Source organism: Chryseobacterium sp. KMC2 (genome assembly GCF_016756935.1).
In the GTDB taxonomy this organism is placed as follows: Bacteria; Bacteroidota; Bacteroidia; order Flavobacteriales; family Weeksellaceae; genus Chryseobacterium; species Chryseobacterium rhizosphaerae.
Genome location: NZ_JAESIT010000002.1, coordinates 1 through 57671, shown reverse-complemented (window position 1 = coordinate 57671; position 57671 = coordinate 1). Strand labels below are relative to the sequence as shown.

The 57671-nt window shown below is 35.8% G+C and carries 62 protein-coding genes and 1 pseudogene (1 of these 63 running past the window's edge); 20 read left to right on the top strand and 43 right to left on the bottom strand.

Annotated features, from left to right (window positions below):
- Positions 1-1180, top strand: the 3' portion of a protein-coding gene (locus tag JML65_RS02725) for an NADP-dependent isocitrate dehydrogenase (protein WP_047486078.1). The gene continues 1040 nt to the left of window position 1, outside the view; 1180 of the gene's 2220 nt are visible here — the last part of the coding sequence; its start codon lies off the left edge, out of view; its stop codon occupies positions 1178-1180.
- Positions 1181-1362: 182 nt separating this feature from the next.
- Here JML65_RS02725 and JML65_RS02720 read toward each other — a convergent pair whose 3' ends face one another.
- Positions 1363-1698, bottom strand: coding sequence for a winged helix-turn-helix transcriptional regulator (locus JML65_RS02720; protein WP_047486354.1), 336 nt, complete (start codon positions 1696-1698; stop codon positions 1363-1365).
- Between the two features lie 102 nt (positions 1699-1800).
- On the opposite strand from JML65_RS02720, the gene JML65_RS02715 reads away from it, so the two are divergent.
- The 7 genes from JML65_RS02715 to JML65_RS02685 all read left to right on the top strand — a co-directional run bounded on the left by JML65_RS02715 (position 1801) and on the right by JML65_RS02685 (position 7588).
- On the top strand, positions 1801-2547 hold the full coding sequence (locus JML65_RS02715; protein ID WP_202269833.1) for an SDR family oxidoreductase: 747 nt from the start codon (positions 1801-1803) through the stop codon (positions 2545-2547).
- Between the two features lie 173 nt (positions 2548-2720).
- Positions 2721-3701, top strand: a complete 981-nt coding sequence (locus JML65_RS02710) for a heme-binding domain-containing protein (protein ID WP_202269832.1) — start codon at positions 2721-2723, stop codon at positions 3699-3701.
- Complete coding sequence (locus JML65_RS02705; protein ID WP_047486082.1) at positions 3698-4135, top strand: hypothetical protein; 438 nt, start codon at positions 3698-3700, stop codon at positions 4133-4135. Before JML65_RS02710 ends, JML65_RS02705 begins: the two co-directional genes overlap by 4 nt.
- A 162-nt stretch (positions 4136-4297) precedes the next feature.
- Entirely contained in the window at positions 4298-5314 is a 1017-nt protein-coding gene (locus tag JML65_RS02700) for a sensor histidine kinase (RefSeq protein WP_202269831.1), read from the top strand.
- Positions 5295-6056 carry a LytR/AlgR family response regulator transcription factor gene (locus JML65_RS02695; RefSeq protein WP_202269830.1) on the top strand — a complete coding sequence of 254 codons (762 nt, stop codon included), beginning with the start codon at positions 5295-5297 and terminating at the stop codon, positions 6054-6056. The genes JML65_RS02700 and JML65_RS02695 overlap by 20 nt, the downstream gene beginning before the upstream one ends.
- A gap of 256 nt (positions 6057-6312) precedes the next feature.
- Positions 6313-7089: a DUF1223 domain-containing protein gene (locus JML65_RS02690; protein WP_202269829.1), complete on the top strand. Its 777-nt coding sequence runs from the start codon at positions 6313-6315 to the stop codon at positions 7087-7089.
- Between the two features lie 106 nt (positions 7090-7195).
- Entirely contained in the window at positions 7196-7588 is a 393-nt protein-coding gene (locus JML65_RS02685) for a DoxX family protein (protein WP_047486091.1), read from the top strand.
- Positions 7589-7788: 200 nt separating this feature from the next.
- Here the strand turns inward: JML65_RS02685 and JML65_RS02680 are convergent, their stop codons facing one another.
- From JML65_RS02680 to JML65_RS02665, 4 genes are all read right to left on the bottom strand, one after another.
- The gene (locus JML65_RS02680) at positions 7789-8781 is read right to left on the bottom strand and encodes an MBL fold metallo-hydrolase (RefSeq protein WP_202269828.1); all 993 of its coding nucleotides are present in this window, start codon (positions 8779-8781) and stop codon (positions 7789-7791) included.
- Between the two features lie 96 nt (positions 8782-8877).
- A complete protein-coding gene (locus tag JML65_RS02675) occupies positions 8878-9879 on the bottom strand; it encodes an aldo/keto reductase (protein WP_084087729.1) in 1002 nt (333 codons plus the stop codon).
- 86 nt (positions 9880-9965) lie between these two features.
- Positions 9966-10871 (bottom strand): helix-turn-helix domain-containing protein, encoded by a 906-nt coding sequence (locus tag JML65_RS02670; protein WP_047486102.1) that lies wholly within the window; start codon positions 10869-10871, stop codon positions 9966-9968.
- Positions 10872-10989: 118 nt separating this feature from the next.
- Positions 10990-11454, bottom strand: a complete 465-nt coding sequence (locus JML65_RS02665; RefSeq protein ID WP_047486361.1) for a hypothetical protein — start codon at positions 11452-11454, stop codon at positions 10990-10992.
- A 511-nt stretch (positions 11455-11965) separates the two neighbouring features.
- On the opposite strand from JML65_RS02665, the gene JML65_RS02660 reads away from it, so the two are divergent.
- Positions 11966-12253, top strand: coding sequence for a GNAT family N-acetyltransferase (locus JML65_RS02660; RefSeq protein WP_047486103.1), 288 nt, complete (start codon positions 11966-11968; stop codon positions 12251-12253).
- Here the strand turns inward: JML65_RS02660 and JML65_RS02655 are convergent, their stop codons facing one another.
- Positions 12254-13351, bottom strand: coding sequence for an MBL fold metallo-hydrolase (locus JML65_RS02655; protein WP_202269827.1), 1098 nt, complete (start codon positions 13349-13351; stop codon positions 12254-12256). It abuts the gene before it with no gap.
- Between the two features lie 172 nt (positions 13352-13523).
- On the opposite strand from JML65_RS02655, the gene JML65_RS02650 reads away from it, so the two are divergent.
- Positions 13524-15062 carry a S41 family peptidase gene (locus JML65_RS02650; protein ID WP_202269826.1) on the top strand — a complete coding sequence of 513 codons (1539 nt, stop codon included), beginning with the start codon at positions 13524-13526 and terminating at the stop codon, positions 15060-15062.
- Positions 15063-15100: 38 nt separating this feature from the next.
- On the opposite strand, the gene JML65_RS02645 is transcribed toward JML65_RS02650, so the two are convergent.
- The 5 genes from JML65_RS02645 to JML65_RS02625 all read right to left on the bottom strand — a co-directional run bounded on the left by JML65_RS02645 (position 15101) and on the right by JML65_RS02625 (position 19628).
- The gene (locus tag JML65_RS02645) at positions 15101-15691 is read right to left on the bottom strand and encodes a hypothetical protein (RefSeq protein ID WP_047486108.1); all 591 of its coding nucleotides are present in this window, start codon (positions 15689-15691) and stop codon (positions 15101-15103) included.
- A 29-nt stretch (positions 15692-15720) separates the two neighbouring features.
- Entirely contained in the window at positions 15721-16215 is a 495-nt protein-coding gene (locus JML65_RS02640; RefSeq protein WP_047486109.1) for an RNA polymerase sigma factor, read from the bottom strand.
- Positions 16216-16501: 286 nt separating this feature from the next.
- On the bottom strand, positions 16502-17320 hold the full coding sequence (locus JML65_RS02635; protein ID WP_202269825.1) for a hypothetical protein: 819 nt from the start codon (positions 17318-17320) through the stop codon (positions 16502-16504).
- A gap of 11 nt (positions 17321-17331) precedes the next feature.
- Positions 17332-17841, bottom strand: a complete 510-nt coding sequence (locus JML65_RS02630; protein WP_084087737.1) for an RNA polymerase sigma factor — start codon at positions 17839-17841, stop codon at positions 17332-17334.
- Positions 17842-17999: 158 nt separating this feature from the next.
- Positions 18000-19628 (bottom strand): NADP-dependent glyceraldehyde-3-phosphate dehydrogenase, encoded by a 1629-nt coding sequence (locus tag JML65_RS02625; RefSeq protein ID WP_202269824.1) that lies wholly within the window; start codon positions 19626-19628, stop codon positions 18000-18002.
- A gap of 243 nt (positions 19629-19871) precedes the next feature.
- On the opposite strand from JML65_RS02625, the gene tpx reads away from it, so the two are divergent.
- Positions 19872-20372 carry a thiol peroxidase gene (tpx, locus tag JML65_RS02620; protein WP_373866358.1) on the top strand — a complete coding sequence of 167 codons (501 nt, stop codon included), beginning with the start codon at positions 19872-19874 and terminating at the stop codon, positions 20370-20372.
- Positions 20373-20485: 113 nt separating this feature from the next.
- On the opposite strand, the gene JML65_RS02615 is transcribed toward tpx, so the two are convergent.
- The 4 genes from JML65_RS02615 to JML65_RS02600 all read right to left on the bottom strand — a co-directional run bounded on the left by JML65_RS02615 (position 20486) and on the right by JML65_RS02600 (position 22553).
- A complete protein-coding gene (locus tag JML65_RS02615) occupies positions 20486-20887 on the bottom strand; it encodes a cupin domain-containing protein (RefSeq protein WP_202269823.1) in 402 nt (133 codons plus the stop codon).
- A 1-nt stretch (position 20888) separates the two neighbouring features.
- Positions 20889-21278 carry a tautomerase family protein gene (locus tag JML65_RS02610; protein ID WP_202269822.1) on the bottom strand — a complete coding sequence of 130 codons (390 nt, stop codon included), beginning with the start codon at positions 21276-21278 and terminating at the stop codon, positions 20889-20891.
- A gap of 43 nt (positions 21279-21321) precedes the next feature.
- Complete coding sequence (locus tag JML65_RS02605; protein WP_084087746.1) at positions 21322-21867, bottom strand: Crp/Fnr family transcriptional regulator; 546 nt, start codon at positions 21865-21867, stop codon at positions 21322-21324.
- 89 nt (positions 21868-21956) lie between these two features.
- A complete protein-coding gene (locus tag JML65_RS02600) occupies positions 21957-22553 on the bottom strand; it encodes a hypothetical protein (protein WP_202269821.1) in 597 nt (198 codons plus the stop codon).
- A gap of 292 nt (positions 22554-22845) precedes the next feature.
- Here JML65_RS02600 and JML65_RS02595 point away from each other — a divergent pair, with 292 nt between their 5' ends.
- Positions 22846-23145 (top strand): hypothetical protein, encoded by a 300-nt coding sequence (locus JML65_RS02595; RefSeq protein WP_202269820.1) that lies wholly within the window; start codon positions 22846-22848, stop codon positions 23143-23145.
- 79 nt (positions 23146-23224) lie between these two features.
- On the opposite strand, the gene JML65_RS02590 is transcribed toward JML65_RS02595, so the two are convergent.
- The 9 genes from JML65_RS02590 to JML65_RS02550 all read right to left on the bottom strand — a co-directional run bounded on the left by JML65_RS02590 (position 23225) and on the right by JML65_RS02550 (position 31079).
- Complete coding sequence (locus tag JML65_RS02590) at positions 23225-23998, bottom strand: NAD-binding protein (protein ID WP_202269819.1); 774 nt, start codon at positions 23996-23998, stop codon at positions 23225-23227.
- Positions 23999-24039: 41 nt separating this feature from the next.
- Positions 24040-24801, bottom strand: coding sequence for an MBL fold metallo-hydrolase (locus JML65_RS02585; protein ID WP_202269818.1), 762 nt, complete (start codon positions 24799-24801; stop codon positions 24040-24042).
- A gap of 54 nt (positions 24802-24855) precedes the next feature.
- Entirely contained in the window at positions 24856-25398 is a 543-nt protein-coding gene (locus JML65_RS02580; protein WP_202269817.1) for a Crp/Fnr family transcriptional regulator, read from the bottom strand.
- Between the two features lie 15 nt (positions 25399-25413).
- The gene (locus tag JML65_RS02575; protein ID WP_047486132.1) at positions 25414-27399 is read right to left on the bottom strand and encodes a urocanate hydratase; all 1986 of its coding nucleotides are present in this window, start codon (positions 27397-27399) and stop codon (positions 25414-25416) included.
- A 344-nt stretch (positions 27400-27743) separates the two neighbouring features.
- Entirely contained in the window at positions 27744-28181 is a 438-nt protein-coding gene (locus JML65_RS02570; RefSeq protein WP_202269816.1) for an endonuclease domain-containing protein, read from the bottom strand.
- A gap of 408 nt (positions 28182-28589) precedes the next feature.
- Positions 28590-28880, bottom strand: a complete 291-nt coding sequence (locus tag JML65_RS02565) for a hypothetical protein (protein WP_047486134.1) — start codon at positions 28878-28880, stop codon at positions 28590-28592.
- A gap of 52 nt (positions 28881-28932) precedes the next feature.
- Complete coding sequence (locus JML65_RS02560; RefSeq protein ID WP_202269815.1) at positions 28933-29916, bottom strand: 2-hydroxyacid dehydrogenase; 984 nt, start codon at positions 29914-29916, stop codon at positions 28933-28935.
- A gap of 70 nt (positions 29917-29986) precedes the next feature.
- Positions 29987-30250, bottom strand: a complete 264-nt coding sequence (locus tag JML65_RS02555) for a prevent-host-death protein (RefSeq protein ID WP_202269814.1) — start codon at positions 30248-30250, stop codon at positions 29987-29989.
- A 178-nt stretch (positions 30251-30428) separates the two neighbouring features.
- Entirely contained in the window at positions 30429-31079 is a 651-nt protein-coding gene (locus tag JML65_RS02550) for a protein-L-isoaspartate(D-aspartate) O-methyltransferase (protein WP_047486138.1), read from the bottom strand.
- 125 nt (positions 31080-31204) lie between these two features.
- Here JML65_RS02550 and JML65_RS02545 point away from each other — a divergent pair, with 125 nt between their 5' ends.
- The 7 genes and pseudogenes from JML65_RS02545 (at position 31205) to JML65_RS02515 (ending at position 37249) form a co-directional block, all read left to right on the top strand.
- Positions 31205-32167 carry a Gfo/Idh/MocA family protein gene (locus tag JML65_RS02545; RefSeq protein ID WP_047486142.1) on the top strand — a complete coding sequence of 321 codons (963 nt, stop codon included), beginning with the start codon at positions 31205-31207 and terminating at the stop codon, positions 32165-32167.
- A gap of 3 nt (positions 32168-32170) precedes the next feature.
- A complete protein-coding gene (locus JML65_RS02540; protein WP_202269813.1) occupies positions 32171-32908 on the top strand; it encodes a hypothetical protein in 738 nt (245 codons plus the stop codon).
- Positions 32909-32941: 33 nt separating this feature from the next.
- Positions 32942-34672 carry a cellulase family glycosylhydrolase gene (locus JML65_RS02535; protein WP_202269812.1) on the top strand — a complete coding sequence of 577 codons (1731 nt, stop codon included), beginning with the start codon at positions 32942-32944 and terminating at the stop codon, positions 34670-34672.
- Positions 34673-34846: 174 nt separating this feature from the next.
- Positions 34847-35618 (top strand): annotated as a pseudogene (gene bla-A, locus JML65_RS02530) (CGA/CIA family class A beta-lactamase).
- A 32-nt stretch (positions 35619-35650) separates the two neighbouring features.
- Positions 35651-36058 (top strand): hypothetical protein, encoded by a 408-nt coding sequence (locus JML65_RS02525; RefSeq protein ID WP_202269811.1) that lies wholly within the window; start codon positions 35651-35653, stop codon positions 36056-36058.
- 9 nt (positions 36059-36067) lie between these two features.
- A complete protein-coding gene (locus tag JML65_RS02520) occupies positions 36068-36958 on the top strand; it encodes a 3-hydroxybutyryl-CoA dehydrogenase (protein ID WP_174772389.1) in 891 nt (296 codons plus the stop codon).
- 51 nt (positions 36959-37009) lie between these two features.
- Positions 37010-37249: a hypothetical protein gene (locus JML65_RS02515; protein WP_002977986.1), complete on the top strand. Its 240-nt coding sequence runs from the start codon at positions 37010-37012 to the stop codon at positions 37247-37249.
- 49 nt (positions 37250-37298) lie between these two features.
- On the opposite strand, the gene JML65_RS02510 is transcribed toward JML65_RS02515, so the two are convergent.
- From JML65_RS02510 to dnaN, 5 genes are all read right to left on the bottom strand, one after another.
- On the bottom strand, positions 37299-37709 hold the full coding sequence (locus tag JML65_RS02510) for an META domain-containing protein (protein ID WP_047486152.1): 411 nt from the start codon (positions 37707-37709) through the stop codon (positions 37299-37301).
- Between the two features lie 311 nt (positions 37710-38020).
- Positions 38021-40423 carry a phenylalanine--tRNA ligase subunit beta gene (gene pheT, locus JML65_RS02505; protein WP_202269810.1) on the bottom strand — a complete coding sequence of 801 codons (2403 nt, stop codon included), beginning with the start codon at positions 40421-40423 and terminating at the stop codon, positions 38021-38023.
- Between the two features lie 251 nt (positions 40424-40674).
- Positions 40675-41310, bottom strand: coding sequence for a DUF417 family protein (locus tag JML65_RS02500; protein ID WP_202269809.1), 636 nt, complete (start codon positions 41308-41310; stop codon positions 40675-40677).
- Positions 41311-41375: 65 nt separating this feature from the next.
- Positions 41376-42206, bottom strand: a complete 831-nt coding sequence (locus tag JML65_RS02495; RefSeq protein WP_202269808.1) for an AraC family transcriptional regulator — start codon at positions 42204-42206, stop codon at positions 41376-41378.
- A gap of 498 nt (positions 42207-42704) precedes the next feature.
- Positions 42705-43835, bottom strand: a complete 1131-nt coding sequence (gene dnaN / locus JML65_RS02490; protein ID WP_047486155.1) for a DNA polymerase III subunit beta — start codon at positions 43833-43835, stop codon at positions 42705-42707.
- Between the two features lie 317 nt (positions 43836-44152).
- Here dnaN and JML65_RS02485 point away from each other — a divergent pair, with 317 nt between their 5' ends.
- Positions 44153-44509 (top strand): diacylglycerol kinase family protein, encoded by a 357-nt coding sequence (locus JML65_RS02485; protein ID WP_202269807.1) that lies wholly within the window; start codon positions 44153-44155, stop codon positions 44507-44509.
- Between the two features lie 42 nt (positions 44510-44551).
- On the opposite strand, the gene JML65_RS02480 is transcribed toward JML65_RS02485, so the two are convergent.
- The 14 genes from JML65_RS02480 to JML65_RS02415 all read right to left on the bottom strand — a co-directional run.
- Positions 44552-45010, bottom strand: coding sequence for a GyrI-like domain-containing protein (locus tag JML65_RS02480; RefSeq protein ID WP_202269806.1), 459 nt, complete (start codon positions 45008-45010; stop codon positions 44552-44554).
- Positions 45011-45435: 425 nt separating this feature from the next.
- The gene (locus JML65_RS02475; protein ID WP_202269805.1) at positions 45436-45621 is read right to left on the bottom strand and encodes a bacteriocin-like protein; all 186 of its coding nucleotides are present in this window, start codon (positions 45619-45621) and stop codon (positions 45436-45438) included.
- Between the two features lie 66 nt (positions 45622-45687).
- Positions 45688-46020 carry a gamma-glutamylcyclotransferase family protein gene (locus JML65_RS02470; protein WP_047486160.1) on the bottom strand — a complete coding sequence of 111 codons (333 nt, stop codon included), beginning with the start codon at positions 46018-46020 and terminating at the stop codon, positions 45688-45690.
- A complete protein-coding gene (locus JML65_RS02465; protein ID WP_202269804.1) occupies positions 46020-46649 on the bottom strand; it encodes an SGNH/GDSL hydrolase family protein in 630 nt (209 codons plus the stop codon). The genes JML65_RS02470 and JML65_RS02465 overlap by 1 nt, the downstream gene beginning before the upstream one ends.
- A 292-nt stretch (positions 46650-46941) precedes the next feature.
- Positions 46942-47355: a ribonuclease inhibitor gene (locus tag JML65_RS02460; RefSeq protein WP_202269803.1), complete on the bottom strand. Its 414-nt coding sequence runs from the start codon at positions 47353-47355 to the stop codon at positions 46942-46944.
- Positions 47336-51031, bottom strand: a complete 3696-nt coding sequence (locus JML65_RS02455; RefSeq protein WP_202269802.1) for a phosphoribosylformylglycinamidine synthase — start codon at positions 51029-51031, stop codon at positions 47336-47338. The genes JML65_RS02460 and JML65_RS02455 overlap by 20 nt, the downstream gene beginning before the upstream one ends.
- Before the next feature lie 183 nt (positions 51032-51214).
- Complete coding sequence (locus JML65_RS02450) at positions 51215-52186, bottom strand: WG repeat-containing protein (protein ID WP_202269801.1); 972 nt, start codon at positions 52184-52186, stop codon at positions 51215-51217.
- Positions 52187-52233: 47 nt separating this feature from the next.
- The gene (gene purB, locus JML65_RS02445) at positions 52234-53661 is read right to left on the bottom strand and encodes an adenylosuccinate lyase (RefSeq protein ID WP_047486165.1); all 1428 of its coding nucleotides are present in this window, start codon (positions 53659-53661) and stop codon (positions 52234-52236) included.
- 383 nt (positions 53662-54044) lie between these two features.
- On the bottom strand, positions 54045-54185 hold the full coding sequence (locus tag JML65_RS02440) for a bacteriocin-like protein (protein WP_153816321.1): 141 nt from the start codon (positions 54183-54185) through the stop codon (positions 54045-54047).
- Positions 54186-54491: 306 nt separating this feature from the next.
- A complete protein-coding gene (locus tag JML65_RS02435) occupies positions 54492-54824 on the bottom strand; it encodes a hypothetical protein (RefSeq protein WP_202269800.1) in 333 nt (110 codons plus the stop codon).
- Between the two features lie 69 nt (positions 54825-54893).
- The gene (locus JML65_RS02430) at positions 54894-55523 is read right to left on the bottom strand and encodes a hypothetical protein (RefSeq protein WP_237390767.1); all 630 of its coding nucleotides are present in this window, start codon (positions 55521-55523) and stop codon (positions 54894-54896) included.
- 83 nt (positions 55524-55606) lie between these two features.
- Complete coding sequence (locus JML65_RS02425) at positions 55607-56131, bottom strand: hypothetical protein (protein WP_202269798.1); 525 nt, start codon at positions 56129-56131, stop codon at positions 55607-55609.
- Positions 56132-56403: 272 nt separating this feature from the next.
- A complete protein-coding gene (locus JML65_RS02420) occupies positions 56404-56859 on the bottom strand; it encodes a hypothetical protein (protein WP_202269797.1) in 456 nt (151 codons plus the stop codon).
- Between the two features lie 476 nt (positions 56860-57335).
- Positions 57336-57671: hypothetical protein (locus tag JML65_RS02415; protein ID WP_202269796.1), on the bottom strand; the 336-nt coding region annotated here is incomplete at its 5' end.

Here is a 57671-nt window from a genome sequence, read left to right as displayed (position 1 = left end):
TGTTGATGCTTCTATGGCTGCTCTTGTAAGAGGGGGTGGTAAAATGTGGAACAAAGAAGGAAACGAAGAAGATACAGTTTGCATCATTCCGGACCGTTCTTATGCTGGTTTCTATCAGTCTGTAATTGACGATATGAAAGCACATGGAAAGCTGGACCCTACTACTATGGGATCTGTTCCAAATGTTGGATTAATGGCTCAAAAAGCTGAAGAATATGGTTCTCACGATAAAACTTTCCAATTATCTGCTGACGGAACTGTAGAGGTTCAGGATGAAGCAGGGAATGTTCTTCTTTCTCAAAAAGTAGAAAAAAATGATATCTTCAGAATGTGTCAGACTAAAGATGCTCCTATCCAGGACTGGGTAAAACTAGCTGTAAACAGATCAAGATTATCTGATACGCCTGCTATTTTCTGGTTAGACAAAGGAAGAGCTCATGACAGAGAAATCATCAAAAAAGTAGAAAAATATCTTGCTGATCACGATACTGCAGGTCTTGACATCAGAATTCTTGATGTAAAAGATGCTATGACTGAAACATTAAAAAGAGCAAGAGAAGGTAAAGATACAATCTCTGTTTCAGGAAACGTATTAAGAGATTATTTAACCGACCTTTTCCCAATCCTTGAACTTGGAACTTCTGCAAAAATGCTTTCTATCGTTCCATTAATGAACGGAGGTGGTTTATTTGAAACAGGTGCCGGAGGTTCTGCTCCAAAACACGTTGAACAGTTCTTAGAAGAAGGATATTTAAGATGGGATTCTCTAGGTGAATTCCTTGCTTTACAAGCTTCTTTAGAGCATTTGGCACAGACTCAGGGAAATACAAAATCTCAGGTATTGGCTGATGCATTGGATGAAGCAAATGCTAAATTCTTAGCTACAGATAAATCTCCAGCAAGAAAAGTAGGACAAATCGATAACAGAGGTTCTCATTTCTATTTAGCTATGTATTGGGCTGAAGCCTTGGCAAACCAAACTGTTGATGCAGAATTGGCGGCTAAGTTTGCTCCGGTTGCAAAAGAAATGAAGGAGAATGAAGAGGTAATTAATGCAGAATTAATTGGTGCTCAAGGTAAGCCTCAAAATATTGACGGTTACTACAAAACTGATAAATACAAAACGTACACAGCAATGAGACCAAGTACTGTTTTAAATGAAATTATTGACAGAATCTAATTTCTGATGTAATATAAATAAGAAAGCTCCTTTTTCAAAAGGGGCTTTTTTGTTTTTGGCCTATTCATTAAAAGATATACCGAAAACCACCCCGTCAAAAGGAGGGAAATATTGACCATATATTTATTCATCAAAGTCAACGTATCCCTAATCCCTGCCACCTAACACCTGCCACCTCTCACCTACCTATCCTCCACAATCACTCTCCTGTGTTCTCTCCCCCAGTTTATCATTTCCTGGATTATATTTCCAAAAGTTCTGCAATATTCTGTGGGCTCATATTCAATCAGTACGGGAGTTTCCGGGTAGACATTGCGCTTTACCAGTTTATTCAGTTCCATATCTTTAAGTTCTTTTGAAAGCATTCTTGTGGTAATTCCGGGAATGCTTCTTTCAATTTCCCGAAAGCGTCTGTTCCCATTACAAATTGAGTTGATGACGGGAATTCTCCATTTTCCTCCAATAAAATAAAGGGTATCCTGAAGGGCTCTTAATTCTTCTGTCTGATCTCTTTCCATAAGTGCAAAGTTAAGTGATATCATGAATGATACTGATATACTCTGTGATACTGGTTACAAAAGTATACCAAATTGAAATAACTTTGTCAAAAATTGTAAGAAATGAAAAAACTGAACAACAAATTAGCGATAGTAACAGGTGGAAACAGCGGAATCGGATACGCTGCTGCAAAAGAACTTATTTCACAAGGAGCCACAGTCATCATTACAGGAAGAAGAAAAGAAGCTGTTGAAAAAGCAGCTTTAGAACTCGGAGCAATTCCTTTCATTGCAGACCAGGCCAACCTTCACGACATCGATTTGCTAAAAAAAGAAGTTGAACAACAATTCGGAAAGGTAGATATTTTATTTATCAATGCAGGAATTACAGGAAGCATGGCTCTGATTGAAAATATGGATGTCCACAACTTTGATGAGGTGATGAATATCAATTTCAGGGGAGCTTACTTTACCTTAAGCAAATTCATTCCTATACTCACCGATGGAGCTTCTGTCATCATGTTATCATCTATTGTAGCCTCCACCTACAAACCCAACAGCTCTGTATATCAGGCAAGCAAAGCTGCACTTAATTCAATTACAAAAACTGCGGCAGCAGAGCTGGCTCCAAGGAAAATCAGAGTCAACATCATCAGTCCCGGCCCTATAAATACAGATATTATGAGCAAGGCTGGACTGGATGAGGAAACTTTAAAGAATCTCAACAGCCACCTGATCAATGAAATTCCACTGAAAAAAATGGGGACCGCAGAGGAAGTGGCAAAATGGGTTACCTATTTATCTGATCCTGATGTTTCCGGATTTATTACCGGAACGGAGATCGTGATAGATGGAGGGATCACTTTATAAGCTTTCAGTTTTTACATACCGGCAATCATAATATATTGCCGGTATTTTTATGTTGAATTTTTCAGACTTTAAAATTCCTTATTCACCTTCTTTTTTGTCCGGCTTAGCCTTTTTTACATTTCAAAATCTGGACCTCTCCTCTACTTTTGGCTCAGAAAAAAACAATACTTGTTATGAATACTGAAAAGAAAAAAAGAAATCCCATTGCTATTATCTTTTTGGCTATACTGGGAATCTTCGGAGGGCTTCAGCTATTGAGCCAACCTCTGGAAGGAAAACCTGTCACCGGGAAAATTGAAGCCCCCCGTGAGGTCATTGCTATCCTTGAAAACTCATGTTTTAACTGCCACTCCAACCAGCAGAACTTAAGCTGGTATGATAAGCTTGCCCCGGTTTCCTGGGCTGTCAATAAAGATATAAAAAGAGCCCGAGAGGTTCTTAATTTTTCGGAATGGGAAAAGCTGTCTCCTGCGGAGCATCAGGGGAAAATGTATGCTATTCTGAACATGATGCAAAGTGGGAAAATGCCACTTCATGAATATACCCTCTTACATCCCTCTTCTAAAATTTCTCAAAAAGATATTGAAACAATCAAAAAATATACACTCTCATTATCTGGTACCGGTACTCTAACCAAGGATAAAAATACAGGTCAGGAAATCAAAGAAGCTCGCCAACCTATTCCATCAAAAAATACTGTTTCCCCCAATGGCATTCAGTATAATGATGATTTTAAAAACTGGAAGGTGATCAGCATGAGTACACTCTTCGACCATTCTATCCGCGTTATCTATGGCAATCCTACTGCTGTCAAAGCCATTGAGACCGAAAATTTCCATCCCTGGCCGGACGGAAGCATCGTAGTAAAATCGGTATGGAAACAGCAGGAACTTCCGGACGGAGAAATCAGAGCCGGAAAGTTTATCAATGCACAGTTTATGGTAAAAGATGCTAAGAAATACAAAGACACTGAAGGTTGGGGCTTTGCAAAGTTTTCAGGAGATGCCCTTCATCCTACCGGAAAATCAGCATCATTTGCCAAAGAATCATGTATTGCCTGCCACAGACAACTTGCAGAAAAAACAGGATACCTATTTGATGTTCCTATGAAAATCAACACCCAAAGATTAATTCAAAATTTACAGAAAAAATGAAAAATACATTCGCAATTCTCCTGACAGGTTTTATTTTACTTATCTCCTGCAACAAAGAAAACAAGGATAACGGACTTGTAAGAGTAGTTTTTGATCCGGGTCACCTGAAATTCATCTCAACTTCTTTGAATCCCAAAAAAGAAACCATGTCCGCTTTATATGGAAACTCAAAAGCTTTAGAATCATTATCAAAAGAAAATAGCCAACCGGAATCAGGTACTGTTATAAAATTGGTAACGTGGCGTTATCATGAAAACCCTCAATACACGGGAGGAACAATCACCGGGGAGCTGGTAAGTATTGAGACTCTCCAATCTGATGAAAAAGGAAGCGTTTCTTATGAAATGAAAAACGCAGAGTCTAACAATCTCTCAGTCAATAAAGAAGAGAGAATACAATATCTGATGAGCTATCATCCGGTAAGCAGACCCTGATTAAACTGGATTTTGGTTTATTTCCTGTGAATAGTGAATTGGCTCAGCTCAATCAATGATGAATGGATGATTAACAGGCATAGCAAATTCACTATTCGTTCTTTATTATTCACTGTTTTACCAATAAAAAACATTAATTTAACCTTTTCAAATTCGCGGTTCATGCAACAGCAAAAAATAAAAATTTCGCAGGCGGTCATCTGGGTGAGTTCTATTTTTCTTGGAATTTTATCTTCGGTTCCCCAGCTTGCCTCTCATGAATTTAACTGGAAGGAAGCCATTGTCAATTCGGCGATAACCGCTGCATTCTCCATTACCATGTGGTATATCAATATTTATATGCTGAACCGGTCAGCAGGAAAGCGCAGACAGCATATTTCCTACCCAAGGCTGCTTGTCATATTAGCTTTTGGAATGGTGATTATGTTTGTGCTGGCATGGATTCAGCAGTTGATCTTATCTCATATCAATTTTGGACCGGTTATGCTGATGGTGGAGGTAAGAGGTATTTTAATCAATTTGGTCTGCTATATGTTTCTGACCTTACTTCAGAACAATTATACCGGTCAGCAGATACAGCTGGAGCTTGAAAAAGTGAAAAGTGATCATCTTGGAGCTCAATATGAACTTTTAAAACAACAGATCAATCCTCATTTTCTTTTCAACAGCCTGAATACTTTAAAATTAATGGCAGAAACTCATGATGTGGAGACTGTAGATTTTATTGTAAAGCTCTCAGACTTTTACCGTTTCACTCTTGAAAGCAGAAAATTAGACCTCATCAGTGTTCAGGAAGAAATGAAAATAGTAGATGCCTATCTTTTCCTTCAAAAAGCACGTTTTGGTGACGGCATTACATTTACTAATCTGCTTGAAAAAGAAACCGGGCAAACACTTATTCCCCCCTTTACGCTTCAGCTTTTGGTAGAAAACTGTATTAAGCATAATATCGTTTCCCAAAGCAAACCTTTACATATTAAGATCTATAACACCAAAGATCTGATGATTATTGAAAACCCCATTCAGCGTAAAATGGCAGTAGAAGATTCTTTGGGCGTTGGACTGGACAATATTAAAATGCGTTATAAGCATCTTCTAGAACAGGACATCATTATTTATTCGGACGAAAAAACCTTTCAGATAAAACTACCACTGATCCATGAATATCATCATCATTGAAGACGAATTTAGGGCAGCAAAGGCCCTTCAGAGCTTAATTTTAGATTTACAGCCCGATTCCTGTATCCTGGGAGTTTATGACAGTATTGAAGCAAGCATTGAAGCTTTATCAATGGATATAAAGCCCGATCTTATCTTTATGGATATCCAACTTTCTGACGGACTTTCATTTGAAATTTTCAAAGCTGTAGAAATCACGTGTCCAGTGGTTTTCTGTACTGCTTTTGATCAGTATATGCTGGATGCTTTTAAAAGTAAAGGAGTGGATTATGTGCTCAAACCCTTTTCCCGGGAAGATATCTCGGAAGCTCTCAAAAAAGTAGAGGAATTAAAAAAATTCTTTCAAAAGAATGAATTACCCGACCTGGAGTCTCTTTTACAAAAAATCAGTCAGCCTGAAGGCAAAAGCAGTTTCCTTGTTTTCAAAAACCAAAAGTACACTAGTGTTCTCACTGAGAATATAGCTTATTTTTATATCCACAACGAAATTACCCATCTGGTCACCTTTTCCAGGGAACAGTTTCAGCTCACCCAGCCTCTTGGGCAGGTTGCCGAACAGGTTTCCGGTAAACAGTTTTTCAGAGTCAACAGGCAATATCTGGTTAATTTTAAGGCTATCAAAGAAATGGAGCATTATTTCCAACGGAAAATCCTTGTTACCCTCGTTGTCGATACTCCTGAAAAACTTCTTATCAATAAAGAAAAAACGCACAGCTTTTTTACCTGGATGGAAGATCGGTAATACCGGACTGTACACATGAATCTATTACGACCTAAAGGCGTGTCATAAAATAAAGGCAATTAACTGATTACCATCCGGTTAATTGCCTTTTTCATGATCTTTCATGTTTAGAAAAGGTTCCTCTTCATTCTTTTAATTTTCTTTCAAAATTTCTACAACTTCTTTTTCCGGTTTCAACCCTTCATTTGTCCGGTTAACTTATTTTCTCATTCTTTTAGGTTCTAAGGCGGTCTACTTTTGAATCAAATTAAAAGATATGATACTAAAAAATTTAATCACAACAGGGATTTTCACCTCATTACTGTTTGCTGCTTTTGCCTTTGTTCAGGTAGATCAGACATCAGAAAACGAGCTACATTCAGCTTCCGAAGATCATGGTTTTGCCGTATTGGAGCTATTCACATCAGAAGGCTGTTCCAGCTGCCCTCCCGCTGATGATCTGATGGGACAAATCGAAAAGAAATATAAAAATGAGCCTGTTTATATCCTTTCTTACCATGTTGACTATTGGAATCGCCTGGGTTGGAAAGACAGATTCAGTACTCCTGAAAACTCACAAAGACAGCAGCAATACAGCCGTATGTTAGGTTCTCAGGTATACACCCCACAGTTAATCGTCAACGGAAAAACTGAGTTTGTAGGTTCCGACCATAATGCTGTGGAAAGCGCCATCCAAAAAGCACTGTTTGTTTCTAAAAATACAAAGGTAGAACTCTCAGCCAGGGCCTCTCAAAACGAAATTAACGTACAGTACAAGACCAATTCAACAGATCCTAAACATACACTGGTAATAAATCTTGTTGAAAAACAATCTTCCACTCAGGTTGCTCAAGGAGAAAACGAAGGACGGCATCTGCAACACTGGCAAATTGTTCATAAACAGAATAAGATTCAGGGAAATACAATACAAGACGGAGCCTCAACTTTTCTGCTTCCAGAGCATTTTTCTCCTGATAATTGGGAAATCATTGCCTTTATTCAAAATACAAAAACCGGAGAAATCCTGGGATCTGCAAAAACGGATTTAAAATAAGTTTTTCAACAGCATCCATCTCAATTCTTACAACTGACACTCCCACAAACTTTTTCGCTTCTTAGCAATTCATTAAAATTCAATAACAATTAAAAAAACGATCACAATGAAAACAAAAACAACAAAAATCATCTATTGGTCCGGTGCAATCTTTATGTCTCTATGGTTTGGAGCAAGCGGTTTCTTTGAACTCACAAAAAATCCTGTTGTCTGGGATATTACCCAACAGCTTGGCTACCCTTCTCATTTCATTTATATATTAGGGGTCTTTAAAATCTCAGGTGTTCTCGTTCTTCTTCTTCCTAACAGACTGTTGAGATTAAAAGAATGGGTATTTGCCGGAATGTTTTTCGATATCATCTTTGCTTTTTTTTCAAAGATTGCGGTTCTTGGTTTTCCCGCTGCAGTAGATGCTATGATCGCTTTCTCAGTACTTTCAGTAACGTATCTCATGTTCAGAAAGCTATACTCTTCCGAACTGATCTTTGAAGAAGCCTGATAATCAGAAATGTCATAGAAAAGTTTATGTTCATTTTTTGAAAAGCTACGATTTTCTTTTCTGCAAACGAATCCTCAACCTACTAAGAGGGTTCGTTTTATGTTAGGGATCAGCTGATGTTTAGTTTGGGCTAAATGATACATTGACAATAATAAAGCGGACTAAAGCCCGCTTTATTATTGTTTACTCTTCAACATCTCTTAATTCATAAAACTTTCCGGGAACCACTCAAAAGCGCCAGCTTTTTTCTTTGTGAATCCAAGGCCTGGCCATGGCAAGTGACAGGCAAAAGCTCTTGTTTTGGTATCTGCCAACTGCAGAAGAAGCTTTTTTCTTGAAGCGGCAGCTATATCCAGGTCTGTATCTCCGGAAAAACCCCATTCAGGATGCGGGAAAAGAATAACATCGGAATGAATAAGATCTGCTATGTATAATAATTTTTCATTGCCTGATGATACTGTGGTAACCGTTAAGCCTGGTGTATGCCCCGGGGCTAACTGAAAACTGAAATAATCATACAGCGTATTGTTCAAATCATAAAACTTCAGTTTGGGTTTAATTGTTTTCAAAATATTCTGGAGCGCCGGGACAATCTGATTGAGCAATTCAGGTTTAGCTTTCAGGGCACTGTTATTAAAATCTTTGAGGGAAGCCTGCATCCAGAAATCATATTCAATTTTTGAAATAAAGATATTTGCATTAGGATAAACAAAGTTGTTCTGTTTATCTATAACCCCTCCAATATGATCAGGGTGTGCATGAGAAATAAAAACATCCGTAATATCTTTCGCAGAGAAGCCTGCTTTTTGAAGACTTTTCAGTAGAAATTCCGTTCTTTCATCAGCAAAAATTCCCATTCCGGAATCGAAAAGAATGAGTTTATTCTTTGTTTTTACAAGCAGCGTATTCATCGCCATATCAATATAATCTTCTGATCTGAAATTATCTTTAAGAATGGCTTTCACTTCTGAAACATTCCCTCGTGGGGCAAATGAATTCACATCTGTCTCATGGATATATCCATCCGTGAGAACAAAAAGCTCTAATTCTCCAAGCTTCATTTTTTTAAACCCTGAAAGATCTTCTTCTATTTTATCGGAAGTTATTTTCGTTTCTGCCAATATACTGGAAAAAGGAACCAAACTCAGTGTTCCTGCCAGTAAACCATTCTTTAACAGTTCTCTTCTATTCATAATCTAAATATGTGATATTGTGGTGGTGTGAATTTATTATATTTGAAAAAACTGAGCTCCCGGTAGTATCCAGGAACCCAGTTTACAGTATAGTCTTTAGTTGTTTACTAATTTCATAGAACCTTCAGTATATCTTTCGCCCACATTGGGATATTTCTTCAGGATCGCATCAATGGTATCCAAATCCGATTGTGAAAGATCTATGTTTATGGCAGCGATATTTTCTTCCAGGTATTTGATTCGTTTAGTCCCCGGGATTGGGATAATATCTTCACCCTGACTGAGTACCCAGGCTAATGCCAGCTGGGTTCCCTTCACTCCTTTAGAAGCTGCAAAATCATTGATTTCTTTTGCCAGCTTGGTGTTATTTTCTATGTTTTCCTGCTGATAACGCGGTAAAGTCTTTCTAAAGTCATCCTCTCCAAAGTTCTGTACTTCACTGATGTTCGCAAAAAGTCCTCTTGCTAATGGAGAATAAGGAACCAAACTAATTCCAAGCTCTCTGATCGTTGGCAGAATTTCTTTTTCAACATCTTTTGTAAGGATAGAGTATTCTGACTGCAAAGCAGCTATCGGGTGAATTTTATTAGCTTTTCTGATAGATTCTGCTGAAGCTTCAGAAAGTCCGATATACTTCACCTTTCCGGCTTTTACCAGTTCTGCCATGGCTCCTACTGTTTCCTCTACGGGGATATTGGGGTCCACTCTATGAGCATAATAAAGATCAATGGTATCTATCTTTAACCTTTGAAGGCTTAAATCTACGGCCTGTCTGATCCATTCCGGTGAACCATCAAAATAGGTACCCGGAGCCCCACTATGGCTGGCTTTATCACCTTTAAATCTGAATCCGAATTTTGTGGCAATAAAAATTTTATCTCTGTTGGGAACCAAAACTTTAGAGATCAGTTTTTCGTTTTCTCCATTAGCATACATGTCTGCTGTATCCCAAAAATTAACTCCCAAGTCTAATGCTCTGTGCAAAGTATTGATGCTCTCCTGCTCATCTGTAGGGCCATAAGCAAAGCTCATCCCCATACAACCCAAACCAATAGCAGATAACTGCTCTCCTGTATTTCCTAATTTTCTAAATTTCATGATGGTATGATTTAAATTTTATAAGACAAAATTAGAACATAGAAACAGCATCTGTGATATATAATTCAAACTAAGAATTATAAAATTCAAACAGGATTCATTCTTAAGGTATTCGGAGTAAGTCCGGTTTGTTTTTTAAAATAATTGGTAAAATAAGCTGGTTCTTCAAAGCCCAGTCCATAAGCGATTTCTGCAATATTCCAGTCTGTATGCTTCAATAAAGCATGGGCTTCCTGCACAACTCTTGCTGTAATCTGCTGGCTGGTTGTCTTTCCGGTAATCTCTTTTACAGAACGGTTCAGTGAATTCACATGAATGGAAAGACTCCGGGCATAATCATTGGGGGTTTTCAATTTCAGATATGCCCCAGGACTGTCAATTGGAAACTGTCTTTCCAGAAGTTCCATAAATAAGGAGGCTACTCTTTGTGAAGCATTCTGATAAGGTTCAAAACTTTCTGCAGGATTCATTTTCATTGTTTCATGAATCATCAGATAAAGATAAGCTCTAAGCATATCGTATTTATGAACATAATCCGACTGAATCTCTACCATCATTTTTCTATATAGATCAGAGAGTATCTTTTGATGCTCTTCTTCCACAAAGAAAACCGGAGTTCCTCCAATTTTGAAAAGAGGAGAATCCTGAAGATTTCCCAGACGGTTACCATTTTGCAAAAATTCTTCTGTAAAGAGGCAGAACCACCCTTTCTGATTCTCATCCTGTGACTCCCAGGAATAGGGAACAATAGGATTCGAAAATAATAATGCCGGGCGGTCTATCTCAATCCATTTATCTGCGTAGTGAAGTCTTCCTTTTCCTATAATCAATGAGATTTTATAATAATCTCTTCTGCTGTAGGGAGTCAATACTGCACAATATTCCCGTGAGGCTACATTGAAATGTCCCATACCACGAGGTCCCACCTGCTGCGGCCCCAGATTGGAAGAGTTTCTTTCATAAAACCCCTCTAATGATTCTTTGGATTCCATATATCAAAATTATAAAATTCAAACCAATATATCTATAAAAACAATCTATATTCATAAAATAAAAATGGCTGGCATTGCTGCCAGCCACTTAAAGTGAATATATATAATTGATAATGGTCTAATCCCATTCATCATCATGTCCGTGCCCGTTTCCATGACCATGTTTATTTTGTTTTTTGTAGTATTTTTCCTGATTTTTATAATACTTCTCCTGTTGTTTACGGTATTTTTTCACATCATTTTTACGTCCATATACCATCACAGGATTTTGTCCTCTATAATATTTCTTTTTAAATACAATATACTTTTCTCTTCCAAGTATTCTCTCCAGTTCCGAGTATCTTTCTCCTCGCCATCTTCCGGGCTCTACTACATATACCTTATTCCATGAGTTATAATCACGATATCGGTCATTTAAAGCATAAACCTGATTGGCTTGCGTGGTGGAAAGTAACAGATCTGCTACGACAGTCTGCCAATTAATATCACTAATACTTCTTCTATAATCATTATAATAATCGGACTGAGCATAACTCATGCTGAAGGTCCCGATTAAAAATGCTGTTAACAAAAATTTTTTCATTTTATTATCCCCTTTTAAATTAAACATAATGACAAAGTCAATTAAAGTGCCAATTATTAACTTTAATTCCCAATGTTTGTTAATGAAAATCGTAAACCACTGATTATCTTTTACATATTTTACCTGCCATTATCATTCGATCATCAAAAAAAATGTAATTTTCTTCGGATTTTTTTTCTTAAACAGAGATTATGGGTAAATACCGGAGGCTGCAGATTGGAGTTTAGCAAAAATACTTTATACTTTATACTTTATACTTTATACTTTATACTTTATACTTTATACTTTATACTTTATACTTTATACTTTATACTTTATACTTTATACTTTATACTTTATACTTTATACTTTATTCTTTATTCTTTATTCTTTATTCTTTAAATCCATCACTTATAAAATTCGTTAAGATTCCAAAAATATGTTATTTCATATCATTTAAATTTGTAATTTTAAGAGAGAGAATGTTTTTTATCGTTCTCTTAAAGCCATTATCAACTAAATCTCAGTAATTATGGAAAATATAAAATTTGAAGTATCTCCTTATCAGGATGAATTGCAGCTCCTCATTGATGAAGAAAAAGTGGGTTATATGTCCATAGAGATCGACGGAAGGTTACTGATCGTATATTATACCAAGCTTGATGAAGCACGCGAAGGCCAGGGATATGCCAAGCTGTTATTGGATGAATTGGTACGGTATGCGGAAGAAAAAGATTTACTGGTAGACCCGGAATGTGATTTTGTACGTCAGCAGTTTGAGAATCATCCTGCAAGGTATAAAGATATCTGGCATGCATAATCAGTCTTCCCACCACGCGCTAAACTGATGATCTGATTGATTCAGATCAACGACCTCTCCAATTCTTGGAGTAAGGATAGATAAGTTTTTTTCTTTTCCAAGACTTGTTATTTTCTGTAAGGGTTCGTTCCAGGGATGAAGAGCCAATGCAAATTTAGCAGCATGTACCGGAATAATATGTTTTGCTTTTACGTCAATACTCGCCTGAATTACGTCTTCAGGTAAAGTATGAATATATCTCCATGCTTCACCATATTGCCCATTTTCAAGAATGGCATAGTCAAAAGGTCCATATTTCTCTCCTATCATTTTAAAGTGAGAGTCGTACCCACTGTCACCTCCTAAGAATATCTTTTTCGTTGGGGTTATCAGCACATAAGATGCCCAGAGTGTATCATTCTGTTTTATTCTTCTCCCGGAAAAGTGTCTTGCCGGAGTGAAGATGATTGTAGCATTATTTTTTAGTTTAATCTCAGTACCCCATTCTTCTTCAATAAGTTTATTTTCCGGATATCCCCATCTTTCCAAATGTGCTCCTATGCCAAGTGGTACAATAGCCATACCTGTTCTGTCTTTAATAGATTTAACAGTAGGATAATCCAGGTGATCAAAATGATCATGGGTAATAATCAGATAATCCAGCTCGGGAATATCTTCCGGCTTAAAAACATCAGCTCCTTTAAAGGCTTTATTGAAATATTTAAAGGGTGATCCATACAAGCTGAGCACCGGATCAATTAAAAAAGAAATTCCATCAATCTGCAGATAATAGGAAGAATGTCCCAGCCAGACCATTACATCCTGATTTTTATCAATGCTTTTTAAATCTGTATGAATGGAAGGAATATCTTTCAGGGGCTTTAGTAAAGGATCTTTCTTACCCAGAAAAAAGTCATAAGTAACTTTTGACATTTTGTAGCCCTCAGCAATTGATGGAGTGTGGCTGATATTCTGAAATTGTTTTTTTCTGTAAAGTTTTGATTTTTTGATACGCTCCAGCCGTTTTCCTTTGGGTACAGCTCCAAAGGCTTTCCCATTGATCACTACATAAAAAACAGCAAGCAGTACAGCTATCCCTATAATAATCCAATACATCATCTGTTATAATAAAGATCAAATGTATTGACTTTTCATTTTAAATAAAAATATAAGTAATAAAGCTCTATTTTTTTAACTAAATTTATAAAGTCAATCCAAAAATTTATCATTCATTTAAGTGATGATTAATTTAAATCTTTCTATTTTAGCAGCTTAAAAAAACTCAAAGACATTGAAAAATTATTCGGCAATATTGCTTTTAGTTCTATTATCGTCATGTTCTTCTATCAGAAAACATAACGAACAAAGAGCTTCATGCATTCCTCCGGAACAGCTTAAAGAAGATGTAGACTATGCTTATTCAAAGCTTCAGCAGATGCATCCTCAGTTATACTGGTATATCCCTAAACAGGAACTGGACTATAAATTTGACAGCCTTAAGCAAACTATTACCGAACCTCTTACTCCCCTTCAGTTTTATTTCAAATTCCAGCCTGTCATTGCAAGTATACGTGAAGGGCATCTTTCTTTAAGAATTCCCAGAAAGAAATTTACAAAGCAGGAAATCAAAAAACTAGAACATACAAAAGGGTTGTTCAGCCGTTTTGAATACTATATCGATGATGACCATATGTATATTGTTCAAAATAAAGATGCTATCGAAGATATCAAACCGGGAACGGAAATTGTAACGATTGACAATATTGCGGTTTCAGACTATATCAAAAAATACAGAAGTCTGATCAGCAGTGACGGATACAATACCACCTTTCACTCTTATTTTTTAAAGGATCTGTTTTTTAACTTTTATACTGCAGAAAACGGTCTTTCTAATACAGCCACTATCGAAACACTTTATAAAGGTGAAAAACACACATATACATTAACCAGGGAATCCAAATCAGAAACTGATCTTGATAAGGATAAGGAAATGAAAAAGAGGACTCAGGAAAAGAAGGTCAATGATTATGTAGCTGCCAGCAATTCTTATAACAGGAGTTTTAAATTCCTGGATAAAGACAGCAGTATTGCTTACTTACAGGTAAAAAGTTTTTCCCGGGATTATTCTGATAAATTTTACAAGGAAACTTTTGCTAAAATAAAAAATGCCAAGTCTCCTTATCTTATCATTGATGTCCGCAACAACTATGGAGGTTCTCTTCACGAGATCAATAATCTGTATTCTTATTTGACCGACAAACCTTTTACGCTAATAAAGCCGTCTCAGGTGACTTCGAAAACAACTCCTTTAAGAACCAATTATTTCAGGAAAAGTACGCCTTTAGAATATGCCTTCAAAAGTATTGCCTATCCCAGTTACTTTTTTGCCCAGGCTTTCAGTACTTATAAAAAGGATGGAAAGACCTTCTATAAAATGAAGGTAGACAAACCTACCAAACCTAATAAAGAAGCTTTCAACGGAAAGGTTTTTGTACTGATCAACGGAGGAAGTTTTTCGGCCTCCTCTATCATTACAGCAAAACTTAAAAGTGATAAGAGGGCAACCCTGATTGGGGAAGAAACAGGAGGTGCCAACGATGGAACGGTGGCAGGATTTTATTCTTACCAGCAACTTCCCAATAGCCAAATAAAGTTTCCTATAGGATTACTTCTTGTACAGCCGAATATCGACTTCCAGGACAGTAAGAAAGGAGTAACCCCCGATATCGTCATTAAAGAAAGCATGCAGGATATTATTGATAAAAAAGATCCGCAGCTAGACTGGATAAAGAATGAAATAAATCTGGAAAAAGAAAAATCTTCCCAGTAAAAATGACTTCGGCGGGCTTTCAGCCCGCCGAAGTCATTTTATTTCTTTAATTCATTTAAAAGACCTTCAATACGTTGGATATGCCTTCCATAATAACGGTGAAACCACAGTCTTCCGGATAAAAACAATACAAATAACCCTATAATGACCGAGCCTATCAATATAACGGCAATTTTTGTCTCGCTTAAAGGTTTAGGCCAGGGGATAAACTCCAGGACGATAAGTATTTCGCACACCAGAAAAGGAGCAAAACTGATATAATAAGAAAGGTAATACTGTTTATTTAAATTAAACTGGGTAACCAGATCTTTCAGGGCATCATAGGTCTTCAGTTCCGTATTGCTTATCTCATTGTAAAGTTTAAAAAATTTACTAAAAAAGAAAACCGTGACAATAAGCATAGAAGCAATTAATACGGTAATATACAACTGAAGCTTAAAAGGTCGGCATACCGAGCAAACCATAAAGGCAAAAATAAAAATCCCTATTATCCACCAAAACTCCTGACGCATATTTTTACGCATTTTTTCAAGTGGAAGATTAATTTTATTTCTTTGCTCAATGCTTATCTCCGGGGTCTCCTCTGTAATATCATCATTCCAGGTATTTTTCAATTCGTCTATATTCATTGGTTTGTTGATTTAATGATTATTTAAATTTAATTTGAGCCTAAAATATCTTTAAGTTTATTTTTTGCTCTGTTCATTTTCACCCTTACGTTTCCTTCAGAAATACCCATCTGTTCAGCGATTTCTTTTCCTGAAAAATCTTCCAGATAATAAAAAATAAAAGCTTTATCAATAGGATTCAGCTGATGAATGGCTTTATACATTTTAGCTAATCTTTCCTCTTTATGATAGTCATACTCCTCCTGGGCTATGATATAATTGGAAAAGTCATTATTAGTAATAAAACTTCTTCTTTTCTCAGATTTAAGGAAAATAATAGCGGTGTTTAAAGCAATCCTGTAGAGCCAGGTTGAAAATTCACTATGCCCGCGAAAGCTGGGATATGCTTTCCAGAGCTGGTATGTAATTTCCTGAAAAAGATCATCCCGGTCTTCTTTTTCAGACATATACATCTTAGAAATCTTAAAAATGATTCCTTTATGTTTTGTTATCTTATTCAAAAACTCTTGCTCTAGTGGGGCCATAGCTTGTTAGTCTACAGAGTTAGTTTCGGTTTAAAAAAAATGTTACAGAAATTTAGAAAAAAATAAAAAAACCTGACAGAAATTCTGTCAGGTGCCTCATTGTGTGTGTTTTTTAATCTTACTCAATAGCTATTTGTTCCAATAGTATCTTGTCCGAAATAATAATTTTCACAGTTAGTAGAAAAAAAACGAAAATGTTACATTTTTTTTCTAAAAATCTACCATAAAAACCTTAATACATTGATTTATAACACTTACCATTTATTGATTTCAGAGAGAAAAAACGTTAATTCAGCCGGTCTAAAGCTTTTTGCAGGGTATTCACATTAATAAAATCAAGTTTTGCACCTATAATGATAAAGACAAAAAGAACAAGCGTCAAAAACAAAATAATGAATATATAGACTGATACAAACCAAATTACTGTATTCAGAATGTTCCCTTTAATTCCAAACTTGTTCATAAAAAATCTCTGAGAACGTTCAAACCACGATTTTTTCTTCTTTACCGCTATGGGAACGCCATCTATTCCGTTAAGCTCATCGATCAGCTGTATAACATCTTCTATATATCTTCCATACATATAATAGATCCAGTATTTGATAATAAAAAAGACCAGTAAAAGGGTAATGAGAAAACTGATCCCGAAAATAGCCAGGTTATACTCCATATCGAAATGGAAATTAACTTTAATCAGAGATAAAAGGAAGGCCAGCGGGATATAGGAGATATAGTATGAAATATAAATTTCCTTTGATATTAAAAGCTGAGCTTTTAAATTAAAAAGATCATAATTGGTATTGATACTGTTTTTTTGTAATAATTTGTAAAGTATAAGAAAACGGGAGTAAAAATAAACAATAAAAGCAACCGTCAAAACAGTGACGAAAGTGGATATCGTTTTAATATTAGAATCAGGAGAAGCAAAAGGAAAACTGGTCAATAGCATAGGCAATGTAATAACCATCAGCCAAAATTCAGTTTTCATATTGATTTTCAACATTTGCAGCGGAGAATGGATCTCCCGCTGTTTTTCCAAAGAAATTTCAGGCGGTTCCTGCCTGTTATCTTTACTCCAAAGATCTTTAAAATTGTCTAGCTCCATGTTATTACGGTTTAATTTGAACCAGATTGCTGTTTACCAATAATCTCTTTTAATTTCGCTTTTGCTCTTTTAAGTTTTACTCTTGCATTCACTTCGGTAATTCCTAATTGAAGGGCTATTTCTTTTCCGGGAAAATCTTCCAAAAAGAAAAAGATCAAAGCTTTATCAATTGGACTCAGCTGATGAATCGCTTCATACATCATCTTCATATTCTGGTCATCTGTATCATTATAAGGCTCCTGCTGAGCCCCTAACCCATCCACATTTTGGTTCCTGATAAAACTACGCTTTTTTTCACTTCTCAGAAATACAATAGCCGTATTAAGCGCAGTTCTATACAACCATGTAGAGAAATCACTCCTTCTCTGGAAATCTCCATATGATTTCCACGCCTGGTAAATGATCTCCTGATAAAGATCATTCTGGTCGTCCCAGTTATCCATATACATTTTAGAGATCTTGAAAATAACACCTTTATGTTTTTCAATTTTCTCTAAAAATTCTTTTTCCAGTGAAGACATGATTTACAAACTAATCCTTAAAGTAACATTTCAACAAAAATGCAACTTTCATATAACACAAAAACTAAAATTCCAGCCTTTAAGTTAAAAAATCCTTAAAAAATAAAGAAGTTTATTAAGGATTTTTATTTTATGTTAAATCAGGATCAGAATTTCATCTAGAAAATATAATCTGTGCTTAAAAAGTTGGAATCATGATCTCTAACAATAGTATTGAGTAATTCTTTGTTGGATTCTGTAAGTTTTGCTGCTACCAGGGATCTTATAGAGAATGAGCGAAGGGCATCAAAAACAGAAAGTGTACCTTCGGCACTGTCTTTTCTTCCGGTAAAAGGAAAAACATCGGGTCCACGCTGTGCCTGACAATTGATGTTAACACGGCTTACAAGATTCACAAATGGATCAATCAGTCTGGAAACTTCCTGTGGATCTTCACTGAAAATGCTCACCTGCATCCCATGAGAAGCATTCACCTGATATTCTATAGGTTCTTCAATCTCTTCAAACGGTACTACAGGAATTATAGGTCCAAATTGTTCTTCATGATACAGTTTCATCTCACTGTTCACAGGATAAACCACCGCCGGGAATACAAAAGATTCTTCGGTATAGCCTCCCTGTATATTTAAAACTGATGCTCCTTTTGCCAATGCATCATCAATACATTCTTTTAAATAAGGAGGTTTATTCACTTCAGGAAGTGGAGTTACCTTTACATCTTTTTCCCAGGGAAGTCCCGGCTTTAGAGCAGAAACAGCCTCACTTAGTTTGGCCGTAAACTCTGCTGCAATTTCTTTCTGAACAAATATCAGTTTTAATGCAGTACAACGTTGTCCGTTAAAGGAAAGTGCCCCCAGAATACATTCACTCACGGCCACGTCAAGGTTAGCATGTTTAGTAACAATAGCGGCATTTTTAGCATCCAGGCTTAGAATAGCCCGTAAACGGTTAACTTTCGGATGTAATTTCTTCAATCCATTCGCTACTTTACTGGAACCAATGAAAGCCAGTACATTCACCTTTCCGCTTTCCATAATCGGAGTGATGATTTCCGAACCCTTTCCATACAGCGTGTTCACGGTTCCTTTTGGGAAAGCTTCTTTAAATGCTTTCAACAGAGGATAATGAGCCAGTACTCCATGTTTCGGTAACTTAAATAAGATTGTATTTCCCATGATCAGGGCAGGAATCAGTGTAGTAAAAATCTCATTCAAAGGATAATTGAACGGCCCCATACTCAAAACAACACCCAATGGTGCTCTTCTGATCTGCGCGATCGTTCCTTCAGCCTGCTGAAAACGGGAAGACTCCCTGTCAAGATCTTTTAATGCATCAATCGTCTGGTTGATATAATCTACGGTACGGTCAAATTCTTTGGTAGAATCAGCCAAGGTTTTCCCAATCTCCCACATGAGTAATTTAATGACCAGATCACGCTGCTGAATCATCAGGTATACGAATTTCTGCATACATTTTATTCTTCCTTCCACAGACATGGTAGGCCACTCTCCTAATCCGTTATTATATGCTTTTACACAGGCATCAAGAACTTCCATTGCTTCTGCCGGTCCTATATTCGGAATACTTCCCAGCAGCTTCCTTTCCAATCCGTTTTCTGTAGGAATACAAACCGGTGAATAAATATTCTGCATTTCTCCTTTCCATTCTACCAGTTCTCCATTAAGCAGATATTCCTTCTGATAGATCTCGGGAACTTTATATTCTTCGGGAATTTCATTTTCACTTTTAAAAATATCCTGAAATGACGATGTGCTGTTCGAGTTCATATTTTCTAAAATTTTAATAATTTGAATGTAATTTTTGAAGAATAAAGGTAGATGTAAAAAACGATTTTAGAATCTATGGTTTAATAGATTTGTTCTATTTGCAAGCTGTTTGAATGAAAATTAACCCAGCTAACTGAAAAAAACAATATTTTTGTTAAAAATAAATTTTCAATGTTTTCAAAAATAGTTTTCAGTACGTTGTTCTTTTTCTCAGCAATTGGTTTTGCTCAAAAATCTAAAGCCATCAATACTGTTTTGTTAAAAGGAACGCCAGTTCGTACTTATTCCAAGTTACCGGATGTACACAAACCGGCACCCAAATTCACCCTTACGGATGTTAATATGAATGACCAGAGCTTGGATGCTTATAAAGGAAGGTATGTGATCCTGAATATTTTTCCAAGTGTGGACACGGGAGTTTGCTCAGCATCTGTTCATCATTTCAATGAGGAGGCAGGAAATCTTCCCAATACGGTAGTTCTTTGTATTTCCAAAGACTTACCTTTTGCTCAAAAAAGATTCTGTGGAGCTGAAGGGATCAACAATGTGGTGATGCTTTCGGATTTCCGTTCAGATTTTGGATGGAATTATGGGGTAGAAATGATAGAATCTTCTATGAAAGGACTTCTCAGCAGGGCTGTTGTAGTGATTGATCCTTCAGGAAATATTATTTATGAAGAGCAGGTACCGGATATTTCTCAGGAACCTAATTATGAAGCAGCTATTGCAGCTGTAAAAAATTAATTTTTACTTTAAAATATTAAAAAATCTCCGGCGATCTTCGATCGCCGGAGATTTTAATTATATCAGTTATCACAACGATAAAACGGCAGCTATTATAATTATTGGAGCTCTCATTATTCTTCATTATGTAAGGAGACGAAGTACCGATCTTCTGCACTATGACTTTTGGGTGCAATAGCTAAAATCTGAAGTACTTCTGTTCCTGTGTTTGTAATTTGATGTACCTTATAAGGTGTTATAGAAAAAGTATCTCCTTTTTTAACACTTTGGACGAATCGATCCATCATTTTCCCATCCTCAAATTGAGCCGTTATAATTTCAGCTTCACCTTCCAGAATATAATATATCTCGATTTTTTCTTTATGATAGTGCCCCGGTAGTGTTTGATCTTTATGTAATTCTATAATAAAAAAAGAATTATCATCGTCACCTGTAAGGAAAACTACTTTTTGATTCATCATTTGGTCTTCAAGACTGTTTTCCAACAATTGCTTAGCATTTACAATCTCCAGCATCTTATATATGACTAAAGTTTTGCATTTCACCATTGCCGAATGACCAGTTTTCTTTTGAATTTTCCAGCAAAGTAATGATTATATTTTGTGGATTTATCTTGGTAGATTCCGAAATTTTTAAAACTATATTTTTATACAGTTTTTCTTTTTGCTCCTTGCTTCTACCAATAGCTGCAATAATTTTAAGAAACAGAATTCCCTGGTCGTGTTTCACTCCCAAATATTGGGTTGGAAAAAACAGCTGAGGAGGCTTCACTCTCTCAACGATGTGAAAATAATCATCAGTTGGAATATTAAAATCTTCGATTAATGCTAAATGAATGGCCTGAGAAATTTGGTTACATTCTTCCTCAGTATAGTTTTCGGATAAAGTAATTCTTACTAAAGGCATTGTATTTATTATTTTGTTACAATACAAAAATCAGAAAGAATAATTACTTATTATCTTGATGTATGTCAAGACTTTTAATTCTCGATAAAGTTTCGGGACGAATTTTAAGATAAGAAGCTATAAGATGTTGAGGAAAATACTGTTCCAGACGAGTTCTTTCATGTATTAATGCTAAATAACGTTCTCTGGCTTTTAATTTAATTAATGAAGTTTCTTTAAAACATTTATTAATAAATAATTCGTCTGCAATTTCTTTAAATATCAAACTCCATTCCTGATGTTGTATCAATTCATTGTATGTTTTTTTTTCAATTACATAAATTTCTGTATCCGAATAGGCTTTTATAAAAGCAGGTGATGGAATCCCAGTTAAAAAACTTCTGTATGATGTTATAATAGATTGCTCATTATATAATTCATTGACAAGCATATTGGCTTCCGAATCTTCAAAATAAGAATATAGAGTACCCTTTTTCACAATGCCTACATAATTACAAATCTCATTTTCTTTTACAAAATAATCATTGCGTTTTAAAGCAATTGTATGGCTAATGTTTATTATTTTTTCTAAAGTTTCAGCTGAAAGCATAGTATTATAAATCTAGGATACAATTTATTTAAAAATTTATTTGTTTCATAGTAAAATCAAAAGTTTAAATATTATTTCAAAGTTTACTGTTATTTCTTTATTTTCTTTTTAGTGCTAATCACAATTACTCCATTTTTAGCTTTCTCACCATATAAAGCAGTTGCTTCATCGCCTTTTACAATTTTCATGTCTTTAATTGAGTTTTGATCAAGGGATGAAAATGATTTATAATCAATTATTTTTCCATCTACAATATATACCGGTTCAATATCTTTCCGATTAATTACTTTCCCTCCTCCAAGTCTCATCCGTCCACGGGCTATACTGTCTTTTCGCACTTCAGGCATTACCACATCTTTTAATTCTGCTATTTCTACAGTATCATTCTTTATATGTTGCTGTGCACTGACGGAAACAAATCCTCCTGTTGTCAAAATAAAACCAACCGCAAATTTTGCAAAAAGTGAATTGACAAAAGAATATTGTAATTCCCTGTTAAGCTGTGATTCATTAAAATTTCCACAAATATTTTCGGAAGGACCGGAAAAAGCATTCATAATTTCTTCATCAGAAGAACTTCTAAAATCTCTGACTGTTTTAGAACAAACGGAACAAAATCTTCCTTTCTCCTCAGGGGGCATATTTCCCCAGTTTTCATGACAGGGTTTTGGTATGGTAATTTTCATAGGATCTTTTCTTATACAGATGCTCTGAGGATAGAAAAGGTTGGAAAAGAATAGTAACTATATCTTTCACGCTCAAATGCAGTACATTTTTTATACCCCAAAACCTCGTTTTCTAAGAAAGAAATGCTCCTCTTCCGGAGAGGTAGATTCGAATGAAAGGAGAAGAAGGGGTAAAACAACCAGCAAAGATCAAAGAAGTTACTATTCTTCATTGGGAAATGCGTTCTTCCAACAAAAAAGGGTAAACATTCATTTTTATTATTGGTAAATTGCGAATACAGAAGTGATTAAAATGGGATTTGAATATAAATTAAAAGCAAAGCTTACAGAGAAACAGACTGCAGAAATTCAGGATTTGCTGGAAAGCTCTGATCTTTTTGAGAAAAAATATGAATATGCCAATCAGCTGTTCCGGGATTTCAGACATGCAGAAAACACTGGTCAACTACCAAATATCAGTATTATTTTTGAAAATGACGGCATTTATATCTGCCAGTATAGTTCTTCTTATGTGTGGACAGATCTTGATGCGTTGAAAATCTACCTAGAGAAAGAACAAATTGCATATGAAATCATAGACTATCAGGATTAAAAATACAGCGACATATACATGAAAATTGAATAAAAAAACCTGCCTCACGGCAGGTTTCTGTTTTTTTAAAACATCATCATTAGGAACCAGTCGTAAGATGAAAATATCGTGGATCCGGATATTGAAATTCAAAATCCAGTTCTGAAATTAATTTTGAGGGAGATATTGTTCTACCCTGGGTAGTACGGTCACCTGAATACGGCAGATCTTTCTGTGCATTGATAATCTCTTCTTTGTTAGGATGCACAGGTGCCACCACATTATAAACTTTGGATTGGGATTGATTCTTCAGCATTTTTTCAACCACTGAACAAATATCTGCATAATGAATATGGTTGACCAACAGATCCAGATTGGATATATTATAATTCTTAAGCAATCTCTGGTCTCCCATTAATCCCGCCAGTCTCAAAATATTAACCTCTGGAAATCTAATTTTTATAATGCTCTCGCTTGGAACCTCATCTGCTGGACGGTCTTCTTCTGTAAATTCTTTTTCAGCATTCGGATAAACTCCCGTAGAGCTCATCAGGTAGACCTGGCCTTTATAATCCCCAAGAAATGCCAGTAAATTCTGAGCTCTCTCATGCAACGGAATTTCAGCACCCCTTATCCCCGAAAACGGAACCGTGATGATTACCGCATCCAGCTCTGGTGCCATAGCCCATTCCTGCATTGTTTCGGATATATCATCGTCCGGAAAGCTGACCTGTGTCACATGGTATCCTTTAGCAGATAAATCTTCTATTTTAGACTCTGATGTGGTCGTTGCAAAAATCTCATATTGCCCGGATAATTTCTCTGCAATATGACTGCCTAGCCAACCACAACCTATAATTCCTATTTTTTTCATTTTTTAATGTATTAGTCTGTTTGTTAAAAACAAATGACAGTCTATGAATCCATCAATACCTCTCCATCTTTCAGAACAAGATATTTCTGCCCTACGTCCTTGGAAGTTTTTTGTAAATCCTCCTGGTCAAATAGCTCAGGAATATAAAATTTCTCATGGGCAAATAATCCGTAATGTATAGGAACCAGCTTTCGGGCATGTAACAGATGTGCCGCGGCAAAAGCTTCTTTCAGATTGAGTGAAGCAGGTACCGGGCTGTATTCCAATCCTATCATTTCAAAATTCACCACAACCCCATTGGCCGGCAAAAATGCATAGTCTATATTCTTATTTTCCTGTCCCAATTTCCAGAACTGATTATGCCAGATCGTATCTCCACCATGAAGAATCTTCGTGTGCAGATCTTCTACAATCCATGAGCTCTGGATCTCTCCCACTCCATCCATTGCAAATACGGGCTTAAAGGTAATATTGTTTTCTGTGAAGGTTTCATTCAGATCCAGAACGACCATCTCAATATCATCCATCACCTTTCTGACAACAGGCTCTAATCCTGAATATACAATCAGTTTTCCCTCCTTTTTCAGACATTTTTTCAAAACACTTTTATCAAAATGATCCAGATGCATATGGGTAAATAGGATATAATCCGCCTCTACCTCATCTGTAAACCTGATCACTTCGTCTACAGCCTCCCCTAACACAGGTTTGTAATAAGAAAAGTCTTCCACTGCATCAATTAAAATTGTTTTATCTTCAGATATCAGTTTTATTCCTGCCCAGTTTAATTTTTGTATTTCCATATTCTTTTTTCAACAAAGGAAAAGACTTATGGAAGGTCAAACAATAAACAAAAGTTAATTAATTCTCTTCCTGATCCGGCTCAGAGAAATCGGAGTAATCCCGATATAAGACGCCAGATATTTCAGGGGAATATGCTGAATGTAATGAGGTTTACTTTTTAATAAGTATTCGTAGAGATCCTGTGGAGTATTTTTCAGCAAAAGCATTTCCCTTTTCATGGCTGCATTCAGCTTCCTGCTCAGGTAGTAATTCTGAACAAAACGACACTCAGGGTTAACGGCAAACATTTCTTTCACCTCTTCCAAAGTGATTTCCCAGGCAAGCCCTCTATCTAAAGATTCATAGACAACACCAGATCCTTTTTCTTCCACAGTGAAAATATCACCGGCAAAAAAGAATTCTGCGGATATTTCAGTATCGATATCCGATGTTGTATTGATATAAAATTTCCGGACCAGCCCCTCTTCTACAAGAAAGGCTTTATTGTCCGGAAATCTGTTTTTTTTTGAAAATTCAACCCTGGCAAATTTTTCCCAAACAGGATCATCATCCTCTACATTAAGGTGTGAAAACAGTTTTTTATTAATAGTTGCCAATGGTATGTATATTATTTATAATAAGTTTTCATCTACAAGATTAGGAAGCGTCACTTTCAGGTTCGGCTCTATTTCCATTGCTCTTTTAATGGCAAACATAGCGCCTTCATTTCTTGCCCAGCTTCTTCTTGAGATTCCGTTGTTAACGTCCCAAAACAGCATAGATTTCAATCTTCTGTCTGCATCGTCACTTCCATCCAACAACATTCCGAAACCTCCGTTGATTACTTCTCCCCAGCCTACACCACCTCCATTGTGAATAGAAACCCAGGTAGCACCACGGAAACTGTCACCAATAACATTATGAATCGCCATATCCGCTGTAAATCTGGAACCATCATAAATATTGGAGGTTTCTCTGTAAGGAGAATCTGTTCCTGATACATCATGATGATCTCTTCCCAATACTACGGGTCCGATCTCTCCATTTTTAATCGCTTTATTGAAAGCCTCAGCAATTTTCATTCTTCCTTCTGCATCTGCGTACAGGATTCTTGCCTGGGAACCTACTACTAATCTGTTTTCCTGAGCTCCCTTGATCCACTGGATATTATCTTTCATCTGCTGCTGAATTTCTTCAGGAGAGTTTTTGATCATTTCTTCCAATACTGTACAGGCAATAGTATCTGTTTTCTGCAGATCTTCCGGTTTTCCGCTGGTACATACCCAACGGAACGGTCCAAAACCATAGTCAAAACACATAGGCCCCATAATATCCTGGACATAACTAGGATATTTAAACTCTCTTCCCAATGTTGGATTTTCAGCCATTACATCTGCTCCTGCTCTGGAGGCTTCCAGTAAGAAGGCATTTCCGTAATCAAAGAAATAAGTACCTTTCTTTGTATGCTTATTGATGGCTGCAGCATGTCTCTTTAAAGTTTCCTGTACTTTCTCTTTGAATAACTCAGGATCTTCAGCCATCATTCTGTTCGATTCCTCAAAACTTTGTCCTACCGGATAATATCCTCCAGCCCATGGATTGTGAAGTGAAGTCTGGTCTGAACCGATATCAATTCTTAAATCTGCTTCATCAAATTTCTCCCAGACATCAACGATATTTCCAAGATAGGCCAAAGAAACAGCTTCTTTATTCTGCTGAGCTTCTCTTACTCTTTGTACCAGTTCATCCAGATTTTCATGAATTTCATTCACCCATTTCTGGTCGTGGCGTATTTTTGTAATCTTTGGATTCACTTCCGCACATACGGTAACGCATCCTGCAATATTTCCAGCCTTTGGCTGAGCACCGCTCATACCTCCTAAACCTGAAGTTACAAAAAGTCCTCCCTGAGGTTCTTTATTTATTTTTCTGAAAGCATTTAAAGCAGTAATTGTTGTCCCATGAACAATTCCCTGTGGACCAATATACATATAGCTTCCTGCTGTCATCTGGCCGTACTGAGTTACCCCCAGTGCATTGAATTTCTCCCAGTCATCCGGTTTTGAGTAGTTCGGAATCATCATTCCGTTGGTCACGACCACTCTTGGAGCATCTTTATGGGATGGGAACAATCCCATCGGGTGTCCTGAATACATCACTAAGGTCTGCTCATCCGTCATTTCAGACAAATATTTTATTGTCAGAAGATATTGTGCCCAGTTTGAAAACACAGCACCATTTCCACCGTAAGTGATCAGTTCATGTGGATGCTGAGCTACCGCATAATCCAGGTTATTCTGAATCATCAGCATGATTGCTTTTGCCTGCTCAGATTTTCCAGGATAATCACTAATCGGCCTCGCCTTCATTTCATAATCCGGACGGAAACGATACATATAGATTCTTCCGTAGTCTTCCAGCTCCTGCTTAAACTCAGGAATTAATGCTGCATGAAACTTGGGATCGAAATAACGTAAGGCATTCTTCAATGCCAGTTTTTTTTCTTCTTCCCCTAGAATTTCTTTACGCTTCGGAGCATGGTTAATATTTGTTTCGTATGGTTTTGGCTGTGGCAGCTGATTAGGTATACCTTGTTGTATTTGTTCTTGAAATGTCATATTGCTATTTAAAGTTCTATGTTTAAACAATGTTTGAAGTTTTAAAGATATTCAAATTATAAAATATCTGCAACAAAACAGGGGAAAAGCTGAATAAGGGTAAAGTAAAAGCGTGAAAGACTAGATTTGCTACATCTATTATCTCTTGTATACTTTTGACCACCCCGTCTTCTCCTTTCAGTCGAAGCCACCCCTCCAAGGGAGGGGAATTTCTTTCCTGGAAAACGAAGTGTTGAGTATAAAAATAAAAAATCTTACCGGAATTAAGACGACAAGCTATATCTGCTACACATATTGAAATAAACACTCCGATTCCCTTCCTCTGGAGGGGTGGATTTCAAAATTCACAGAATTTTGGAAGACGGGGTGGTTCCATAATTCAGAATAATAAATTCTTCGAGCTCTCTCATCACTACACTAAGGTTATTTCTGATATCAAAATCATCTACCCTGAAAACCAACAGTCCTAAAGACTCTAAATATTCCTGTCTGATTCCGTCATAAACTTCTTTCTCATCATGACTTGAACCATCAATTTCAATGACCAATCCTAATGCTTTCACATAGAAATCAACAATATAGTTCCCAATAATTCTTTGTCTGTCAAAATCAATATTGTGAAATACTCTCGCATGAACTTTTTTCCAAAAAAGTACTTCTCCAAGAATGCCTGCTTTCCGTTTTTCTTTCAGTAAGATTATTAAATGAGGATTAAAGGGTAAATTTTCCACGAAATTCCTCTGAATCGGAATGTTCCGTATGTGTGTTAGAATTTGTTCCATTAATGTGTTTTTTTGTTTGACCACCCCGTCTTCTCCTTTCAGTCGAAGCCACCCCTCCAAGGGAGGGGAATATCTTTCTTGGAAAACAAAGTATTGAGTATAAAAATAAAAAATCTTACCGGAATTAAGACGACAAGATATATCTGCTACACATATTGAAATAAAACACTCAGATTCCCCTCCTCTGGAGGGGTGGATTTCAAAATTCACAGAATTTTGGAAGACGGGGTGGTTCCATAATTCAGAATAATAAACTATGGTAATCTTTCTTACCACCCCGTCTTCTCCTTTCAGTCGAAGCCACCCCTCCGGAGGAGGGGAATTTCTTTCCTGGAAAATGAAGTGTTGAGTATAAAAATAAAAAACCTCACTGAAAATCAGTAAGGTTAGTATTTTGGGTTTCAAAACTTAAGTTAAGACATCATCGTTTTCTTCTTCATGATCGTCCTGATTGTCACTGAGACTCCAATAGTTATTTTCTTCATCTTCCGCTCCTATTTCTTCCATATCGTCATCATCTTCAACTCCGGGGATATCCAGTCCTTTATCAATTTTATCATCATCCTCTTCATTTAATATAGGATTTCCGTCTCCATCGAGCGAAATATGTTTTTCCTTGTTAAATATATCTTCGTTGGGATCATAGTCCATGCTTTCCAGCCTTTTATTCTGTTCATTAATATTGTTTTCAGGTGCCATAATGTTTAGGTTTTATTGTTTATATCATAAGAACAAAAATAATTCCAAGTTGCTATATAGTATCAGAATAAACTTCAGGATTGGCACAATGTGGCATTTTTTCTCCTCTTGAAAAGGCAATAATATTTTCGGCAGCCAGCCTTGCCATTCCGTTTCGGGCTTCTATAGTGGCAGAACCGATATGTGGCAGTACGCAGACACTTGAAAGTTCCAAAAGGGGATTCTTTTCAGACATAGGTTCCGGATTGGTAACATCTAAGCCGGCTCCCCAGATCTGTTTTGAGGCCAGTGCTTCGTACAGGTCTTTTTCATTTTGGAAACCTCCCCTTGCTGTATTGATAAAAATAGCATTAGACTTCATTTTCTCAAAAACAGAACTGTTAAAGAGATCTTTCTGTTCGGGAGTAAAATTAGCATGAATACTCAATACATCAGATCTTTTAATGAGTTCTTCAAAAGAAACATACGCTGCTCCCAACTCTTTTTCCGCTTCTTCATTTCGGTGGCGGTTATGATAGATGATTTCCATATCAAAGGCTTTTTGAGATTTCTTAGCCATTTCAAAACCTATCCTCCCTAATCCTAAGATTCCCAAAGTTTTTCCATACAGCTCCTGTCCTAAAGCATGTAAGGGATCAAAGCCTTCCCATTTTCCTTCTTTTACTTTCTGAAAATTGTAACTTGCCCTTCTTGCTACCGACTGCATCAGTAAAAAAGCCACATCGGAAGTAGCTCTGCTCAACACATCAGGTGTATTGCCTATAGGAACATGCCTGTGAGTCGCCTCTTTGATATCCACATGATCGAACCCTACCGAATATAGAGCTATTGCTTTAACATTGGAACATGCTTCAAAAAATTCCCTATTATATTTAAAATCATTTCCTATGCTTAAGAGTGCATCTGCATTCCGGCAGTAGCTTAGCCATTCTTCATGAGAAAGGACTTCATTCTTTGGAAATACTACCTCCAATCCTTCCTGTTCCAGTAGTTTGATCCCTATTTCAGGAATTCTTTTATTTACAAAAACTTTCATTATATCGTTTATTAGTTTACATAAAAAACCTCACTCTGCTACAAGTAAGGTCAAACTTTAATATTAAAAATTATTTCTTTTCATCCGTATGGTTTTTATTTTTCTCCCCGGCTTCTGAAGCCATTTCCTGAATCTCCTCCCAAACTTCTTTTGCTGATTTCTGCGCGTGAGACATAAAACCTTGTTGGGTTGCTTCCTGATTCTTACCTTTCATCTCGTTGAGGTAATCTTTTACTTGCTGAGAATAGCTTTCTACACTATATCCCGGGTTATTATGCAAATTTTTCTGAAGATTACTGAAATCGTGTGATGCCTTGAATCTATTCGTGTCCATAATAATAAGATTTAAGTGATTAGGTTCTAAAGAAGTCCAATTTTCATTCCGAAATGCGTTAAAATATTTTAAATTTTCATGCATTGTATTGCATAAAAAAACGGACTAAGGTCCGTTTCTATTTGATTAAATGGTATAAAATTGAGAGGTAAGACATCTCCTCTTACTTCCATTTCTCTTATTGATTGGTGCTTCCCAGCATAGGAACAAATTTATAAGCTCCAAATTCTTCTTTTTCAAACTCAGTAGGTCCTATTTTTGTAAATCTATACAATACCTGTTCGTCTGTTGGTCCCAGAGGAATAACCATTTTACCGCCTACATTCAATTGTTTCAACAATTCTGTAGGTAAGGTTGATGCCCCACAGGTCACAATGATTTTATCAAAAGGAGCAAACGTTGGAAGTCCTGCAAAACCATCACCAAAGCTTTGAAATTTTGGAAACAAGTGCATCTCCCTAAGTTTCTTTTTAGAGAAATCAAAAAGGTCTTTTTGTCTTTCCACAGTATATACATGGGCCTTCATTGCCAGTAAGACAGCGGTCTGATATCCGCATCCCGTACCTATTTCCAGTACTTTTTCTCCTGCTTTTACCTGTAGCAATTCCGACTGTTCCGCTACCGTTGAAGGGTGCGAAATGGTCTGATGTGCCAGAATCGGGAAAGCCCGGTCTTCATAGGCAAAATCTTCAAAAATGCTTTCGATAAAAAGGTGTCTCGGAACTTCACTCATTGCCCGGAGTACATTTTCATCTGAAATTCCAATTCTCCGTTGAAGATATTCAACTAAAATCTTTCTTTTTCCTTTATGTACAAACGAATCCTGCATTTGACAAAAGTAATAAATTAGAAATTAGATTTCAGAGATTCCCACAAAGAATTATCCACAAAAAACTAATTTCTGGCTTCTACAATCTAACTTCTTTCTTATCTTTACAAAAATATATTACAACTATGTTAAAAGCAGGTTTGGTAGGTGCCGGACACTTGGGGAAAATACATTTAAGACTTCTTAATCAATCAGATAGATATGAGCTTGTAGGTTTCCACGATAAAGATGTTGAAAACGGAAAAAAAATAGAGGCCGAATTCGGATATAAATATTTTGAAAATTTTGAGGAATTACTGAGCCAGATTGATATGCTGGACATTGTTACACCAACGGTTTATCATTATGATTATGCTTTAAAAGCCATTGAAAAAAAACTGCATTTCTTCATTGAAAAACCTGTTACACAAACGCTTGAGCAGGCAGAAGAGATTTTACGATTATGTCTTGAAAACAACATTAAAGCACAGGTAGGACATGTTGAAAGATACAATCCCGCTTTTATTGCCACTAAAGAATATATCAAAAATCCAATGTTTATTGAAATCCACAGACTGGCAGAGTTTAATCCGCGAGGAACGGATGTTTCTGTGGTTTTGGACCTTATGATCCACGATTTGGATATTTTATTGAGTATGGCAAAATCCAAGGTAAAAAACATCCATGCAAGTGGTGTTTGTGTGGTGAGTAAGACTCCGGATATCGCCAATGCCAGAATAGAATTTGAAAATGGATGTGTGGCCAACCTTACCACTTCAAGAATTTCTATGAAAGCTATGAGAAAAAGCCGATTCTTCCAGAAAGATGCTTATATCTCTGTTGATTTTCTGGAGAAAAAAGCTGAAGTCATCAGAATGAAAGATGCTCCTGAAAACCCTACTCCATTTGATATGATTATTGAAAATGCAGATGGAGAAAAAAATCAGATCCTTTTTGAATATCCCAACATTGAACCCAATAATGCCATTTTGGATGAATTAAATTCTTTTGCAGATGCTATTACAGGTGATAAAAATGTGGAAGTTTCTCTTGAGGACGGAACTGAGGCATTAAAAGTCGCTTTAGAGATCGTAAGACTGATCAGTTAAAGAATGAAAATAAAATCTGCTTTGTTTACATTAGCAGCTATTACAATACTATCTTGTAATCAGAAGAAAAATGGTTACGAGATAGATTGTAATGATCAAAAAAAGCAGGCTCAGAATCAATTCAATTATCAAAATTATACATGGACTGTTTTTTCCGGACAGGGCTATGACTATCTTGGCGAGCAAGAGTTCATACAACGTCTGAATCAAAATCAGATCAAAACAAAAATACTTCATATAACCTGTATCCCAAGTCCTAACGAGAGGTATGAAAATTGTGGAGAAATTGAGATGAACAGGCTCATTGAGAAAAAGTTCGGGGAAAATTTCATCGATTCTCTACGGTATATTGCAAAGCAAGATTTTGCAAAAAATCATCCTGAAGAAATTTTTTCTTATGAACATTGTGACAAAGTATCACGTTATCCTAATTCTACAGCAGATCATCAATTTGAGAAAATTGAAACAGATTATTTTTCACGCTACCCTTCCCCTGCAAAATATATTGGTAAAAACAATGATTTTGACTCTTACACTTCCTGCTCTTTTATCATCAGTAAAAACGGAGGAATTAAAGATTTATCAGTAAAAAGTCATTTTCAAAACAAAAAAAATAATATATTTGAAAAACAATTCAACAAACAATTAAAAGATTTTGTTTTACAGACTCAATGGATTTCCGGCAAAATAAATGGACTGAATGTGGACTCTTATTTTAATGTCACCATTTATTATGATTAAATTCTAACATATTCCTTAAAATCAAAAACTACTATGAAAAAAAACATTCTATTCTCCGCCTTATTATTGTCTCAATTTGGGACATCGCAATTATTAAAAACCTCAGGGCAGAAAATCGTTAATGATAAAGGTGAAAATATTCAGCTGAGGGGGCTGGGCCCTGGTGGCTGGATGCTTCAGGAAGGTTATATGCTGAAAACAGCTGATTTTGCAGGTCCTCAATACAAAATAAAGGAAAAAATTGCCGAACTCATTGGCGAGGATGGGATGAATGAATTCTATAAAGCCTATTGGAAAAATGGAATTACTAAGCAGGATATCGATTTTTTAGCAAAGGCAGGTTTCAATTCGATACGTCTTCCGATGCACTATAATCTGTATACACTTCCTATTGAAAAAGAATCTGTAAAAGGCAAAAATACATGGCTGGAAGAGGGTTTTAAAATGACAGATGATCTTCTTCAATGGTGTGCAGCCAATAAGATATACCTGATTCTTGATCTTCATGCGGCACCTGGAGGTCAGGGGAACGATGTCAATATTTCTGATAATGATAAATCCAAACCCTCTCTTTGGGAAAATGAAGAAAACCAGAAGAAAACTATTGCTCTCTGGAAAAAACTCGCTGACCGGTATAAGGACAGTCCCTGGATTGGGGGCTACGATCTGATCAATGAGCCTAATATTAACTTTACGGGGAAAAATCCCAATGGAACAGACGAAATGTCAAACGCTCCGCTTTGGAAGCTGCAGAAAGATATCACCACTGCCATCCGGGAAGTAGATAAGAAACATATTATTTTTATTGAAGGAAATGGCTGGGGCAACAATTATAACGGATTGACACCCATCTGGGATGACAATATGGTTTTCAGCTTTCATAAGTACTGGAACTATAATGATGACCAAACGTTGAAATTTGCTTTAGATCTTAGAGAAAAATACAATATGCCGATCTGGCTTGGGGAAACCGGCGAAAATTCAAATGTCTGGTTTACAGAACTGATCCAGCTTTTGGACAAACATAATATCGGATATGCCTTCTGGCCCATGAAAAAGATAGATAATATTGCAGGAATCACCAATGTGAAAACCACTCCTGAATATGAAAAACTATTGGAGTATTGGAAAAACGGAGGTGAAAAACCTTCTAAAGACTATGCTAAAAAGGCATTAATGCAGATTGCCGAGAATTATAAGTTGAGCAATACCGAAATTAAAAATGATGTCATTGATGCCATGTTCAGACAGGTAACCGATCCATCTACAAAACCGTTTAAGAATCACCTGATTCCGGGAAGAATTTTCGCTTCAGATTATGATTTGGGAAGAATGGGAGCTGCTTATCTGGATAAGGACTTTATCAATCTCTGGGTAAGTGATCCAGCCAAAAGATCAGAATGGAATTCCGGCCAGCAGATGAGAAATGATGGTGTAGATCTCTATAAGTGTACTGATGCGATCACAAATCAGTATTATGTAGGTAAAACAGAATCCGGAGAATGGCTTCAGTATACAGTTGCATCAAAAGCTGACAAAAATTATACTTTTAGCATCCGATATGCTGCTGAGAGCAATTCCAACATAAAAATTGAAACCGCTTCAGGAAAGCTACTGGCTTCTGTGCCTTTAGATTCCAGTGGAGGAAAAGAAAACTGGAAAACAGTATCTGTAAAAAATATCCGCCTTCAGAAAGGAGAAAACAAAATCAGGATATTCTTCGAAAACGGTGGCGCCAATCTCAATTATTTTGAAATAAAATAGCAATAATTATCTTAAATTGCAGATCCCTTTTAGTTTTTTAAAAGGGATCTTTTTAATTCTATTATTATGAAAAAAATAGCATTTATTTTTCTCTTTATTTCGGCATTTATATCAGCACAAAAATCAATATTGGAACAAAAAATAAACACTGTCACCCAAGGTAAAAATGCCACGGTGGGAGTTTCTGTTCTTGATTTTGACAATAAATTCAGGTATAGTAAATATGGAGATCAAAAATTTCCGATGCAGAGTGTTTTCAAATTTCACATCGCAGCAGCTATTTTGAATTTTGTAGATCAGGGGAAGCTTTCGCTGAATCAGAAAGTTTTGCTGGATTCATCAAATTTACTGGAAGACACGTGGTCTCCACTTCGCGATAAATACCCTAATGGGAATATTGAAGTTCCTTTAAGTGAAATTCTTGAGCTTACAGTGGCCAGAAGTGATAATAATGGCTGTGATATCATGTTGAAAATTATTGGGCGGCCCCCAAACTGTTCAAAAATTCATGGATTCTAAAGGGATAAAGGGTTTCCAGATCAAGTATAACGAAGCGGAAATGCATCAGAACTGGAATGTTCAGTACGAAAATTACAGTACTCCCAATTCGGCAGTGGATGTTCTGAAAAAATTTTATGACGGAAAACTATTATCAAAAAAATCTACGGATTATCTGATGAAGGTGATGCTTTCGACTTCAACCGGATTAAACAAAATGGTTGAACAGCTTCCCAAAAACACTCCTGTAGCCAGGAAAACGGGAGCTTCCGGAAAAAATAAAGACGGCTTAACCGGTGCTGAAAACGAAATTGGAATCATCACTTTGCCCAATGGAAAACATTACGCAATTGCTGTATTTGTCAGTAATTCAATGGAAACAGATGCCGTAAACTGCAAAATGATCTCGGACATTTCAAAGGAGGTTTGGGATTATTTTAATAAATAAAATTTTAAGCTTATTTTTAGAGTCAATTTAACATGAAAAAAATAATACTAACAGCAGCCCTATCTTGTTTCACATTCTTTTATTCTCAAAAGAATCAAAACTATCTGCAAATCGGCTATGCGAGTGTCTGCTGTGGCCCACCTTCCGAGAAACCTGTCATCAGCTATCTCAAAGAGTTTAAGAAAAAAAATCAGATAAAATCTCTGGAAATATTGATACAGAGTGGTATGGGAAGAGAAGGTGAATTTAATGTGTACGTAGGTACCGATTACCTTAGTGTCAACCAAAAGAGCCGTCTTATAAGAGGCCTTATGGCTACCGTTTCCAATCAAAACAACAGAAGGGAACAAAAAAGCAATGGTCTTGTAAATTTTAATTCAGAAATCACAGTAAAGCAACAAGACATCAATACTAAAAATCTAACTATCTATAAAAAATAAAGGAAAATGATCAAAAACATTGTAGTTATAGGAGCAGGAACCATGGGGAATGGTATTGCACATACTTTCGCACAAAGCGGTTTTAAAGTAAACCTGGTAGATGTATCTCAGGAAGCTTTAGACAGAGGATTAAAAACCATTACTACGAATCTTGACAGAATAATTGCAAAGGGAAACCTTACTGAGGAGCAAAAAGCGGAAACATTAGGAAACATCAGTACTTTTACAGCACTTAATGATGCGGTAGGAGCAGCTGACCTTGTGGTAGAAGCGGCTACTGAAAACCTTGATCTGAAATTAAAGATCTTTGGTCAGATGGATGAGCTGGCTCCTGCAGGCTGTATCCTGGCTACCAACACCTCTTCCATTTCCATCACTAAAATTGCAGCAGCTACCAAGAGAGCTGATAAAGTTATTGGAATGCACTTTATGAACCCGGTTCCTATTATGAAACTGGTAGAGATCATTAAAGGATATTCTACCTCTAAAGAAACCTTTGATGCGATCTATGAAATGAGTAAATCGTTAGGTAAAGTTCCTGTGGAGGTGAATGACTATCCTGGTTTTGTAGCCAACAGAATTTTGATGCCTATGATTAATGAGTCTATTGAAACTCTTTACAACGGAGTAGCCGGAGTAGAAGAAATCGATACGGTAATGAAATTAGGTATGGCACATCCTATGGGTCCACTTCAATTGGCAGACTTCATCGGGCTTGATGTATGCCTTGCGATCCTGAATGTCATGTATGATGGTTTCAAAAATCCTAAATACGCTCCAAACCCATTGCTTGTAAACATGGTAACAGCAGGGAAACTGGGCGTAAAATCAGGGGAAGGCTTCTACGATTATTCTGAAAGTAAAAAAGCCGAAAAAGTTTCAAAAATGTTTTTGAAATAATTTTAAGTCAATAATTTTATTTATCTTTGAACCAGTTAAAACATTAAAAAAATGAAATTACCAAAGTTTTTATTAGCAGATAATTCGGAATTTCCAGAAGATTTATTCGTAGTTCACACAGAATATCCAAGATTTATCTTAAACGTTGAGGAAGAAGAAGTTGAGTGGTTAGATGATCTTGAGGGTGACGATGAAGAAACTATGGCAGACGAGGCTACGAAAGTGGTAGAAGCAGCATTCAAATGGTGCGATGAAGAGTTGGCTAAGTACGACGAAGAAGAGGAAGATTAATAACAATCTAAACATAAAAAAGGAACTCAATTGAGTTCCTTTTGTTTTTTTATTCCGTTTTATTGAATTTCAATAATAAAAGATTGTCTTTATACAATTCTAAGGTATTCCCTGAAATTACATATTTGTTTGCTTTTGCCATCATATCCATAAAGTTCTGCTCCACGCTAATGTTGGCACACATCATTTTTGTAGATCCCATCTGGCCTGCAGTGAAACCTCCTGAAGACGGATCTACTGTAGCTGTTCCAAAATAGTTATTACAACCTGCATTCCCTGTGATCTTTTCTCCTTCAATATTCAGTGTTGGAATTTTACCTTTTACATTATCAGCCAATGTCCATTTTGTATTGGCAAGAGCCGGCTGGGCTTTTCCTACTTTAGAAGCGGAAGGGCTGGTCATGGTTCCACATGATGCCAATACTGCTGCTGTACATATACTTAAAAAAAGATTTTTCATTTTTTTCTTTTTGAATTAATCAAATTTACGGATTTTATATTATTTAAACGGGATATGGTTAATTTTATTATTCATTAACAGTTGATATCTGAGATATTTTCCGGGATATTGTAGCTCCAATAGTATTGGCTATTACCAAAAAATCAAAGCCATTCTTCATACCCCAATACGGTTAAGATTTCTGGAGAATGACAAGGCTCAGGGATAAAGCGGGAAGGAAATATTTATAAGTCTCCCAGAGAATCGGGTAAAACAAAAAACGGACTTTAAAAAGTCCGTTTCTGTTTTATATCAAATATCGTTTTTTGCGATTAAGATCTCAGTTCAGCATTGAATTCCTTCTGGAAAGATTTGATTAAAGAATCCATTACTTCTGCAATTTCTTTTTCTTCCAGTGTTTTTGCTTCGTTTAAAAGCTCAAAACTCATTGCATAGGATTTTTTACCTTCCGGAAGGTTTTTACCTTCATAAACATCGAATAGATTAATCCCTTTAATAAACGGAGACTTATTCTTTCTTGCTGTCTGGTATAAATCCTCATAGTTTACATGCTTGTCAATCAGTAAAGCAAGGTCTCTTCTGATCTTATTGAATTTTGGAATATCTTTGAACTTCAGCTCATTCTTGGAACGTAATTCCTGAGCCCACTCCAGTTCAATTTCAGCATAGAAACACTCCTGATCGATATCAGAATCTTTCAACAATGCAGGTGCTACTTTTCCAATTCTTACTAAAGTTTTACCATCTGCTTCATATGCTAAAGCATCAGAGAATCTTTCATCAGTTAAAGGTATTTCTTTATAGTTGACTGCAAGTCTTTCCAATAAAACTTTTACATATGCCTTAAGGTTATAGAAACTTACGGCAGATTTAGGCTGTAACCAGTTTTCTGCAACATCTCTTCCCGTTACCAGGATTGCCAATTGCTTTCTCTCTTCGTATTTATCTTTTTTATGGTAGATCTTTCCGAATTCAAAGAACTTAATATCCTGATTTTTTCTATTGATGTTGTAAACAGCATTTTCAAGAAGCCCTTCCAATAGGGACTTTCTCATGAATGCCAAATCACCGCTTAAAGGATTCAACAGCTTTACAGCATCAGTTTCATCTTTTACAGAAGTCAATGAATTGTTCATTACTTCGTTGAAACCTAGGCTCTGTAAAGTTCTTGCCCAGCTGTTTTCCAGCTCATCCTGATCGTTTGCACTTAATTTAACAGGTGTGAACGAAATTTTTTGCGGAGCATCAATTTTATTATATCCATAGATTCTTAAAATCTCTTCAATAACGTCAATCTCTCTGGTCACATCAGCTCTGTAAGCAGGTACTGAGATTTCGAAACCATTAGGAATTTCATTTAAAACCTGAATTTCCAACGCTTTTAAGATTTCTTTTACTTTCTCCCTGTGTATTTTTGTTCCTAAAATCTGTTCAATTTTAGAGAATCTCAGGATCACATAGCTGTCCTCAATTTTCTTAGGATATTCTTCCAACAAATCACCTGCTAATTTTCCTCCTGCTAATTCCTGAATTAATTTTATGGCATGAGTGATTGCTGTTCTTGTAATATTAGGGTCTACTCCTCTTTCAAATCTGAAAGAAGCATCGGTATTTAAACTGTGTAGTTTTGCACCTTTTCTTACCGCAATTGGGTTGAAATATGCACTTTCAAGGAATATGGTTTTGGTAGCATCAGATACTCCTGAAGTAGCACCACCAAAAACACCGGCAATACACATAGGGGTGTCTTTACCATCTTTGATCATGATTTCGGTACCGTTCAGGGTTCTTTCCACTCCATCTAATGTGGTGAATTTTGTTCCTTCTTTTACCACTCCTACTTTCACCTTTTTATCGGCAATTTTATCGGCATCAAATGCGTGAAGCGGCTGCCCATATCCATGAAGAATATAATTTGTAATATCTACAACATTATTGATCGGGCTTAATCCGATGGCTTTTAATCTGTCTTTTAACCAAGCCGGAGATTCTTCTACTTTTACATCTTCAATTACCGCTCCGATATATCTTGGACATAATTCTGCATCCTCAATGATCAGACTGAAATCATTTGTCCCTTCGTTATTTAAAGCTTCAGAAGCAACTTTATTAAACTGAGATTTCAACTGATTTGTAGAAAGATAAGCATGAAGATCTCTTGCCACCCCGTAGTGAGACATGGCATCCGTTCTGTTCGGTGTTAAACCGATTTCGAAAACTTCATCATTAGCAAGCTCAAAATAATCTGCAAAGTTCTTCCCTACTTCATATTTTGTTTCATCCAACACCATGATCCCTCCGTGATCTTCGCTAAGGCCAAGCTCATCTTCTGCACAGATCATCCCCTGAGAAACCTCTCCTCTGATCTTTGCTTCTTTGATTTCAAAAAAGTTTCCGGTTTTATCATAGATTTTAGTCCCTACTACAGCTACCGGCACTGTTTGTCCTGCTGCTACATTAGGAGCCCCACAAACAATGTTCAATACTTTTCCGTTTCCTACATCTACTGTAGTTTTGTTTAGTTTATCAGCATTCGGATGTTTTTCGCAGGTTAACACTTTCCCTACAACAATTCCTTCCAGACTGCCTTTTACACTTTCAAATTTATCTATCCCTTCAACTTCAAGACCTATATCTGTAAGAAACTCACCGATTCTTTCAGTTTTCAATTCCGTTTTCACAAAGTCTCTCAGCCAGTTGTTTGATATTTTCATCTGATAATTTTATTTTTTCTAAAGTCAGGTGCCCCCTTAATGGTTTCATCTGAGTATATTTTCAAAAATTTATTTGAATTTTGCACGATTATAGTCGTACAGTTTTAAGCGTACAAATGTCGTGTTTTTTTGAGAAATACAGAAATTTAGAATCAACTTTAAGATAATAAATTTTCGTTAATTCCACTTTCACAGGTTAAAGAAACGGCTCAGGCGTCAGGTCTCACTTTAGTCAAAAGATTCTCAGGCCCCTATCCCAATATTGAGTTCTTATCATCTGATGCTTTAACCACCTTTCTTAAACTGTTGGAAAACAATAGAAGTCCTGCTGCCATCATGATGATATCTTTCAGTACCAAACGGCCTGCTCCCGACAGATAAGGAAATCCGTATTGAGGGGTTGGAAAATCTCCGCCAAGATTAGGAACATAGACTTCAGGAGTAGTACTTAAAAATGAAAGAGTCACCAAAGACATCAGAAAGGTCAGTCCCCCACCCCAGGCTCCTATTGTAGGAAACCAGATTCCAAGCAGTACCAAGCTCCCAATCACTACAATCATTGTTCCCAGACCATATGAGAATATGTAAGTCCCATTTTGCGTATGCCATTCTATATTTTTCTGTACTGTTTTCCCTTCCGGATTTTTATACAAGGTATATTCTGAAACCGGTTTTTGATCTTCATTAAGGACTTTATTTCCTGCATTTTTATAGAAAAAACTCATTAAAGGGCTGTTGGCGACAAACGGAACAATACCGTCTGCCTCGTATTGGAACGCCTTAAGCCCACCAATCCAAGCCATCACGATGAATATTGAAATTCTCAAAAAATTAAAAGAATAAGCGTCCAGCTTTGATAAGTAAGCGGATAATTTGTTGTTCTGCATATGATTTACTTTTTCTTACAAAAGTATTCAGATACAAACCTCCCGGGAATAGATATTTGAGGACATTACATGGACATTTTTGCCACTATGGAGATCCCTACTTTCTCCCTGTAATTTTTGGGTGAACATCCTACCGATTTTTTGAAGTACCTGCTGAAATAAAACTCATCAGTAAATCCCAGTTCTGAAGCAATTTCCTTAACAGACCGATAGGTCAGGTGAAGAAGCTTTTTAGATTCCAGAATAATTCTTTCATTAATCAGCTGACTGGGTGTTTTAGCAAATTCCTTCTTAACAGCCTTGCTTAACGTATTGTTGGTAATATTGAGTTGATCACTGTAAAATGAAAGTTCCTTTTCATGTCTGAAATAAGATTCCAGCAGTTTCTGAAATGCTGCTGCATTTTTGTTAGGGAGCTTTTCGTTGGAAACAGGTCCGTTGCTGACTGTATTTTTCTGTTTGCTGCCGATGGCAAGAATAAGCTGTATATATGTTTTGATAATCGATTTTGAAAACTGATGATTTTCAGAATTTTCTTTTTTAATATGATTAAAAAGTTCCAGAATATACTCATAGTTCTCTTTCATCAGCTCTATCCCCGGATTCAGGTAAATATTATTGAATAGAAGCCCATTACAGGCCACTTCTTCTTTATGATATTCTATACAGTAGTAATCCCCATGAAAGAGAAGCACAGAAACCTCTTCATCGGATTCTGAAGCCATTTTCAGTTTTAGGTAGGGCGAAAGAAATAAAATAGTATAGCCTTTATAGGAGTAATTGATATCATCTACAGCATAAACACCGGCACCTTTCCATAAAACAACCGTATAATTTTCAGTGGAAAATTCTCCAGGGAAACCGGAGGTATGATATGACTGTATTTTTACTTCCATAATTAAAGGGTCAAATATCTGTTTGATCGTTGAAATAGCAGTACAAACTTCGGAAAAATAAAGTTTCTACTATAAATGATTCCCATCTTTTTCACCATGATCTGCTTTATACTTATCATTTTTGTATTTCAATCCGTGACTTTTCCCTAATTAGTATTTTCTTAAACGCAAAGATTTAATAGCCAAATGATATATTTGAAGGGGGCAAAGATGGAATCAACTTTGTTGACTCTTTTAAGCCAGTGTTCCAGTCCGGTTGCTTTACTGATAGCCTAGATCATGATCGTTCATGATCATATTCGTGATCTTTGTGTAAAGAATTTGTGTAATTAGTGTTTTATCAAACGTAAAGCTTTAATAACCCAATGGACTATTTTGAAAAAGCAAGGCTGAACATTTCCAAACCATTTTTTAGAATATTCCTTATGATAATTGTCTGTACATAAAAAACAAAAGCCGGAAAATCCCGGCTTTTATTAAAGTATTTTAATCTTTGTTTTACAATCCGATTACCGGCATTGATAACATTAAGATATTTTCGTTTTCTTCAAGACCATCAAGAGGTTCAATGATACCTGGTCTGTTTGGTTGAGACATTTTCATAGTAACATCATCAGAACCAAGAATTGTCAGCATTTCAGTTAAAAACTTAGAACTGAACCCGATATTGATATCTTCCCCGTTGTAATCACAAGGAATCTGCATATCTGCTTTGTTTGCATACTCCGTATCTTCTGCATGAAGATGAAGGATGTTTCCCGAAAGTTTAAATCTTACCTGATTGGTCGATTTATTAGACATGATAGATGCTCTTTTGATAGCTCCAAGTAAAAGGTTTCTGTTGATCGTCAGTACATTTGGATTTTCTTTTGGAATTACCGCTGTATAGTTTGGATACTTTCCGTCGATCAGTCTACAGATCCAGATATGTTTATCAAAAGTAAACTTGGCCATATTCTCATTGAAATCGATTTTAACGTCTTCATTAGAGCTTGCCAGGATATTTTTGAAAATGTTCAAAGGTTTTTTAGGCATGATGAATTCCATAGGCTCGGCATTCACCAGGTCTGTTCTTTTATACACAACCAATCTGTGAGAATCTGTAGAGACGAAATTCGTTTCATTTTCTCCAAACTGGAAAAGAACTCCCGTCATTACCGGACGAAGGGAATCATTACTTGTTGCAAAAAGTGTATTGGTAAGGGCTTCAGATAATACTCCCGCTGGCATTGTCACATTCTGAGAAGCATCAAATTCCGGCAATTCCGGATAATCATCCGCATTGTCTAACGCTACTGCAAAATTGTCTTTTTCATCTAAAATCTCAAGCTGGCTTCCGGTTCCTTCAGCATTGTCCTTTACGGCAAATGTTAAAGGCTGTTCGCCATATGTCTTGATAAAATCCTGAAAAATTTTAGCAGGAACAGCAAATTTACCTGTATCATCAGACTTCACGTCTAAAGAAGTAACAAGAGTTGTCTCGCCATCAGATGCTGTAATGGTAACATTATTTCCGTCTAGTTCAAAAAGATAATTTTCTAAAATAGGTCTCGATTGAGAGCTTGATATTACGCCACTTACAGTTTGCAAAGCCTTCTGCAGTTCACCACTTGAAATAATAAATTTCATAGATTTAAAAATAAGTTTCTACAAATATAATAAATAGATATAACAAAGAAAAAAATAATCCCTAGGAGTTTTTAACAAACATCAACATTCTGTTTTCAGAGCTTACATTATGCATGGATTTCTGCCGGCATTTATTTCCGCTTCAAAAACACAAGCTGTACCGTCCCCTACATTCTTTTAAAAACATCACTATTAACGGGGAAACCCACATTATTACGAATTGTTTTTTCACACTGCCACTATCTACTCTCAAATATAACAGATTATCCGCAACAATCAAAATACAAAACCTATCTTTGTTAAAAAAGTAACAACTCATGCAAAAGCCTCCTCTTCATAAAAGTTTTCTGAATGCTTTCCATGGAGTCTTTTTGATGATCAAAACGGAGAGAAATTTTCAGATTGAGCTGCTGGCTTTTTTTGCCAACCTATTTTTCATCTTTTATTTACACCTGTCCGCCACCGATGCGGCCATTGTTATTTTCCTTTCTTTTGCTGTTTTAAGTGCTGAAATTTTCAATACAGCCGTTGAAAGGATCTGCGATATCATCCAACCTGATTTTGATAAAAGAATTGGCTTTATTAAAGATATTGCTGCCGGTGCTGTTGTATTGCTGGCTATAGCTTCAGCCATTGTTGGGGTACTTGTGTATTGGAAATATATTTTTACTTAAGAAATATCCCGTTCTTTCATTCCAATGCTTCCTTACCTGCTTTTATTGTACAGCAATAAAAATATCCACTTCTGCATCTGATGGATTTTGTGCCTTTTCTCCATATACCTCAAAATCTGCAGTAAAAATTCTTCCCAGATCCATTTCCCAGATTTTCAACCATTGATTGATGACAAGGTTTTTTGTAAGATCTCCCCTCACTGTAAATTTCACATAATTTCCTCCGTCAAAAGAATACCCAACCATTCCCTCAGGAATATGATCCAGATTGTTCACCCTGCATCCAAGAAGTGTGGTATAAGGCTTTGTATGGTCTTTTTCGTAATCTGTATAGATTGAATAAACCGTAGTATCCATTTTGTTTGGAATAGCCTCCAGAATACCTTCATTCATAAACTTTCCCCATAATGCCCCGATATCTGTAGCAGCCTGGTTATTTTCATTGGTAGTTCTTACTGCAATACCGATAACCTGGTAAGGCTCTGTTTGTACATTGTTCATCTCTTCACTATTTTTTTATTGTCCATCAAAGATAATGTTGGATTATGACAACCGTATGTCAGCAGGGATTGGATATTTTAAGTTTTGGCTAAAGCCAATGGAGATGGGTTACTTAAAAAAACGGGCTGAAGCCCGTTTCTATTGAATAAATATCTTAATTAAATGAATAGATCATATCGGTTTTTGATAGATTATTCAAACTTATCTATGGTCTCATACTCATATATGCTCTACCTCAGATTTCAAAAATATTTGTAATCTGCAAGCTGTATTTTTTAGGTTTTGGCTAAAGTCAGATGACGATGGATTAATTTAAAAAATGGGTTGAAGCCCGTTTCTATGGATGATATTGATTTTTAAACAAAAAACGTTTCTGAAAATCAAATACTTTTCAGAAACGTTCTGTTCATTAGATTATTTTTATCTTATAAAGTACAATAGTAATCCCATGATTCACCTGTCATACAGCCATCATATTTTGAACAATAGTAGTAATATGGTGAAGTGCTGCAGTTTCCGTTTTCATCTTTTGGATAAATAATCAGAGATGGTTTTCCTCCTCCTTTTACAGTTTTTAACTCCTGTCTTTTAATTTTTTTAAAATTTTTCATAGTAATTTTTTTTGCAGCTTAAAACTACTAAAAAAATTCACTCATTATGGATAAATGTAGACCGTTTTATTTTCCTACATAAATAAATCCTTTCTTTCCTGATCTGAAAACGGTTTCTATTCTTTTATAATCATCTACTTCATATTCATCTGCCTGAAGGATTTCTTCTTCTGTAACTTCAAAAAGTATTCCTTCTACACAGTCTTCTTTATTTCCGGAAGGGGCTAAAACAGGATGAAATTGTTCTCCGCTTTTACGTACTACCTCAGGATCTGTAATTTCAATCATCCCCAGTGTATATCCGGAAAGTATATCTTTTTCTCCCTGTAAAATCCGTCCGAATGTTTCAAGCTGCACCTGCTCTTTCTGCAGGGTTCCGTAAGAAAATAAATGAGGCATTATAAGTATTTTTCAATAACTGGAATTGCAATTTCGGCCATCATTCCGTAGCCTTTTTCATTGGGATGAACTCCGTCTGCAGAAAGCAGGACTTCTTTATCATCAAACAATGCGGCATAAAAATCAATATACCCCAGGGAATATTCTGCTGCAATATCTTTCAGTATCTCATTGTATGCAACCACTTCCCTATTGGTTCTCAACTTTCCTGATCCTACGACCACTCCATCTATTTTTTGAGAAACCGGAAGAATACTTACCAGATATATATCGTTGGAAAACTGTTTCGCCTGTTGGACCGCTGCTATGATATTATTTTTGAATTTTTCAGGCTCTAGGACCTGTATTCCTTCTTTTATGGCAAGGTCATTAGCTCCGTAACTTAGGAAAACCAGATTTCCATCAGCTGAATTTCTTGCACTTAATTCTACAGGCATTCTCTTCAATAAACCTTCTGTAGTTTCGCCACCGATTCCTAAATTGAATAAAATCAGTTCATCACCGTTTCCTTCATGGAATTTTTGCAGGGCATATCTCTTTAAAATATCTACCCAGCCTCCAAAAACACCATCATATTCTCCATATGTTATACTGTCCCCAAAGAACAGTCCATACACTATTTTCTTCATTCAGTTAATTCTTTTGGTTTTGCTTCTTAGAAGCTTTTCAAATATTTTTCAAAGTAAGATAAAATCTGCCGAATCCGACAAATCTGCAGGATATTTTTTTATTACAGATTGTGTAATCTTAAGAATGTCACAGTTCTTAATGGTTTAAAAATCACGCTGTTTTTTAACGTAAAGCTTTAGTATACATTCCGTAAACTTTAAGAAACAAAGATAGAATCAACCTGCTAATTCTATTAAGCTAAAGGTAAAATTCAGACCATCAATCATTTCCCCACCCTCAACTCTCAACTCATCAATCTAACCTCAACGTAATATCCCCATGCGACTCTATAATTTCCACCAAAATTTCAAATAACGTCTGCCCACTTCCGGCGATCAAATCCTCCAGTTTCTGCTGCATCAATTCTATATTAAAAGGCTTTCCCTGTCTGATTTTATTTTCGTAAAATTCCTGAGTTGCTTTCAGGCCCAGGTCTTCTTTTGATTTTTCTGATTCTTTCCAAACGATTTCTATTTCTTCACGATATTCAAATACTCCAAAACCACCATACAGGATATCATTAAACCCATCAAGCGTTCCTACTTTCCAATCGGCACCTCTCATCAGAATACCTGAGACTTCTTCATAGAAACCTGCTAAAGACGAAAAATGACCGCCATTGATGACGATCATTTTTCTTGTATTGTTATTTGAAGTATTCAACACCGTTTTTGAATATATTGTGATAATTCGCTGTTGGTATGTTTTTCATGAGGCCATCGGTAAAACGTTCCGGGTGTCCCATTCTTCCGTAGATCTTTCCACATGGGCTGGTAACTCCTTCAATTCCGAATAATGAATTATTAGGGTTAAATGGCATACCATGGGCGATGTTTCCATCAAAATCTATGTACTGGGTTGCTACCTGTCCGTTTTCATAAAGCTTCTTGATTTCTTCTTCTGAAGCCATGAAACGACCTTCACCGTGAGAAATAGGAATAGTAAAGACCTGATCTTTCATTCCTTTTAACCATGGGCTTTCGTCATTCACCACTTTCACAGTTACCATCTGAGAAATGTGTCTTCTGATGGCATTATGAGCCAGTGTCGGAGAGTTTTCATCAAGATCTTTGATTCTTCCATATGGTAACAATCCTGATTTAACCAAAGCCTGGAATCCGTTACAGATCCCGATGATCATCCCGTCTCTGTCTAGTAATTCATGAACCGCATTTTTCATCTTCTCGTTCTTTAAAACGTTTACAATGAATTTTGCAGAACCATCAGGCTCGTCACCTGCGGAGAACCCTCCTGAGAATGCTAAAATCTGTGATGTTCTGATCTCTTCCACCCATGCATCAATACTTTCTTCCAACAATTGGTGATTGATATTGATCAGTGGTAAACTGCTCACAACAGCTCCTTCTTTCTGGAATGCATTCAACGTGTCATATTCACAGTTGGTTCCAGGGAATACCGGAGCAAACACTTTCGGCTGAGCGATTCCGTGTTTTTTAATGATAATATTTCTTGGGTTGACTGAGTTTGACTGCTCATCTATTTCAACCGTTATTTTTTCTTTTTCTACAGTCGGGAAAAGGTTTTCGAAAGTATTGGTATAAGCAGACACAAGACCCAGGATGTCAGATTCAAGATTATTAATCTTTAACGTTCCGGAATCTTTTACTTCTCCAATCAATTGAAGAGTTGCTGAGCTTAGCTCTTCTTTTGCTTCAATGATCAGGCTACCGATATTTTTTGCTAATAATGCATTTTCATCTGCATTGATTTCAGCACCCAATCTGTTTCCGAAGCTCATTTTTGCTAAAGCTACTGCGATACCTCCTTCTTTCACCGTTTTTACAGAAACAATTTTCCCGGCTTTGATATTTTCAAAAATAAATTCAAAAACTTCTTTTAAGCTGTTATAGTCCGGAAGACCGCTTTCCTGTGGAATATGGTTGAAGAAATACAGTTTATTTCCTGCATTTTTCAATTCAGGAGAGATGATATTCTGTTTTTCTCCATTAGCACAAGCAAAAGAGATCAATGTAGGCGGAACATTCAGATCCTGATAGGTTCCACTCATGGAATCTTTCCCTCCGATAGCCGCTAAACCAAGGTTGATCTGAGCGTCATAGGCTCCCAACAGGGAAGCTAAAGGTTTCCCCCACTTTTCAGGGCTTTGCCCTAATTTTTCAAAATATTCCTGGAAACTAAGTCTGATATTCTTATAATCTCCACCCATAGCCACAATCTTTGCAACACTTTCTACTACAGCATAAGATGCTCCCAATAATGAGTTTTGTTTTGAAATTTCAGCATCAAATCCCCAGCTTGCCAGAGAAACGGTTTTAATATCTTTCGCTCCTAAAACAGGCAGTGTCTGAACACTTCCTTCCATTAAAGTCTGCTGATATTTTCCTCCTAAAGGCATTGCTACTGTAGTTCCTCCCACTGAAGAGTCAAACATTTCCAGTAATCCTTTTTGAGAGGCTACGTTTTTATCTTTTAAGGTATTCAGGAAGTTCTCTTCTGTGAAAGCCTTAGTTTCTTCTTTTACTTCTTCAAGGTGATTAATTTTCACCTCCTGAGATTTTGAACATCCATTGGTATCAAGGAATTCTCTTGAAAGGTCCACAATTTTATCTCCTTTCCAGAACATCTGCATTCTTCCTGAATCGGTCACTTTTGCCACTTCTACAGCAACAATATTTTCCGCTTCACAGAATTTAATGAACTGTTCTTTATCTTTTGGATCTACTACAACAGCCATTCTTTCCTGAGATTCGGAAATGGCAAGTTCTGTCCCGTTTAATCCTTCATATTTTAAAGGTAATACATCCAGGTTCACCTCTAAAGAGTCTGCAATTTCACCGATAGCCACGGAAACTCCTCCTGCTCCAAAGTCATTTGACTTTTTGATCAGCTTTGTCACTTCCTGATTTCTGAATAATCTCTGGATTTTACGTTCTTCAACAGCATTTCCTTTCTGAACTTCAGAGCTCATCGTGTGAATAGAGGTTTCATCCTGCTCTTTTGAGCTTCCACTGGCACCACCAACACCGTCACGACCTGTTGCACCTCCTAAAATGATGATAGAATCTCCATTGGCAGGTTTTTCACGTCTTACCCAGTCTACAGGAACGGCTCCGGTAACGAAACCAACTTCCATTCTTTTTGCTTTATAGCCTTCATCATAGATTTCTGAAACCATGGTAGTTGCTAAACCAATCTGGTTCCCGTATGATGAATATCCGTTAGCAGCCTGTTTTGTAATAGTTTTTTGAGGCAATTTCCCTGGTAACGTTTTATCTACCGGTTCTAAAACATCGGCAGCTCCCGTCAGTCTCATCGCCTGGAATACAAAAGATCTTCCGGACAATGGGTCTCTGATTGCTCCTCCCAAACACGTAGAAGCTCCTCCAAAAGGCTCAATCTCTGTTGGGTGGTTATGGGTTTCATTTTTGAACAGCAAATACCATGGTTCTTTTTTACCGTCGTATTCGGCTTCAATCTGGATGGTACATGCATTAATCTCATCGGAGATCACCAGGTTATCCAGGTTACCTGTTTTATGGAAATATTTACCGCATACTGTTGCCAGATCCATTAAAGAGATTGGCTTCAGCTCACGGCCTAAGAATTTTCTTTTTTCGATATAGTCATTGAAAATAGTTTCCAATGTATGTTTGAACTGGCCTTCAAACTGAATGTCTGACAATTCTGTTTCAAACGTAGTGTGACGGCAGTGGTCACTCCAATAGGTGTCTAAAACTTTCAATTCAGTTTCTGTAGGATTTCTCTGTTCTGTCTTAAAATAATCCTGAATAAATTTCAAGTCATCTAATCCCAGTGCAAAACCATGATTGTTATAGAAACTTTCAAGCTCAGCATCATTAAAATTGATAAAATTTTCGTGGATTAAAACTTTTGACGGTATTTCATCTGCAGGGATATCCAATATAGACAGATCTTTTTCCTGAGATTCTACTTTATTGATCAAAAGGTCTTTGATCTTCACCAGATCAGCTTCAGAAACTCCTTCAAACTCGATCAGTTTACCACTTCTTACTTTTGATTTTTCATTTTCTGTCAATAATGCAATACACTGTTGGGCAGAATCTGCTCTCTGATCATACTGGCCCGGTAAAAACTCCATTCCAAAGTGAATCGATTTTGCAGGGTTTTCTGTGTGTAAAATATCAGTAACAGGGTCTACAAAAGTATTATTCACTACTTTTTCAAATTCTCCGTCATTCAAACCGAAAATATCATACACATTGTATACTTTCACGCTTTGAACCGCCGGAACAACCGCTTTTACTTCATCAAAAATTTTTGGACTTTCCACATCGAAAATTCCTCTCTTTTCTACGAAAATTCTTTTGTTATTAGACATTAGATGCCAGATTTTAATATTAGATTTATTTTTCTTTTTTACTTTTTCAGAATTTAAAGTTTTTTTCTTTAAATCCGTCTATATTGGAAAATTTTGAAAGAGATTTTTCCTTCAACCATTATTCCGTACAAATTTAAAGGAATAAGGCTATCTTCTTCAAATTTGAGCCCTGGAATTTCCAATTTATTTGTTTATAAATTTATTCGGATTATCCTTATGTTCTTTCTGAAATTCTTCTGCGCTTTTTATTTCTGCTTTCAACCAGTTTTCAAAAGGAATCTTCTTTTCATTAAAATCCTCTATCCCATAAAATGTTTTTCCATCTTCTGAGACCAGAAACTTGAAACGATAAAGCATATCCAAGTCCTTCTTTCTGTGATTATAGGTATTTACCTGATAATACGGAAAGTTTTCTTTTGGTCTTTCTACAATTTCAAAAAACAGATTCTTTTCATTTTCAGACAGTTTATTGTAAAAATTCACATAATAAAGATCTGAAAGTTTTTTCTCCCGTTTTTCAAAAAACTGAAGGATACCCTTCTCTTTTTCATTGTATTGAAATGGGTTCGGATAATATTTCCCATCTATTTCAACATCCTGAGCTGTTGGGTTTGCCAATGACTGAACGGTTTGTCCTTTGATATTCATCACTCCCCATTTACCACCTACAATAGACCTGTGTTCGTCATTTGTTTTCTCCCAATCGCAGCCGTCACAAAATGCAGCATATCCGTAATTAAAAGGTGATACAAAATCATGCTCAGCTTCAATAATAATCTTACCGTTACGGTCTGCAAATCCTACTTTACCATTTTTAACCAATCTTCTTAGTCCCTCAGAGAAATAATCCGCTCCATTATCATAAAGGAAAGGTTTGTAAAGGAATGTACCATTTCTGTCATATACATTTCCCCAAGCATTTTTCTCCGGTTTTTCGCCTTCTTTATTCCCATCAAAAAAAATGGTTTCTCCTTCTACGGGATCTCCATCTTTAAGGTAGGAAAAGACTTTGAACTGTGCAGGAACTATTATTCTCCCTGCTTTATCTTTCACTCCAACCAGGGAATCTTTGGATTTAAAATACCGTAAGACTTCCTTTTCCTGAGAAAAAGTAATCATGGGTGTCAGTAAAATGGTCAGTAGTAGTTTTTTCATATAACGGGCGGGAAAAAAATATGCAGCCCGAAAGGCTGCATACTGCTTTATACTTTAAGATCAGCCTCCAATCCTATTAAGTCTTTATTTTGGTCCAGAATCGGCTGAACTTCATTTTGAATGAATTCTACCGTCTGAATCGGCGCAAAACCGACAAAGTTCTTAGGATCTAAAACTTCTTTTAATTTTGATTTATCTAATTTTAAAGAATCATCGTTTAAGATTCTTTCAATAAGGTCATTTTCTTTTCCTTCTTCTTTCACTTTCTTCGAAGCTTCCATAGAATGAACTCTGATTACCTCGTGGATCTCCTGACGGTCACCCCCAGCTTTCACTTCTTCCATGATAATATATTCTGTTGCCATGAAAGGAAGTTCCTCTTCGATATGTTTATTGATTCTGTTTGGATAGACTACGATTCCGTTCATAATATTGTTCCAGATCAGTAGAATAGCATCTACTGCTAAGAACGCCTGTGGAATGGTTAATCTCTTGTTTGCAGAATCATCCAGTGTTCTTTCAAACCATTGTGTAGAAGCTACCATGGCAGAACTTGTAGTCAAAGACATTACATACTTTGACAAAGCTCCGATTCTTTCGCTTCTCATCGGGTTACGTTTGTATGCCATGGCTGATGAACCGATCTGGTTTTTCTCAAATGGCTCTTCAATTTCCTTAAGATTCTGAAGTAAACGTAAGTCATTAGTGAATTTATGGGCAGACTGAGCGATGTTACCTAATAAAGCCACTACTTTAGCATCAATTTTTCTGTCATAGGTCTGTCCTGAAACACCAAAAACTTTCTCAAAACCGAATCTTTTTGAAAGTTCTTTATCTAAGTGTTTTACTTTGGAATAATCACCATTGAATAACTCAAGGAAACTTGCAGCAGTTCCTGTAGTTCCTTTTACCCCTCTGAAACGAAGTGTTTCAAGGAAGAAATCAAGTTCTTCAATATCAAGAACCAAACTCTGTAACCAAAGGGTTGCTCTTTTTCCAACTGTCGTTAACTGAGCCGGCTGGAAGTGTGTGAATCCTAATGTTGGAAGGTCTTTATACTGAATAGCAAAGTCTGCTAAGTTTTTCATGACGTTCACTAACTTTTTCTTTAAGATCAAAAGTCCGTCACGGATCTGAATTAAGTCTGTATTATCTCCTACAAAAGCTGAAGTAGCTCCCAAATGGATAATTCCCTTTGCTGAAGGCGCCACATCACCATAGGTGTGAACGTGAGCCATTACATCATGACGGAATTTCTTTTCGTATTCTGCTGCTTTATCATAATCGATATTTTCAGCATTCGCTTTCAACTCTGCAATCTGCTCATCTGTGATCTCAAGACCAAGGTCTTTTTCAATCTCAGCTAAAGCGATCCAAAGCTTTCTCCAGGTACGGAATTTATTGTTATGTGAGAAATTAAACAACATTTCTTCACTGGAATAGCGCTCTTCCAATGGATTTTTGTAGGAATTCATTCTTTCTTTTACTTTTAGATGTACAAAAATACGGTTTTTCAGTGAGAGATGAAAATCCTGTTTTTATGATTTTTAAACCATATTCCGAATAAGATAAAGGATTCCATTTATACTTTTGCCTTGAAGCAAAAGTATACAAAAATTCAAGACGGGAATCATCCGCTAAAAATTTGATTGTACTCCTAAAATTTCCAAACCCGCATGGATCATACGATTCTGCTTCGGTTCTATATTATAACCCATGCTCAGTGGAAATTTTTTAACGGATTACAGTCAAATTTTCTTAACGCTCCTGGTTCCTAAGTCGATTAGTGGATAGGACATAAAATAGGCTGTCCATTTCTGAGACAGCCCCGTTCTTTACCTTATTTTCATGAATCAAATTAATCAATAAGTCCACATGGTGATCCTACTGAGATACATTTTTTTACAAATGAACACCAAAAGTATCCTGGCAGACACATAGGGATTCCTCCCTGAACTGTTTTCAATTCTCTTTTTGAAAGTTTTCTTAGATTTTTCATAGTCTTAATTTTTGATTTTTCTCCTACTCTATATGCTTTTCGGATTACGCTTTAATTTGGTACTCCCAATATACATATTTTTCAAATACAAAAACATAATCCATTCATTTCACATTATTTACAAATTAAAATGCACTTGGTGACATTATTTATACTTTACCTTGAAACCGAAGCTTGAGTGATTAAACTCGTCAACCTTTTTTAGAGTTAACATAGTTTATTATTTTAAATATGTCCTTTGCATTTTCAGGTTGTTTGTTTTTTCTCACCATAAAGAATACTATTACTTTGACTTTTCTATTGATCTTAATTGTCATAAAAAATTATTCCCAAAATAATACTGTAATCTTCACTACTAAAAATAGAACAACTTTTTTTATCCCCATCAATGACTGATAATTTTACATTTTGTAAATCAGAATATTTCATTCTTTTTACCGTTTCAGCTAATCCTTCAAAATAATTACCCTGATAAATACTAAAATCCAATCGGTCATTATAAATATCATATAAATGTTCTCTGGTTTGAACAAAAGAGTCTAAAATATCTTTTTGATCTTTAATCTGGCCAATGTAGGAAACCACCTGATCTAGATAGTTCCTAATATTATATAAATTATTTATTATTAAATCATTCATTCCTTCCATATAAATGTAAAAAAGCCTATCACAAATAATTTATGTTTGCTTTCTGTATATTTTTGTTCGTTATTCATCTTTATATATTTTGACATTTCCATTTTCCATTAAAAATCTACGTCCAAATGGCAAAGCTAGATATTTCAAAATATCAGGACGTGAAAAAGCAACGTGATAAAAATGTACCATTTTTAATGACTTAATATCGTCATTATAATCATCTGTAATTAGATACCACCCACTCTCATCCTGAGGTGAATCATATCTAATTCCTTCGATATCTTTTCCTTCATAAACTCCATCTGATATAACAACTGATTGATTGAAATCTGGAAAAAGAGGAATAAGATTTTGTTGCCAACATATTTCCTCTTGTTGCCTAACAATTGAAATTGCTGTATCACAACCTTTATTAAAGCCGCTACCGTCAGAATTTGCTTCGTACAGGTCGTAATAATTTTGTTCATCTAGTCGAAATTGCAATAACCAAGAATAATATCCTATATTCTGATTTTCAGAAATAGTAGGTTTATTCTCAACAATATAATCAATAATATATTTGATAACATCTAAATAATCATTTGTCTGTTGATTCTGAATAGCTAATCTTAATTCCTTACCAATACAAAGAGATAATCCTTCAGTATAAATATTTTTTCCATTCGATTTGACTGTAATATTCTTGTATTCCAATTTCATATGCATTTCGAAGATGATCCTTAATACAGTTATTATAATTGGAGGCTACTTCAAAGATAGCCTCTAATATTTGTTATATAATATTACTCCTGATAATCTTTTGAAAATTTAACTCCTTTCTTTTCCAAAATACTTTTTATAGTTTCTGCCTTGTCCTGAGGTGATAGTAGTATCACTTCATTTTTATTATTAAAAACAATTCTCCACATATTAGGATTATAAGTATATTGATATTTGCCCAAATTAAAATCCTGCATGGGTAGCCGCTGTAAATCTTTAAAGAGAGCTTCTAAAAAAGATTTATTTAAAAATTCATCTATTATTATTTTATACCCTCTTATTAAATAAACCTTCGAATATTGAAAACCAACCATTATCTCTGGATTTATAAAATAGATATAAACCCAATATTCCTTTTCATTTTCTACTTTATGAGCTCCTACGATTAATATATTTTGTTTCGCATCTACGGTATGTTCCTTATTTTTAGCATCAATGTAAGTTTCAATAAATGGCATTATTGAAGTGTTTTTAGTGGCATTTTCCTGTGCTTTACATAAAAAAAGCGTTAGTATACATATAAAAATTAATACTAGTTTTTCTTTCATAATCTCTAAACAATAATTCTTAAATCTCTGCCTTTCCCCTATTTAAATATAAAAAAGATGTGATCTTTAATACTGACAATAGATTCATCTATTCAATTCTTACTTAATTTTTTGCACGGACACGGTGGAGGAGCACCATTAAAATTCTTACGATTAAAATGTAAATAGTACTTTTTATTATTTCTTTCAACTAAAAGTGTTAAGTTATCTTTTTCTTTAGAAACATAATCACCTAAGTGAATTCAATTTTTCCATTGATCAAGCATAGGCAATTAGTTTATTGCACCAATATTTATAACATTGTTCATACCCTCTGGATATTTAGTTTGTATAATAATATTTAATATATCCTGAGGCAAATCATCTATAGTCAAAGGATTCACCGGACTTGTTACTAAATGATAATCATAGTCAAGAAAATTATTTAAATTAGTTTTATCAAAACAATAAAATCCTTTTTTAGTCATAGAAACAAAATCTTGTAAATATCTTTCATCAGGACCTGTTCTAAATATTTCGATCAATAAATCATTTAGTTTTGCGTTCACTATTACCTCTGACATTTCTGGTAGATTTCTAAAATATGACACTAGTGTCTCATTATTTTCTGATGACCTAGCAACTGATTCAGGTAATTTTCCGGCTCCTGACGCTGTAAACCCTATATACTTACCATCTGTAAAAAACCAATCTATATCTAATGTTTGTTGTTCTATTTCTGTGTACATAAATAATAATAATATTTTTCAAGTTAAGATAATAAAAACCACTGCTATTTAGCTGCAGTGGTTTTTGGTTTATTTATAGAACACCAGCTAGAAGCTAGCGCCAGCGGGGACATGTAAAAACTTACACCGTAATTATACATTCCCGCTTCTTGCAATTCCTTTCCATTGTACTTCTAACTATAATATCCTCCAAAACTAGACTCACTAAGTCCGCCTACCCTGATATGATTTAACCCAAAAGGATAATAATTGTTGGTTATTTTCCAAATGATCCTTATACTGGTATAGTATAACTAATTGTTAATAAAAAAATGCCACACAAAGGGATTCGTTCAGCAGCGTAGGTTTATTCAGGCTCTAAAATTTAAAAATATTGCAGCATTATAAAAGTCCCCCACCACAATTGCGGTGGTTTTTTGTGTTTTTGCTCATGGATTACAAATCCGCAAAATCGGACACCGATTAGTTGGCTTTTCTTATTGCTTATCCCAACCAATATGGTTTTCTAAAACCCCAGGATTATATATTTTATTAAGTCCGTTAGGTTTATTAAACATCAAAGTTATGATAAGATCCTTTTTCAAATTATCAGGATCATTTTCTTTAACTATAATATACTGAACATATTTCATTTTAACACTTGGAATAAAAACATCTGTAGTATCTTTTATTTTAATGTTTTTTAACAAATCTTTTTTAGAGTTGATTTCATTATAATGTTTGTTCAAAAAAAACAATTCTGAAGCGGTTACTCCAGGATAATTTTCAGAATCATAAATTAGATTATTATAAGATTGTAAATCATTGTCTTT

Bases quoted from the DNA above. Each gene is read 5' to 3' on its own strand.
- JML65_RS02720 (WP_047486354.1), bottom strand. From the start codon at position 1,698: ATGGAAAGAGATCAGACAGAAGAATTAAGAGCCCTTCAGGATACCCTT.
- JML65_RS02715 (WP_202269833.1), top strand. From the start codon at position 1,801: ATGAAAAAACTGAACAACAAATTAGCGATAGTAACAGGTGGAAACAGC.
- JML65_RS02710 (WP_202269832.1), top strand. From the start codon at position 2,721: ATGAATACTGAAAAGAAAAAAAGAAATCCCATTGCTATTATCTTTTTG.
- JML65_RS02705 (WP_047486082.1), top strand. From the start codon at position 3,698: ATGAAAAATACATTCGCAATTCTCCTGACAGGTTTTATTTTACTTATC.
- JML65_RS02700 (WP_202269831.1), top strand. From the start codon at position 4,298: ATGCAACAGCAAAAAATAAAAATTTCGCAGGCGGTCATCTGGGTGAGT.
- JML65_RS02695 (WP_202269830.1), top strand. From the start codon at position 5,295: ATGAATATCATCATCATTGAAGACGAATTTAGGGCAGCAAAGGCCCTT.
- JML65_RS02690 (WP_202269829.1), top strand. From the start codon at position 6,313: ATGATACTAAAAAATTTAATCACAACAGGGATTTTCACCTCATTACTG.
- JML65_RS02685 (WP_047486091.1), top strand. From the start codon at position 7,196: ATGAAAACAAAAACAACAAAAATCATCTATTGGTCCGGTGCAATCTTT.
- JML65_RS02680 (WP_202269828.1), bottom strand. From the start codon at position 8,781: ATGAATAGAAGAGAACTGTTAAAGAATGGTTTACTGGCAGGAACACTG.
- JML65_RS02675 (WP_084087729.1), bottom strand. From the start codon at position 9,879: ATGAAATTTAGAAAATTAGGAAATACAGGAGAGCAGTTATCTGCTATT.
- JML65_RS02670 (WP_047486102.1), bottom strand. From the start codon at position 10,871: ATGGAATCCAAAGAATCATTAGAGGGGTTTTATGAAAGAAACTCTTCC.
- JML65_RS02665 (WP_047486361.1), bottom strand. From the start codon at position 11,454: ATGAAAAAATTTTTGTTAACAGCATTTTTAATCGGGACCTTCAGCATG.
- JML65_RS02660 (WP_047486103.1), top strand. From the start codon at position 11,966: ATGGAAAATATAAAATTTGAAGTATCTCCTTATCAGGATGAATTGCAG.
- JML65_RS02655 (WP_202269827.1), bottom strand. From the start codon at position 13,351: ATGATGTATTGGATTATTATAGGGATAGCTGTACTGCTTGCTGTTTTT.
- JML65_RS02645 (WP_047486108.1), bottom strand. From the start codon at position 15,691: ATGAATATAGACGAATTGAAAAATACCTGGAATGATGATATTACAGAG.
- JML65_RS02640 (WP_047486109.1), bottom strand. From the start codon at position 16,215: ATGGCCCCACTAGAGCAAGAGTTTTTGAATAAGATAACAAAACATAAA.
- JML65_RS02635 (WP_202269825.1), bottom strand. From the start codon at position 17,320: ATGGAGCTAGACAATTTTAAAGATCTTTGGAGTAAAGATAACAGGCAG.
- JML65_RS02630 (WP_084087737.1), bottom strand. From the start codon at position 17,841: ATGTCTTCACTGGAAAAAGAATTTTTAGAGAAAATTGAAAAACATAAA.
- JML65_RS02625 (WP_202269824.1), bottom strand. From the start codon at position 19,628: ATGAACTCGAACAGCACATCGTCATTTCAGGATATTTTTAAAAGTGAA.
- JML65_RS02615 (WP_202269823.1), bottom strand. From the start codon at position 20,887: ATGCTGGAGATTGTAAATGCTAAGCAATTGTTGGAAAACAGTCTTGAA.
- JML65_RS02610 (WP_202269822.1), bottom strand. From the start codon at position 21,278: ATGCCTTTAGTAAGAATTACTTTATCCGAAAACTATACTGAGGAAGAA.
- JML65_RS02605 (WP_084087746.1), bottom strand. From the start codon at position 21,867: ATGCTTTCAGCTGAAACTTTAGAAAAAATAATAAACATTAGCCATACA.
- JML65_RS02600 (WP_202269821.1), bottom strand. From the start codon at position 22,553: ATGAAAATTACCATACCAAAACCCTGTCATGAAAACTGGGGAAATATG.
- JML65_RS02595 (WP_202269820.1), top strand. From the start codon at position 22,846: ATGGGATTTGAATATAAATTAAAAGCAAAGCTTACAGAGAAACAGACT.
- JML65_RS02590 (WP_202269819.1), bottom strand. From the start codon at position 23,998: ATGAAAAAAATAGGAATTATAGGTTGTGGTTGGCTAGGCAGTCATATT.
- JML65_RS02585 (WP_202269818.1), bottom strand. From the start codon at position 24,801: ATGGAAATACAAAAATTAAACTGGGCAGGAATAAAACTGATATCTGAA.
- JML65_RS02575 (WP_047486132.1), bottom strand. From the start codon at position 27,399: ATGACATTTCAAGAACAAATACAACAAGGTATACCTAATCAGCTGCCA.
- JML65_RS02570 (WP_202269816.1), bottom strand. From the start codon at position 28,181: ATGGAACAAATTCTAACACACATACGGAACATTCCGATTCAGAGGAAT.
- JML65_RS02565 (WP_047486134.1), bottom strand. From the start codon at position 28,880: ATGGCACCTGAAAACAATATTAATGAACAGAATAAAAGGCTGGAAAGC.
- JML65_RS02560 (WP_202269815.1), bottom strand. From the start codon at position 29,916: ATGAAAGTTTTTGTAAATAAAAGAATTCCTGAAATAGGGATCAAACTA.
- JML65_RS02555 (WP_202269814.1), bottom strand. From the start codon at position 30,250: ATGGACACGAATAGATTCAAGGCATCACACGATTTCAGTAATCTTCAG.
- JML65_RS02550 (WP_047486138.1), bottom strand. From the start codon at position 31,079: ATGCAGGATTCGTTTGTACATAAAGGAAAAAGAAAGATTTTAGTTGAA.
- JML65_RS02545 (WP_047486142.1), top strand. From the start codon at position 31,205: ATGTTAAAAGCAGGTTTGGTAGGTGCCGGACACTTGGGGAAAATACAT.
- JML65_RS02540 (WP_202269813.1), top strand. From the start codon at position 32,171: ATGAAAATAAAATCTGCTTTGTTTACATTAGCAGCTATTACAATACTA.
- JML65_RS02535 (WP_202269812.1), top strand. From the start codon at position 32,942: ATGAAAAAAAACATTCTATTCTCCGCCTTATTATTGTCTCAATTTGGG.
- JML65_RS02525 (WP_202269811.1), top strand. From the start codon at position 35,651: ATGAAAAAAATAATACTAACAGCAGCCCTATCTTGTTTCACATTCTTT.
- JML65_RS02515 (WP_002977986.1), top strand. From the start codon at position 37,010: ATGAAATTACCAAAGTTTTTATTAGCAGATAATTCGGAATTTCCAGAA.
- JML65_RS02510 (WP_047486152.1), bottom strand. From the start codon at position 37,709: ATGAAAAATCTTTTTTTAAGTATATGTACAGCAGCAGTATTGGCATCA.
- pheT (WP_202269810.1), bottom strand. From the start codon at position 40,423: ATGAAAATATCAAACAACTGGCTGAGAGACTTTGTGAAAACGGAATTG.
- JML65_RS02500 (WP_202269809.1), bottom strand. From the start codon at position 41,310: ATGCAGAACAACAAATTATCCGCTTACTTATCAAAGCTGGACGCTTAT.
- JML65_RS02495 (WP_202269808.1), bottom strand. From the start codon at position 42,206: ATGGAAGTAAAAATACAGTCATATCATACCTCCGGTTTCCCTGGAGAA.
- dnaN (WP_047486155.1), bottom strand. From the start codon at position 43,835: ATGAAATTTATTATTTCAAGTGGTGAACTGCAGAAGGCTTTGCAAACT.
- JML65_RS02485 (WP_202269807.1), top strand. From the start codon at position 44,153: ATGCAAAAGCCTCCTCTTCATAAAAGTTTTCTGAATGCTTTCCATGGA.
- JML65_RS02480 (WP_202269806.1), bottom strand. From the start codon at position 45,010: ATGAACAATGTACAAACAGAGCCTTACCAGGTTATCGGTATTGCAGTA.
- JML65_RS02475 (WP_202269805.1), bottom strand. From the start codon at position 45,621: ATGAAAAATTTTAAAAAAATTAAAAGACAGGAGTTAAAAACTGTAAAA.
- JML65_RS02470 (WP_047486160.1), bottom strand. From the start codon at position 46,020: ATGCCTCATTTATTTTCTTACGGAACCCTGCAGAAAGAGCAGGTGCAG.
- JML65_RS02465 (WP_202269804.1), bottom strand. From the start codon at position 46,649: ATGAAGAAAATAGTGTATGGACTGTTCTTTGGGGACAGTATAACATAT.
- JML65_RS02455 (WP_202269802.1), bottom strand. From the start codon at position 51,031: ATGTCTAATAACAAAAGAATTTTCGTAGAAAAGAGAGGAATTTTCGAT.
- JML65_RS02450 (WP_202269801.1), bottom strand. From the start codon at position 52,186: ATGAAAAAACTACTACTGACCATTTTACTGACACCCATGATTACTTTT.
- purB (WP_047486165.1), bottom strand. From the start codon at position 53,661: ATGAATTCCTACAAAAATCCATTGGAAGAGCGCTATTCCAGTGAAGAA.
- JML65_RS02440 (WP_153816321.1), bottom strand. From the start codon at position 54,185: ATGAAAAATCTAAGAAAACTTTCAAAAAGAGAATTGAAAACAGTTCAG.
- JML65_RS02435 (WP_202269800.1), bottom strand. From the start codon at position 54,824: ATGAATGATTTAATAATAAATAATTTATATAATATTAGGAACTATCTA.
- JML65_RS02430 (WP_237390767.1), bottom strand. From the start codon at position 55,523: ATGAAATTGGAATACAAGAATATTACAGTCAAATCGAATGGAAAAAAT.
- JML65_RS02425 (WP_202269798.1), bottom strand. From the start codon at position 56,131: ATGAAAGAAAAACTAGTATTAATTTTTATATGTATACTAACGCTTTTT.
- JML65_RS02420 (WP_202269797.1), bottom strand. From the start codon at position 56,859: ATGTACACAGAAATAGAACAACAAACATTAGATATAGATTGGTTTTTT.